Origin of the sequence: Streptomyces sp. CS113 (assembly GCF_002188365.1) — a bacterium.
GTDB classification, from domain to species: domain Bacteria; phylum Actinomycetota; class Actinomycetes; order Streptomycetales; family Streptomycetaceae; genus Streptomyces; species Streptomyces tendae.
This window is the reverse complement of the sequence record NZ_KZ195574.1, coordinates 2,880,439-2,937,126: the sequence shown is the minus strand read 5'-3', so window position 1 is coordinate 2,937,126 and position 56,688 is coordinate 2,880,439. Positions and strand designations below refer to the sequence as shown.

The 56,688-nt window shown below is 73.0% G+C and carries 54 protein-coding genes and 1 tRNA gene (2 of these 55 cut by a window edge); 22 read left to right on the top strand and 33 right to left on the bottom strand.

All coding sequences use genetic code 11. The features are described from left to right. The 4 genes from B9W62_RS12595 to B9W62_RS12580 form a co-directional block, all read right to left on the bottom strand. A protein-coding gene (locus tag B9W62_RS12595) for a multifunctional oxoglutarate decarboxylase/oxoglutarate dehydrogenase thiamine pyrophosphate-binding subunit/dihydrolipoyllysine-residue succinyltransferase subunit (RefSeq protein ID WP_087807268.1) crosses the window boundary here: on the bottom strand, positions 1-352 show its 5' end (the start). Its footprint begins 3,473 nt before the window's first position; the window shows 352 of its 3,825 coding nt (coding positions 1-352); the start codon lies at positions 350-352; its stop codon lies beyond the left edge, outside the window. A 283-nt stretch (positions 353-635) separates the two neighbouring features. Further along, positions 636-1,760, bottom strand: a complete 1,125-nt coding sequence (locus B9W62_RS12590; protein ID WP_087807267.1) for a sensor histidine kinase — start codon at positions 1,758-1,760, stop codon at positions 636-638. Further along, positions 1,757-2,491 carry a response regulator transcription factor gene (locus B9W62_RS12585; protein ID WP_003973686.1) on the bottom strand — a complete coding sequence of 245 codons (735 nt, stop codon included), beginning with the start codon at positions 2,489-2,491 and terminating at the stop codon, positions 1,757-1,759. Before B9W62_RS12585 ends, B9W62_RS12590 begins: the two co-directional genes overlap by 4 nt. Positions 2,492-2,604: 113 nt before the next feature. Then, positions 2,605-3,312 carry a spermidine synthase family protein gene (locus B9W62_RS12580; RefSeq protein WP_087807266.1) on the bottom strand — a complete coding sequence of 236 codons (708 nt, stop codon included), beginning with the start codon at positions 3,310-3,312 and terminating at the stop codon, positions 2,605-2,607. 179 nt (positions 3,313-3,491) lie between these two features. Here B9W62_RS12580 and lon point away from each other — a divergent pair, with 179 nt between their 5' ends. Continuing rightward, on the top strand, positions 3,492-5,915 hold the full coding sequence (gene lon, locus B9W62_RS12575) for an endopeptidase La (protein ID WP_087807265.1): 2,424 nt from the start codon (positions 3,492-3,494) through the stop codon (positions 5,913-5,915). 76 nt (positions 5,916-5,991) lie between these two features. Here the strand turns inward: lon and B9W62_RS12570 are convergent, their stop codons facing one another. Next, positions 5,992-6,819 (bottom strand): lysozyme, encoded by an 828-nt coding sequence (locus B9W62_RS12570; protein ID WP_087807264.1) that lies wholly within the window; start codon positions 6,817-6,819, stop codon positions 5,992-5,994. Positions 6,820-7,068: 249 nt separating this feature from the next. On the opposite strand from B9W62_RS12570, the gene B9W62_RS12565 reads away from it, so the two are divergent. Then, positions 7,069-7,563 (top strand): MarR family winged helix-turn-helix transcriptional regulator, encoded by a 495-nt coding sequence (locus tag B9W62_RS12565; RefSeq protein ID WP_087807263.1) that lies wholly within the window; start codon positions 7,069-7,071, stop codon positions 7,561-7,563. Between the two features lie 48 nt (positions 7,564-7,611). Here B9W62_RS12565 and B9W62_RS12560 read toward each other — a convergent pair whose 3' ends face one another. Continuing rightward, on the bottom strand, positions 7,612-8,403 hold the full coding sequence (locus B9W62_RS12560) for a protein phosphatase 2C domain-containing protein (protein WP_087811876.1): 792 nt from the start codon (positions 8,401-8,403) through the stop codon (positions 7,612-7,614). A gap of 453 nt (positions 8,404-8,856) precedes the next feature. On the opposite strand from B9W62_RS12560, the gene B9W62_RS12555 reads away from it, so the two are divergent. From B9W62_RS12555 to B9W62_RS12535, 5 genes are read left to right on the top strand one after another with little or no spacing between them, the layout of a single operon-like run. Next, positions 8,857-11,880, top strand: a complete 3,024-nt coding sequence (locus tag B9W62_RS12555; protein WP_087807262.1) for a sensor histidine kinase — start codon at positions 8,857-8,859, stop codon at positions 11,878-11,880. After that, entirely contained in the window at positions 11,877-12,389 is a 513-nt protein-coding gene (locus tag B9W62_RS12550) for a roadblock/LC7 domain-containing protein (RefSeq protein ID WP_179235461.1), read from the top strand. The genes B9W62_RS12555 and B9W62_RS12550 overlap by 4 nt, the downstream gene beginning before the upstream one ends. Beyond that, positions 12,386-12,838 (top strand): DUF742 domain-containing protein, encoded by a 453-nt coding sequence (locus tag B9W62_RS12545; RefSeq protein WP_087807261.1) that lies wholly within the window; start codon positions 12,386-12,388, stop codon positions 12,836-12,838. The genes B9W62_RS12550 and B9W62_RS12545 overlap by 4 nt, the downstream gene beginning before the upstream one ends. Beyond that, positions 12,819-13,460: a GTP-binding protein gene (locus B9W62_RS12540; RefSeq protein WP_179235460.1), complete on the top strand. Its 642-nt coding sequence runs from the start codon at positions 12,819-12,821 to the stop codon at positions 13,458-13,460. The genes B9W62_RS12545 and B9W62_RS12540 overlap by 20 nt, the downstream gene beginning before the upstream one ends. Positions 13,461-13,490: 30 nt before the next feature. Further along, positions 13,491-14,753 carry a styrene monooxygenase/indole monooxygenase family protein gene (locus tag B9W62_RS12535; protein ID WP_087807260.1) on the top strand — a complete coding sequence of 421 codons (1,263 nt, stop codon included), beginning with the start codon at positions 13,491-13,493 and terminating at the stop codon, positions 14,751-14,753. On the opposite strand, the gene B9W62_RS12530 is transcribed toward B9W62_RS12535, so the two are convergent. The 11 genes from B9W62_RS12530 to B9W62_RS12480 form a co-directional block, all read right to left on the bottom strand. Then, the gene (locus B9W62_RS12530) at positions 14,717-15,874 is read right to left on the bottom strand and encodes a C40 family peptidase (protein WP_087807259.1); all 1,158 of its coding nucleotides are present in this window, start codon (positions 15,872-15,874) and stop codon (positions 14,717-14,719) included. The two genes, B9W62_RS12535 and B9W62_RS12530, sit on opposite strands and share 37 nt — an antisense overlap. A 103-nt stretch (positions 15,875-15,977) precedes the next feature. Continuing rightward, positions 15,978-16,301 (bottom strand): hypothetical protein, encoded by a 324-nt coding sequence (locus B9W62_RS12525; RefSeq protein ID WP_087807258.1) that lies wholly within the window; start codon positions 16,299-16,301, stop codon positions 15,978-15,980. A 51-nt stretch (positions 16,302-16,352) separates the two neighbouring features. Next, on the bottom strand, positions 16,353-17,006 hold the full coding sequence (locus B9W62_RS12520) for a TetR/AcrR family transcriptional regulator (RefSeq protein ID WP_087807257.1): 654 nt from the start codon (positions 17,004-17,006) through the stop codon (positions 16,353-16,355). Between the two features lie 62 nt (positions 17,007-17,068). Further along, on the bottom strand, positions 17,069-18,007 hold the full coding sequence (locus B9W62_RS12515) for an AurF N-oxygenase family protein (RefSeq protein ID WP_087807256.1): 939 nt from the start codon (positions 18,005-18,007) through the stop codon (positions 17,069-17,071). A gap of 146 nt (positions 18,008-18,153) precedes the next feature. After that, a complete protein-coding gene (locus B9W62_RS12510; protein WP_087807255.1) occupies positions 18,154-18,660 on the bottom strand; it encodes a DUF3291 domain-containing protein in 507 nt (168 codons plus the stop codon). Between the two features lie 45 nt (positions 18,661-18,705). Continuing rightward, positions 18,706-20,163: a penicillin-binding transpeptidase domain-containing protein gene (locus tag B9W62_RS12505; RefSeq protein WP_087807254.1), complete on the bottom strand. Its 1,458-nt coding sequence runs from the start codon at positions 20,161-20,163 to the stop codon at positions 18,706-18,708. Next, a complete protein-coding gene (locus B9W62_RS12500) occupies positions 20,160-21,521 on the bottom strand; it encodes an FtsW/RodA/SpoVE family cell cycle protein (RefSeq protein ID WP_179235459.1) in 1,362 nt (453 codons plus the stop codon). Before B9W62_RS12500 ends, B9W62_RS12505 begins: the two co-directional genes overlap by 4 nt. 43 nt (positions 21,522-21,564) lie before the next feature. Continuing rightward, positions 21,565-22,005: an SH3 domain-containing protein gene (locus B9W62_RS12495; protein WP_087807253.1), complete on the bottom strand. Its 441-nt coding sequence runs from the start codon at positions 22,003-22,005 to the stop codon at positions 21,565-21,567. Between the two features lie 107 nt (positions 22,006-22,112). Then, on the bottom strand, positions 22,113-23,357 hold the full coding sequence (locus tag B9W62_RS12490) for an ATP-binding protein (protein ID WP_087807252.1): 1,245 nt from the start codon (positions 23,355-23,357) through the stop codon (positions 22,113-22,115). After that, positions 23,354-24,178 carry a hypothetical protein gene (locus tag B9W62_RS12485; RefSeq protein ID WP_087807251.1) on the bottom strand — a complete coding sequence of 275 codons (825 nt, stop codon included), beginning with the start codon at positions 24,176-24,178 and terminating at the stop codon, positions 23,354-23,356. The genes B9W62_RS12490 and B9W62_RS12485 overlap by 4 nt, the downstream gene beginning before the upstream one ends. Positions 24,179-24,303: 125 nt before the next feature. Further along, positions 24,304-24,810, bottom strand: coding sequence for a protein-tyrosine phosphatase family protein (locus B9W62_RS12480; protein ID WP_179235458.1), 507 nt, complete (start codon positions 24,808-24,810; stop codon positions 24,304-24,306). A 108-nt stretch (positions 24,811-24,918) separates the two neighbouring features. On the opposite strand from B9W62_RS12480, the gene B9W62_RS12475 reads away from it, so the two are divergent. Beyond that, the gene (locus B9W62_RS12475) at positions 24,919-25,722 is read left to right on the top strand and encodes a nuclease-related domain-containing protein (protein ID WP_179235457.1); all 804 of its coding nucleotides are present in this window, start codon (positions 24,919-24,921) and stop codon (positions 25,720-25,722) included. Positions 25,723-25,879: 157 nt separating this feature from the next. On the opposite strand, the gene ligD is transcribed toward B9W62_RS12475, so the two are convergent. Continuing rightward, the gene (gene ligD, locus B9W62_RS12470; RefSeq protein ID WP_087807249.1) at positions 25,880-26,761 is read right to left on the bottom strand and encodes a non-homologous end-joining DNA ligase; all 882 of its coding nucleotides are present in this window, start codon (positions 26,759-26,761) and stop codon (positions 25,880-25,882) included. A 55-nt stretch (positions 26,762-26,816) separates the two neighbouring features. Here ligD and B9W62_RS12465 point away from each other — a divergent pair, with 55 nt between their 5' ends. Further along, positions 26,817-27,896: a non-homologous end joining protein Ku gene (locus B9W62_RS12465; protein ID WP_179235456.1), complete on the top strand. Its 1,080-nt coding sequence runs from the start codon at positions 26,817-26,819 to the stop codon at positions 27,894-27,896. A gap of 55 nt (positions 27,897-27,951) precedes the next feature. Here the strand turns inward: B9W62_RS12465 and B9W62_RS12460 are convergent, their stop codons facing one another. The 11 genes from B9W62_RS12460 to B9W62_RS12410 all read right to left on the bottom strand — a co-directional run bounded on the left by B9W62_RS12460 (position 27,952) and on the right by B9W62_RS12410 (position 37,150). Beyond that, positions 27,952-28,611 (bottom strand): hypothetical protein, encoded by a 660-nt coding sequence (locus tag B9W62_RS12460; protein WP_087807247.1) that lies wholly within the window; start codon positions 28,609-28,611, stop codon positions 27,952-27,954. Positions 28,612-28,814: 203 nt separating this feature from the next. Then, positions 28,815-29,561, bottom strand: coding sequence for a DUF4142 domain-containing protein (locus tag B9W62_RS12455; protein WP_087807246.1), 747 nt, complete (start codon positions 29,559-29,561; stop codon positions 28,815-28,817). 170 nt (positions 29,562-29,731) lie between these two features. Then, positions 29,732-30,166 (bottom strand): PPOX class F420-dependent oxidoreductase, encoded by a 435-nt coding sequence (locus B9W62_RS12450; RefSeq protein WP_087807245.1) that lies wholly within the window; start codon positions 30,164-30,166, stop codon positions 29,732-29,734. Between the two features lie 114 nt (positions 30,167-30,280). Continuing rightward, entirely contained in the window at positions 30,281-31,204 is a 924-nt protein-coding gene (locus B9W62_RS12445) for a DUF3152 domain-containing protein (RefSeq protein WP_087807244.1), read from the bottom strand. A 320-nt stretch (positions 31,205-31,524) separates the two neighbouring features. Further along, the gene (locus tag B9W62_RS12440) at positions 31,525-31,860 is read right to left on the bottom strand and encodes a TcmI family type II polyketide cyclase (RefSeq protein ID WP_011030169.1); all 336 of its coding nucleotides are present in this window, start codon (positions 31,858-31,860) and stop codon (positions 31,525-31,527) included. Between the two features lie 93 nt (positions 31,861-31,953). Beyond that, on the bottom strand, positions 31,954-32,433 hold the full coding sequence (locus tag B9W62_RS12435; protein WP_087807243.1) for an SRPBCC family protein: 480 nt from the start codon (positions 32,431-32,433) through the stop codon (positions 31,954-31,956). A 2-nt stretch (positions 32,434-32,435) separates the two neighbouring features. Next, complete coding sequence (locus tag B9W62_RS12430; RefSeq protein ID WP_087807242.1) at positions 32,436-32,705, bottom strand: acyl carrier protein; 270 nt, start codon at positions 32,703-32,705, stop codon at positions 32,436-32,438. 115 nt (positions 32,706-32,820) lie between these two features. After that, on the bottom strand, positions 32,821-34,095 hold the full coding sequence (locus tag B9W62_RS12425) for a ketosynthase chain-length factor (protein WP_087807241.1): 1,275 nt from the start codon (positions 34,093-34,095) through the stop codon (positions 32,821-32,823). Beyond that, the gene (locus tag B9W62_RS12420) at positions 34,092-35,363 is read right to left on the bottom strand and encodes a beta-ketoacyl-[acyl-carrier-protein] synthase family protein (protein ID WP_087807240.1); all 1,272 of its coding nucleotides are present in this window, start codon (positions 35,361-35,363) and stop codon (positions 34,092-34,094) included. The genes B9W62_RS12425 and B9W62_RS12420 overlap by 4 nt, the downstream gene beginning before the upstream one ends. After that, positions 35,360-35,830: a cupin domain-containing protein gene (locus tag B9W62_RS12415; RefSeq protein ID WP_087807239.1), complete on the bottom strand. Its 471-nt coding sequence runs from the start codon at positions 35,828-35,830 to the stop codon at positions 35,360-35,362. Before B9W62_RS12415 ends, B9W62_RS12420 begins: the two co-directional genes overlap by 4 nt. A 126-nt stretch (positions 35,831-35,956) precedes the next feature. After that, the gene (locus tag B9W62_RS12410; protein ID WP_087807238.1) at positions 35,957-37,150 is read right to left on the bottom strand and encodes a SchA/CurD-like domain-containing protein; all 1,194 of its coding nucleotides are present in this window, start codon (positions 37,148-37,150) and stop codon (positions 35,957-35,959) included. A 340-nt stretch (positions 37,151-37,490) separates the two neighbouring features. On the opposite strand from B9W62_RS12410, the gene B9W62_RS12405 reads away from it, so the two are divergent. Both B9W62_RS12405 and B9W62_RS12400 read left to right on the top strand, forming a co-directional pair. Then, positions 37,491-39,443 (top strand): FAD-dependent oxidoreductase, encoded by a 1,953-nt coding sequence (locus tag B9W62_RS12405; protein WP_087807237.1) that lies wholly within the window; start codon positions 37,491-37,493, stop codon positions 39,441-39,443. Between the two features lie 100 nt (positions 39,444-39,543). Continuing rightward, positions 39,544-40,383 carry a patatin-like phospholipase family protein gene (locus tag B9W62_RS12400; protein WP_179235455.1) on the top strand — a complete coding sequence of 280 codons (840 nt, stop codon included), beginning with the start codon at positions 39,544-39,546 and terminating at the stop codon, positions 40,381-40,383. An 8-nt stretch (positions 40,384-40,391) separates the two neighbouring features. On the opposite strand, the gene B9W62_RS12395 is transcribed toward B9W62_RS12400, so the two are convergent. Then, positions 40,392-40,883 carry an Lrp/AsnC family transcriptional regulator gene (locus B9W62_RS12395; protein ID WP_087807235.1) on the bottom strand — a complete coding sequence of 164 codons (492 nt, stop codon included), beginning with the start codon at positions 40,881-40,883 and terminating at the stop codon, positions 40,392-40,394. Between the two features lie 134 nt (positions 40,884-41,017). On the opposite strand from B9W62_RS12395, the gene B9W62_RS12390 reads away from it, so the two are divergent. Beyond that, positions 41,018-41,701 (top strand): nitroreductase family protein, encoded by a 684-nt coding sequence (locus B9W62_RS12390; protein ID WP_087807234.1) that lies wholly within the window; start codon positions 41,018-41,020, stop codon positions 41,699-41,701. A gap of 507 nt (positions 41,702-42,208) precedes the next feature. Here the strand turns inward: B9W62_RS12390 and B9W62_RS12385 are convergent. Further along, positions 42,209-42,715 (bottom strand): 2-thiouracil desulfurase family protein, encoded by a 507-nt coding sequence (locus B9W62_RS12385; protein ID WP_087807233.1) that lies wholly within the window; start codon positions 42,713-42,715, stop codon positions 42,209-42,211. Between the two features lie 287 nt (positions 42,716-43,002). After that, on the bottom strand, positions 43,003-43,536 hold the full coding sequence (locus B9W62_RS12380) for a CbrC family protein (RefSeq protein WP_087811871.1): 534 nt from the start codon (positions 43,534-43,536) through the stop codon (positions 43,003-43,005). A gap of 267 nt (positions 43,537-43,803) precedes the next feature. Here B9W62_RS12380 and B9W62_RS40690 point away from each other — a divergent pair, with 267 nt between their 5' ends. Next, complete coding sequence (locus B9W62_RS40690; RefSeq protein WP_256976301.1) at positions 43,804-44,187, top strand: DUF6083 domain-containing protein; 384 nt, start codon at positions 43,804-43,806, stop codon at positions 44,185-44,187. Between the two features lie 153 nt (positions 44,188-44,340). Here B9W62_RS40690 and B9W62_RS12370 read toward each other — a convergent pair. Beyond that, positions 44,341-44,412, bottom strand: a tRNA-Arg gene (locus B9W62_RS12370). 179 nt (positions 44,413-44,591) lie between these two features. Here B9W62_RS12370 and B9W62_RS12365 point away from each other — a divergent pair. From B9W62_RS12365 to B9W62_RS12325, 9 genes are all read left to right on the top strand, one after another. After that, positions 44,592-45,077, top strand: a complete 486-nt coding sequence (locus tag B9W62_RS12365) for a response regulator (protein WP_087807232.1) — start codon at positions 44,592-44,594, stop codon at positions 45,075-45,077. Positions 45,078-45,285: 208 nt separating this feature from the next. Then, positions 45,286-46,419, top strand: a complete 1,134-nt coding sequence (nrtL, locus tag B9W62_RS12360; RefSeq protein WP_087807231.1) for an ArgS-related anticodon-binding protein NrtL — start codon at positions 45,286-45,288, stop codon at positions 46,417-46,419. An 18-nt stretch (positions 46,420-46,437) separates the two neighbouring features. Continuing rightward, a complete protein-coding gene (gene lysA, locus B9W62_RS12355) occupies positions 46,438-47,829 on the top strand; it encodes a diaminopimelate decarboxylase (RefSeq protein ID WP_087807230.1) in 1,392 nt (463 codons plus the stop codon). Between the two features lie 181 nt (positions 47,830-48,010). Further along, on the top strand, positions 48,011-49,303 hold the full coding sequence (locus B9W62_RS12350) for a homoserine dehydrogenase (RefSeq protein ID WP_179235453.1): 1,293 nt from the start codon (positions 48,011-48,013) through the stop codon (positions 49,301-49,303). 6 nt (positions 49,304-49,309) lie between these two features. Next, positions 49,310-50,368, top strand: coding sequence for a threonine synthase (gene thrC, locus B9W62_RS12345; RefSeq protein WP_087807229.1), 1,059 nt, complete (start codon positions 49,310-49,312; stop codon positions 50,366-50,368). Positions 50,369-50,753: 385 nt separating this feature from the next. Beyond that, positions 50,754-51,683 (top strand): homoserine kinase, encoded by a 930-nt coding sequence (thrB, locus tag B9W62_RS12340; protein ID WP_087807228.1) that lies wholly within the window; start codon positions 50,754-50,756, stop codon positions 51,681-51,683. A 429-nt stretch (positions 51,684-52,112) separates the two neighbouring features. Continuing rightward, on the top strand, positions 52,113-54,209 hold the full coding sequence (rho, locus tag B9W62_RS12335; RefSeq protein WP_087807227.1) for a transcription termination factor Rho: 2,097 nt from the start codon (positions 52,113-52,115) through the stop codon (positions 54,207-54,209). 231 nt (positions 54,210-54,440) lie between these two features. Next, positions 54,441-56,231, top strand: coding sequence for a trypsin-like serine protease (locus B9W62_RS12330; protein WP_087807226.1), 1,791 nt, complete (start codon positions 54,441-54,443; stop codon positions 56,229-56,231). A 348-nt stretch (positions 56,232-56,579) separates the two neighbouring features. Then, positions 56,580-56,688 carry the start of an LCP family protein gene (locus B9W62_RS12325; RefSeq protein ID WP_087807225.1) on the top strand. Its footprint extends 1,040 nt past the window's final position, so 109 of the gene's 1,149 nt are visible here — the first part of the coding sequence; it begins with the start codon at positions 56,580-56,582; its stop codon lies beyond the right edge, outside the window.

The following is a 56,688-nucleotide window of genomic DNA, read 5'->3' as shown; positions in this document are numbered from 1 at the left end:
CCGCGGGGGCGGCAGCGGCGGGCTTCGCGGGAGCGGGCGCCGGGGCGGCGGCCTTCGGCTGGGCCGGGGCGGGAGCCTGCGCCTGCGCGGCGGGGGCGGCCGGTGGCGTGCTGCCGGAGTCCGTGGGCACGGTACCGGCGGCGGTCGGGGTCGCCGCCGCTCCGGGCTTGTAGTCGGCGAAGAAGTCCCACCAGGCTCGGTCCACGGAGTTCGGGTCCTGGAGGTACTGCTGATAGATCTCGTCGACGAGCCACTCATTGGCACCGAACGCGGCCGCGGGGTTCTTTCCCGCGGTGCCCGCTTGGTCGGTGTCGGTCGAGATGCTCGAGTTACTGGGGGACTGTGGCGACACGGCGAGAACCGCCCTCTTCCGCTTCTTCACAAGATGGTGGACAGCGGGAATCAAGGCTACGCCTACCGACCCCGGAAGGTCAGACCGGGCCCGTTCATCGTCGCGTAAGTCACATTGCAGACCGCGTTTCGGCGCTGGAAATGGCGGGAAACAAGCGAGGTTCTGCTGCGTGAGGGATCGGGAGACCGGGACCCGGCGCCTCGAAAACGCGGGCCCGTGCCTGATCACACGTGTCTGCCAGCGCGGACGCAGTGGATCTTGACGCTCCGCTTCGAACCCTACGTCAACCGGACGTCGACGGCAGGCCCGGAAGAGTGATGAGAATCCGGCAGCCCCGCTCGGATTCGGCCACCCCGATCCGGCCGCCGTGCAGATCCACCGCCCAGCGCGCGATCGCGAGGCCCAGGCCGGTGCCCCCGTCGCTGCCCGGACCGTGCGGCCGCGACACCGAACCCCGGTTGAACCGCTCGAACACCCGGCGCCACTCCGAGCGCGGGATGCCGGGCCCCTCGTCGAGCACCTCCAGCTCCAGGGACTCGGGCAGCTCACCGCGCCGCGCCCGGACGGTCACCCGGCCGTGCGGCGGGCTGTGCTTGACGGCGTTGTCGATGAGGTTGGCGACGACCTGGTGGATGCGCTCGGGGTCGGCGTGCGCGGTCAGCTCCGGCGGGAAGACGTCCAGGGCCAGGTGCACGTCGGTGCGGGAGTGGCTGCCGGACCCGGAGGCGATGCCCGCGCGCGCGGAGGCGACCATGTTGGCCTCCTTCAGCACGCCCGACAGGTACGGCCACACCTCGAAGCGCCGCTTGCGCAGCGGTATGACGCCGTTGTCCAGGCGGGAGAGGTCGAGGAGCGTCTCCACCAGCCGGCCGAGCCGCTCGGTCTGCCCGAGCGCCGTGCGCATGGTCTCCGGGTCGGCCTCGGTGACGCCGTCGACGATGTTCTCCAGCACCGCGCGCAGGCCCGCGATCGGGGTGCGCAGCTCGTGCGAGACGTTCGCCACCAGCTCCTTGCGCTGGAGGTCCTGGGCCTCCAGGTCGTCGGCCATGCGGTTGATCGTGACGGCCAGGTCACCCAGCTCGTCGCGGCGGTTCTCGCGCACCCGGCGGGTGTAGTCGCCGTGCGAGATGGACCGGGCCACCGCGTTCATCTCGTCCAGCGGCGCGGTCAGCGAGTGCGCCACGAACTGCGTGATCAGCAGCGTGGCGATCATCGAGAAGACCGTGATGAAGCGCAGCTCGGTCTTGGTGTGCACCGCGATCACCGACAGGCCGGTGGTGATCAGTACCGACGTGACGACCAGCGCGCCCAGCTTGGTCTTGATCGAGAACGGGCGTACGCCACCCCAGGGATCCCCGGTGCTCCGGGGGCCGGGGCTCCTCCGTGCGGCTTCCCGTCCCCGGCTCATGGCGTCGGCGTCTCCAACGCGTAGCCCACGCCGTGCACGGTACGGATGCGCTCGGCGCCGATCTTGCGGCGCAGTGCCTTGATGTGGCTGTCCACGGTCCGGGTGCCCGAGGCGTCCGCCCAGTCCCACACCTCGGCGAGCAGCTGTTCGCGGGAGAGCACCGCGCGCGGGGTGTTCGCCAGGCAGACCAGCAGGTCGAACTCGGTGGGCGTGAGGTGGACGTCCTCGCTGCGCACCCGCACCCGGCGCTGCGCGTGGTCGATCTCCAGTTCACCCAGGCGCAGGATGCCGCTGCGCGGGGTGGAGGCGGCCACCACGGCCCGCTCCACCCGCCGCAGCAGCACGTGCACGCGGGCGGCCAGCTCGCGCATCGAGAACGGCTTCGTCATGTAGTCGTCGGCGCCGACGCCGAGGCCGACCAGCATGTCCGTCTCGTCGTCGCGCGCGGTGAGCATCAGCACCGGCACCGGCCGCTGGGCCTGCACGCGGCGGCAGACCTCCAGGCCGTCGAAGCCGGGCAGCATGATGTCGAGGATCAGCAGGTCGGGCTGCCATGCCTCGGCCGTGTCGACGGCGGACGGACCGTCGCCCGCCGTTTGCACCAGGAATCCCTCGGCGCGCAGACGGGTCGCGATGGCGTCCACGATCGTCTGATCGTCCTCGACCACCAGCACCCGACGCTGGGCGCCCTGGGTGGCCGTGCCGTTGTGGGAGGTCTGTGTCTGCTCCATCGCCCGCCCCTGAGGTGTGCTTTCCGGAATCCGTGGGGTGATCCCATGACTGCGCTTGACGCTTGAATGATCCGCGTCAGGGCAGCAGCGTACGGGGAGTCACCGCGCCTTTGCTATCCAGGCCCGACGCCGATGTGCACGACGTCCGGAACGCCCCGGGCAACGGGGATCTCTTCGGTACGCACCTGTTGGAAACCGGCATTACGCAAGGTTTCTTCGAATTCCGGAGAGGGCTGTGCGGACCATACGGCGAGCACCCCGCCGGGCCTCAACAGCCGTGCGCAGCCCGCCAGTCCGGACGGCGCGTACAGCCCGTCGTTGCCCTCGGTGACGGTCCAGCCGGGGCCGTTGTCGATGTCCAGGCACAGGGCGTCGTACGTGTCGGATGTCTCATTGACGTAGTCGACCAGGTCCGCCTCGACGATCTCCGCGCGCGGGTCGGCCAGCGCGTCGGCGGAGAGCGCGGCCAGCGGTCCGGCGCGGTGCCAGTCGATGATGGCGCGCTCGCGTTCGACGACCGCGATCCGGCCCCAGCGGGGGTCGGCGGCCGCGTGTGCGAGGGAGAAGCCGACGCCGAGTCCGCCGATGAGCAGGTGCGGAGCGGCCCGGCCGGCGGAGGCGGCCAGCGCGTCGGCCGCCGCGTCGACCAGGCGCCGCTCCGAACGGCCGTCGGAGGTGTCCATCAGGAAGCAGCCGTTCGCGATGATCTGTAGCAACGTCCCGTGTCGGCGCAGGACCACCTCGCCGTACGGACCCTCGCGACGGTCCAGCACCTCGGGCGCCTCGGAGGCCTCGGGGGAGTCGTGGGTAGTGAGGGGCATCGGCCCATCCTGGCACCCGCCGCGGCCGAGGAATGCGGGCCGGTACGGCGGTGCTGTCCCGAGAGGCGGGAAATGCCCCCCGACGCTTGATCGCTCAGAGCGAACAGGGCTTGGGGAACAATCCCGGGCTCCCTTTCATTGAGTCGATGTAACTCAACTTGACTGCCGAAGGGGAGATCATGGCTGCTGAGTCCGCCGCCTTCACACCGCTCACCCTGCCCGTGCTGCCGCTCGACGACGAAGTGGTCCTGCCCGGCATGGTCGTCCCCCTGGACCTGAGCGACGCCGAGGTACGGGCCGCGGTGGAGGCCGCCCAGGCCGCCGCCAGGTCCGAGCCCGGAAAGCCCCGCGTCCTCCTCGTCCCGCGCATCGACGGCACCCACGCCGCCACCGGCGTGCTCGGCACGGTCGAGCAGGTCGGCCGCCTGGCCGACGGCGACCCCGGCGCCCTGATCCGCGGCCGGGGCCGGGTGCGCATCGGCGCCGGCACCACCGGCCCCGGCGCCGCGCTCTGGGTCGAGGGCACCCGGGTCGACGAGACCGTCCCCGATCCGCTGCCCGGCCAGGTCGCCGAGCTGGTGAAGGAGTACAAGGCGCTCGCCACCGCATGGCTGCGCAAGCGCGGAGCCTGGCAGGTCGTCGACCGGGTCCAGGCCATCGACGACGTGTCCGCGCTCGCCGACAACTCCGGCTACTCGCCCTTCCTCACCACCGAGCAGAAGGTCGAGCTGCTCGAGACCACCGACCCGGTCGCCCGCCTCAAGCTCGCCACCCAGCAGCTGCGCGACCACCTCGCCGAGCAGGACGTCGCCGAGACCATCGCCAAGGACGTCCAGGAGGGCGTCGACAAGCAGCAGCGCGAGTTCCTGCTGCGCCGCCAGCTCGAAGCCGTGCGCAAGGAGCTGCGCGAGATCAACGGCGAGCAGGAGGGTGAGGAGTCCGACGACTACCGCGCCCGGGTCGAGGCCGCCGACCTGCCCGAGAAGGTCCGCGAGGCCGCGCTCAAGGAGGTCGACAAGCTGGAGCGCTCCTCCGACCAGTCGCCCGAGGGCTCCTGGATCCGCACCTGGCTGGACACGGTCCTGGAGATGCCGTGGAGCGAGCGCACCGAGGACGCCTACGACATCCAGGGCGCCCAGCGCGTGCTCGACGCCGAGCACGCGGGCCTGGAGGACGTGAAGGAGCGCATCACCGAGTACCTGGCCGTGCGCAAGCGGCGCGGCGACCGGGGCCTCGGCGTGGTCGGCGGCCGGCGCGGCGGTGCCGTACTGGCCCTGGTCGGCCCGCCCGGCGTCGGCAAGACCAGCCTCGGCGAGTCCGTCGCCCACGCGATGGGCCGCAAGTTCGTCCGCGTCGCCCTCGGCGGCGTCCGCGACGAGGCCGAGATCCGCGGCCACCGACGTACCTACGTCGGCGCGCTGCCCGGCCGGATCGTGCGGGCGATCAAGGAGGCGGGGTCCATGAACCCGGTCGTCCTGCTCGACGAGATCGACAAGGTGGGCTCCGACTTCCGGGGCGACCCGGCCGCCGCCCTGCTGGAGGTCCTGGACCCGGCCCAGAACCACACCTTCCGGGACCATTACCTGGAGGTCGAGCTGGACCTGTCCGACGTGGTCTTCCTCGCCACCGCCAACGTCCTGGAGGCCATCCCGGAGGCCCTGCTGGACCGCATGGAGCTGGTCCGCCTCGACGGCTACACCGAGGACGAGAAGGTCGTCATCGCCCGTGACCACCTGCTCCCGCGCCAGCTGGAGCGGGCCGGACTGGACGCCGACGAGGTGACCGTCGACGAGGGCGCGCTGCGCAAGCTGGCGGGCGAGTACACCCGCGAGGCGGGCGTGCGCACCCTGGAGCGGTCCATCGCGCGGCTGCTGCGCAAGGTGGCGGCCCAGCACGAGCTGGGCGAGCGGGAGCTGCCGTTCACCGTCACCGAGGGCGACCTGCGCGCGCTGATCGGGCGGCCGCACCACGTGCCCGAGTCCGCCCAGGACCCGGCCGAGCGGCGCACCGCGGTGCCCGGCGTGGCCACCGGCCTCGCGGTCACCGGCGCGGGCGGCGACGTCCTCTACGTCGAGGCGTCGCTGGCCGACCCGGAGACGGGCGCGTCCGGGCTGACCCTGACCGGTCAGCTGGGCGACGTGATGAAGGAGTCGGCGCAGATCGCGCTGAGCTTCCTGCGCAGCCACGGCGCCGAGCTGGAACTGCCGGTGGGCGACCTCAAGGACCGGGGAGCGCACATCCACTTCCCGGCGGGCGCGGTCCCCAAGGACGGCCCGAGCGCCGGCGTCACCATGACCACGGCCCTCGCCTCGCTGCTCTCGGGCCGGCTGGTCCGCACCGACGTGGCCATGACCGGCGAGGTCTCCCTGACCGGGCGGGTGCTGCCGATCGGCGGGGTCAAGCAGAAGCTGCTCGCCGCGCACCGGGCCGGGATCACCACGGTGATCATCCCCAAGCGCAACGAGCCCGATCTGGACGACGTCCCGGCGGAGGTGCTGGACAAGCTCGACGTCCACGCCGTCACCGACGTCCGCCAGGTCCTGGAACTGGCGCTCGCACCGGCGACCAACGGTGCGGAGCGTGAGGTTCCGGTCGCGGCGTGACGGGCGCGACCGGATGAGGAAAGGGGACGGCCCGGATTCCGTGCGGAGTCCGGGCCGTCGCCGTACGCGTTGCGCGTCAGCCGTTCGCGAGCGCCTGGACGCGGTCCAGCGCACCGTTGAACTTGTTGTGGTCACCGACCGTCGGACCGGACGACGTGTACTGCCACATCGTGTAGAAGCCCCAGCCGGCCGGCAGTGTGCCCACCGTCGAGGCGTACCGGGCGATCCACAGCGGGTTGTTGGCGGCGAAGCCGCCGTAGTTGCCGGTGCACTGGGTCCACCAGCTGGTGGCCGTGTAGATGACGGCGTCCCGGCCGGTGCGGGCCTTGTAGGTGTTCAGGAAGTCGCGGATCCAGGAGACCATCGCGCTCTGCGACTTGCCGTAGCAGGTGGCGCCGTACGGGTTCCACTCGATGTCGAGCGCGCCCGGCAGCGTCCTGCCGTCCCTGGACCAGCCGCCGCCGTGGTCGACGAAGTAGTTGGCCTGGGTGGCGCCGCTCGTGGTGTCCGGGGTGGCGAAGTGGTACGCGCCCCGGATCATGCCGACGTTGTAGGAGCCGTTGTACTGCTGGGCGAAGTAGGGGTTGGTGTAGTACGTCCCCTCGGTGGCCTTGGCGTAGGCCCACTTGACGCCGCTGTTCCACAGGGTCGACCAGGCGACGTTGCCCTGGTGGCTGGAGACGTCGACGCCCTCCGTCTGGACCGCGCGGCCCGGTACGGGGGTGCCGTGTTCGCCGTCGTGGGCCGCGACGCCCATGCCCATGTGGGCGGAGCCGCGGGACGGGACGTCCGCGGACGAGGAGGCGCCGGCGGGAAGGGTGAACACGAGGGAGAACGCGGCGAGCAGGATCCCGGTGACGGCGAACCGCCGCCCGCGGGCCGATCCGGATCTGTGCACGAGCATGACGTGCCTCCGATGGCTCGGTGGTGCTCGGTGGGGGATGCGCGAGTGGGGAGAACCCCTGGACGGCACGGGAGTGGCGTGCGCATGCCATCAGGAGGTCCGGTGAAGACTCTACGCACGTAGAAACAGCGGGTGGAAGAGGGCCGGGAGCCGCCGTTGGTCTAAGCCTGCGAAATACTTGGCGAGCTGCGGCGATGGCGGCCCGCGGCGGAAACTTTCAGGACCGGAAAAATCGAGGCAGGGGCTGACGTGCACGAAGACGGGAACGGCGGCGGTCGCGCAGGCGAATCCCACCTGTCCGGCAGTGGTGTGAACCAACCCGAGTTCCTCGCCCTGGAGCGGGAGTTGACGGTCCTGCTGCGGCGGGCCCGGGCCAACCAGGGCGAGATGGCCCGGGAGGTCCACCCCGACCTGGAGTCGTCCGCGTACGGCCTGCTCGTCCGGCTCGGCGAGTGCGGCGGCCAGCGCGCCACCGACCTCGCCGCCTTCATCGGTGTCGGCAAGGCGACGATGTCCCGTCAGCTGCGGGCCCTGGAGGAGCTGGGGTTCGTCGCCCGCGAGCCGGATCCCGCCGACGGCCGGGCCTGGCTGGTCACCCTGACCCCGGAGGGCCAGGAACGCGTCGGCCGGGTCCGGGAGGCCCGCCGCGCCCGGTACGCCCGCCGGCTCGCCGACTGGGACCCGCGCGAGGTGACGGAACTGGCCCGGCTGCTGCACGAACTCAACCGGGGGATGGAGAGGTAGGGGCAGTACGGGGCCCGGGCCGGTGGGGCGCGGGCAGCGGGAAGGGCTTCACAACTCGGCGTAGACGACCGTCGCGTCGTCGTGCGTCTTGCTGCGCCCGAGGAACGTCCGGTCGCCCGCCGCGTCCGCGCGCTCCAGCTCCCGCACCCGGTCCACCAGTGCCTGCGCGCCCTGCTTGCGGACCAGCGCCAGGCAGTCGGCCCAGTCGCCCTCGCCGAACTTCTCCACCCACCGCGCGGCCCCGTCCGTCAGCGCCGCCAGCGTCCGCACCCCGGGGCGCGGCAGCGCCCCCGTCACGGCGCGCGCCGCCACCCCGGGGTCGGCCGCGGCCGTGAAGAAGCCGCCCTCCCTGTTGCGCAGGTGGGCGTCCACCTGCGCGTCCGTGGCGAGGGCCGAGCGGGGCAGCCGGGACAGCCGGTCGTCCAGGACGGGGGTGAGGGTGCCGTCGGGGGCCTCCAGCAGCAGGGCCGAGTCGGACAGGACCAGGTACTCGACGGCGGCCGGGGACCAGCGGGCGAGGACCACGGTTGCCTGCGGGGTGCGCGGGTGAGAAAGGTCACAGGTTTCCGCATGCGCCGCCGCGGTACGAGCGATGGCGCGGGACAGGGCCTCGGCGAGGGGAAGATCCGGGAGTGAAACGGTCAGTTCGGTCAGCGCCCCACCCAGGCGCGCCGTGTACCAGGGCACGGAATGCAGACAGCCCGTCGCGGTCCGTGGCGGTGTCACGCCGTCCAGCACGACGAGCGAGCCACCCTGTCCCGAGGCCGGTAGCCCGACGCTCGCGAAGTCCTCGTTGGGCTGGTCGGCGAGGCCTGGTTCCGAGACGAGTTCCGTACGCATCCGGCCAGTCTGCACGAGGCCTTCACAGCGTTCGCAGAAGGCCGCCACCTTCCTCGGATTCTCCTGGAATCGATACGGCGGCGCAGGTCAGGCGCCTGATTTGAGGGGGAATCACATCCACCGGCGGCGCGTGGCGGCACATAGTGCCATCGCCCGTCGCAGACGTCCAACCGGCTCGCCGGACAACCGTGCGGCACGAGCCACGGGAACTTGCTCCTCAACTCCCCTCCGGGGTTCACTCCTTCGGGTGGCGGGTCGGATGATGCGCGCTCACCGCCCACCGGCACTGGGAGGGTCGGGAACCGGTGGGGGGACTGCCCCGCTCACGCGGTCTCCGCGCCCGACGCGCTGCCGGCGGCCGGGGAACAGCCCAGCGCCCGGCGGAGGGTGCACGCGCCCCCGGCCGGCCAGTTGACGGAGCGCCACCCGGAACCACGGGTACACGAGTCAGGAATGCGAGCACCGGTGCAGAAGACGCGGCCTCGTCGCACAGGCAAGCAGACGGCCCCCTCGGGGAGCGCGGAGCGCACCCCCGGCACCTCCACCCCTCCGCAGCCGCCGGAGGCCCCCGTCGGCAAGGGCCGCCCCACCCACGTACGCAACCGCCTCATCGTGGCGGTGGCGGTCGTGGCGGCCGCCGTCGCCGGGGCCGGAGCCCCCTCGGTGGTGGCCGCCTCCGGGCAACTGCACGACTCGCAGGAGCTGGTGACGCTCGCCGAGCAGACCCAGGGCGCGCTGACCCTCGCCCACTCCCTCGCCGACGAGCGGGACGAGGTCACCCCGTACATCGCGGCGGGCCGCCCCAAGTCCAAGGCGCCCTCCGAACAGCGCAGCGCCCGTGTCGACCGGCAGGTGGAGGAGCTGCGCGCCGACCCCGACACGCCCGCCGCCCTGCGCGAGGACCTCGACGCCGTCGCCGCCCTGCGCCGCGCCGCCCTCACCGGCAAGAGCACCGCGCTCCAGGCCCACGACGCGTACTCGGAGGCCATCACCGAACTCCACGCCCTGGCCGAGAAGCTGGCCGAGGAGATGCCGCCCCGCGCGGGCTCCGGCGCGTACGCGCTGGCCGAGCTGGACACCGCCGTCCAGCAGGCCGCCGCCACCCGCGGTCTGCTGCTGGCGGCCCTGAACGTGCCGAGCACCACCCAGACCGTCATCGACCCGGTCACCGGCCTGCCGACCGAGACGACCAGCACCTCGGACGCCGACGCCGAGCAGCGCGATGCCCTCGCCGCCGCCGCGCAGCAGGCCCGGGTGCGCTCCGACGCGGCCCTCGCCGACTTCCGCGAGGGCGCCTCCAAGGAGGCGCGCGGCAGCTTCGACGCCACCGTCGCCGGGCCCGAGGTCAATTCCGCCGAGAAGTACCTCGCCGGTCTCACCGACGAGCCCACGCTCTCCGACGGCGACCTGCGCACCAGCACCAAGCGGCTGGACGCCGCGCTCTCCGCCCGCGTGGACGCGATGCGCGGCGCCGAGTCCGCCCTGTACGAGAAGCGCGTCCAGGCCCTGGAGCAGCTGCGCGACGACGACGTCACCGCGCTGGAGATCCGGATCGCCGTCCTCGGCGCCCTGATCCTGCTCGCCGTCGGCATCGCCACCGCCCTGGCCCGCACCCTCACCCGTCCGCTGTCGGTGCTGCGCCGCGGCTCGGCCAGGCTGGCCGAGGCGGACGACCCGACGGCTCAGGAGGCGATCGCCTTCACCGGCCGCAACGACGAGTTCGCGCAGGTCGTCCGCTCCGTCAACGCCCTGCACACGCACGCCGCCACGCTCGCCGGGCGGGTCGCCACGCTGGAGTCCGACCGCAAGCACCTGGTCGGCCAGCGGCAGAAGATGGCCGACGCCCGCGAGGAACTGCGCGCCGAACTCGCCGAGTCCGCCGCCCAGCTGGAGGTGGTGCGCAAGAGCATCGGCTCCACCTTCGTCAACCTCGCGCTGCGCACCCTCGGCCTGGTCGAGCGGCAACTGGCCGTCATCGAAAGCCTGGAGGAGCGCGAGCAGGACCCGGACCGCCTCGCCACCCTGTTCAAGCTCGACCACTTCGCCACGGTCATGCGCCGGCACAGCGAGAACCTCCTCGTCCTCGCCGGCACCGAGCACGTCCAGCACAGCGCCTCGCCGGTGCCGCTGGTCGACGTGGTCCGGGCCGCGGTCAGCGAGATCGAGCGGTACGAGCGGGTGCGCATCGCCGCGCTGCCGCCGCACGCCCACGTGGCCGGGTTCGCCGCGGACGACCTGTCCCACCTGCTGGCCGAGCTGATGGAGAACGCCACCTCCTTCTCGCCGCCGGACCTGCCCGTCGAGGTCTCCGGCTGGCTCCTGGAGAACGGCGAGGTGATGCTCTCCGTCCAGGACGAGGGCATCGGCATGGCCACCGAACGCCTCCAGCGGCTCAACGCCCGCCTCACCGACTTCGACCCGGACGCGCCGTTCGACCAGGAGGGCGAGGACGGTCTCGGGCTGGGCCTCTACGTCGTCGCCCGGCTCGCTCACCGGCACGGGGCGCGGGTCCGGCTGCGGGAGCAGAAGCAGGGCGGCGTCGCGGCCGTCGTCGTCCTCCCGGGCCCGCTGCTCGCCGCGGCCCCGCCGGCCGCGCTGGCGCCGACCGTGCCGGTGTCCGACGGCACCGGCTCCTTCTCCCTGCCCGGCGCGGACGCGGAGGCCAACTCCAACGTCCTGCACGGGCGGACGGAGCAGGCGGTGCGGGCGGACCGGGACGCCGGGACGGCAGCCGACCCGGAACCGGAGCCCGGCACCGACCCGCTGGTGGCCTCGGCGGAGGACGCCGTACGCCGTGCCGAGGAGGACGCCGTACGCCGTGCCGAGGAGGACGCCTCCCGGGCGGAGGAGGACGCCTCCCGGGCGGACGCGGACGCGACCGGGGCCGAGGAGGCCGAGGAGCCCGCCCGCTCACAGACGCCGGACCCCGGCGCCCAGGACTCCGCTCCGGACGGCCCCGGCACCCCGGACGACGCGCCCGCCCCGGAGCCGCACAGCCAGGACGCGGAGGTCCCCGGGGACGGTGCCGCCCCCGGCGGCGACCTCCCCGACGACGCGACGATGGCCCTCTTCCTCCCGGCCCTGGCGGAGCCGGAGGCCCCGGCGGAGCCCGTCTCCGACCCCTACGCCATCGGACCCGACGCCCACGACCGCACCCCGGACGAGGGCACCGGCCGGGCCCCGGACGCCGACCGCGCCGAGGGCTCCGAGCCCGCCGAACCCGTCACAGACAAGGGTCTGCCCAAGCGGACCCCGAAGCTCACCACCCCCGCCGCGGTGCCGCGGCCGCGCACCTCGGGGTCCGTCGACGCCGACGCGCTCCGCCGCCGGCTGGGCGGATTCCGCCAAGGGGCGGAGGCGGGCCGCCGCGACGTCGAGGCGGAGATCGCGGACCGCACCGGACCGCAGCAGGCGCCGGTCGACGCGGACACAACCGAAGAAGCCACGGGGGGCACTGTCGAGGAGGCAAGCAGTTGACCGCGCCCAGTACCTTCGGACTGAGCAGTGAAGCCCGCAATCTCCACTGGCTGCTGACCAACCTCGTCGAGGAGGTGCCCGGCATCCGGTCGGTCGCCGTGGTCTCCTCCGACGGGCTCCTGCTCCTGTCCTCCGACCCCGGCCGCAACGAGGAGGCCCGGCAGGTCCGCGAGACGCCCCGGGCGGGCCCGCGCGGCTCCGCCGCCGACCTCGCCACCGTCGTCTCCGGTGTGGGCAGCCTGACCATCGGCGCCGCCCGGCTGATGGACTTCGGCCCCGTCAAGCACACGATGGTCGCCATGGACGAGGGCAGCCTGTTCGTGATGTCGATCAGCGACGGCTCGCTGCTCGGCGTGCACGGCTCCGCGGAGTGCGACATGAGCGTCGTGGCGTACCACATGGCGCTCTTCGTCGGCCGCGCCGGCCACGTCCTGACCCCCGAACTCCGCAGCGAACTGCGGAAGTCCCTGGAGTCCGAGTCGTCCCAGCCGACGGGGAGCGCCCGATGAGCAGCAGTCCCGGAAAACCCGGCAAGAACGGCCGGGGGCACCTCCCCGTGCGCGGCGCCGACCGCAAACCGGCCCGCGTACGCCCCTACTCGCTCACCGGCGGCCGCACCCGCTTCGGTCATGTGCTGCTCGTCGAGACGTTCGTCGGCGCCACGGCCGGCACCGCCGCGCTCGAAGCCGCCGAGGAGCGCAAGGAACTGACGAACGGCGGCCTCACCTCCCGCGTGATGCCGGAGATGCGGGCCATCGTCGAACTGTGCCGCCGTATGCGTACGGTGGCCGAGATCGCCGCGTTGCTGAAGATGCCGCTCGGCGTGGTCCGCGTGCTCCTCAGCGACCTGGCGGACCAGGGAAAGATCCGTGTGTACGGCACCGGGACCGGCCACGGCACGGGCCGCCCGGACCGCGCACTGCTCGAAAGGGTGCTCAGTGGACTCCGTCGTCTCTGACGCCGCCGCGTTCGGCGTCCCCCCGCTCGTCGACACCGACGGGCCCGTGCAGCCCTGGCAGACGGATCCCACCCGCGCGCCGGTCGCCACGAAGATCGTCGTCGCCGGAGGGTTCGGCGTCGGCAAGACCACACTGGTCACCGCGGTCTCGGAGATCACGCCGCTACAGACCGAGGCGCTGATGACCGAGGCGAGTGAGGAGACCGACGACCTCACCGCCACCCCGGGCAAGGTCACCACGACCGTGGCCATGGACTTCGGCCGCATCACGCTCGACGACGACCTGGTGCTCTACCTGTTCGGCACCCCGGGCCAGCAGCGGTTCTGGTTCATGTGGGACGACCTGGTGCGCGGCGCGATCGGCGCCGTCGTGCTGGCCGACACCCGGCGCCTGAAGGACTGCTGGCCGGCCCTCGACTACTTCGAGAGCTGCGGGCTGCCGTACGTCGTCGCGGTCAACCACTTCGACGGCAGCGAGCTGTTCGAGGCGGAGGACGTGCGGGAGGCGTTGACGATTCCGGCGCACATACCTGTAATGATCATGGATGCGCGCCGTCGGATCTCGGCCATCGAGACCCTCTTGTCCCTCGTGGGCCACGCGCTCGACGAAACACCCGAGTAGACGACCCCCGAGTAGGAGACGGAAAACCGCATGCGGAAGATACTCGTCGTCGGAGCCGGCCAGTCCGGTCTCCAGCTCGCCCTCGGCCTTCAGTCGCACGGCTACGAGGTCACCCTGATGTCCAACCGGACCGCGGACGAGATCCGCACCGGCCGGGTCATGTCGACGCAGTGCATGTTCCACACGGCACTCCAGCACGAGCGCGATCTCCAGCTGAACTTCTGGGAGTCCCAGGCCCCGAAGATCGAGGGGCTCGGCGTCTCCGTGGCGGCCCCCGGCTCCTTCGACCCGGGCCCCTCGCAGCGCGCGATCGACTGGCTGGGGCACCTCGACGGCTTCGCCCAGTCGGTCGACCAGCGGGTGAAGATGGCCGGCTGGATGGAGACCTTCGCGCAGCGCGGCGGCCAGCTGGTCATCCACGGCGCGGCCGTCGGCGACCTGGACTACTTCTCCCGCGCCTACGACCTCGTCCTGGTCTCGGCGGGCAAGGGCGAGCTGGTCCAGATGTTCGGCCGGGACCCCGAGAGGTCGCCGTACAGCGAGCCGCAGCGCGCCCTCGCCGTCGCCTACGTGCACGGGATGGCCCCGCGCCCGGAGCACCCGGAGACGGAGGCCGTGCGCTGCAACCTGGTGCCGGGCGTGGGCGAGCTGTTCGTCATGCCGACGTTCACCACCTCGGGCCGCGCCGACATCCTGTTCTGGGAGGGCATACCCGGCGGCCCGCTGGACGTCTTCAAGGACGTCAAGGACCCCTCGGAGCACCTCTCCCTGACCCTGGAACTCATGGAGAAGTTCCTCCCCTGGGAGTACGCGCGGGCCACCAAGGTCGAACTGACCGACGCCGGCGGCACCCTGGCGGGACGCTACGCCCCCACCGTCCGCAACCCGATCGGCCGCCTCCCCGGCGGCGGGCTCGTCCTCGGCGTGGCCGACGTGGTCGTCGCCAACGACCCGATCACCGGTCAGGGCTCCAACTCCGCCTCCAAGTGCGCCGCCTCCTACCTCGCCTCGATCATCGAGCACGGCGAGCAGGAGTTCGACGAGACCTGGATGCAGCAGACCTTCGACCGCTACTGGGAGACCGCCCAGCACGTCACCAAGTGGACCAACACCATGCTGGCCCCGCCGCCGGAGCACATCCTGAACCTGTTCGGCGCGGCGACGCAGCTCCAGCCCATCGCCGACCGCTTCGCCAACGGCTTCAACGACCCGTCGGACTTCGAGAACTTCTTCTACGACCCGGCGAAGACCGAGGGCTACCTGGCCGAGCTCTCGGGCGCCGCGGGCGCGTAGGCGGTCGCGTACCCCGCGTCCGGCCCGTCCGTCGCTCCCCGGGGGAGCCGCGGTGGCGTGTAGCGCCGCACCGGCTCCCCGCCGGGGTCGGGCCGTACGGCGCCCAGGACCGGGTTGGCCGCGATCGGCGACACCTTGACGTCGGCGCCGGGGCGCGGTGCCTGGACGACCCTGCCGTCACCGAGGTACAGCGCCACATGGGTGGCCTCGGGGAAGTACACGACCAGGTCGCCGGGGCGCAGTTCGTCCAGCGGCACGTGGTCCAGGCGGGCCCACTGCTCCTGGCTGGTGCGCGGGATCGGCGTCCCGGCCCGCTCCCAGGCCACGGAGGTCAGCCCCGAGCAGTCGTACGACGCCGGGCCCTCGGCGCCCCACTCGTACGGCTTGCCGAGCTGCTCCACCGCGAAGCGCACCGCGCTCTCGCCCCCGGCCGACGGCTTGGCGTCGTCGCCGAGCGCGCCGGACGCCAGGAACCGCTCCTGCTCCTCGGCGATCCCGCTGCTCTCCAGCTCGGCCAGGGCGGCCAGCTGCTCGGGGGTGAGGGAGGCGAGCATCTCCTCCACGGCGCGCAGGCGTTCGCGTACGCCGTCCCGTTCCCTCTCCTGGCGCTCGGCGAGGGCGGCCTGCCGGCCCAGGGCCTCCCGCGAGCGCCGGGAGAGCTCCTGCGCCTTCTTCTCGTCGCCCGTCAGGCGGCCCACGGTCTCCACCCGTTCCCGGGCCAGCCGGCCGATCACGCGGCCCTGGTCGATCGCGTGCTGCGGGTCGCGGGCCAGCAGCAGCCGCAGGTAGGGGGAGAGGTTGCCGCTGCTCTGGTACTGCTGCCGGGCCAGCCGTCCTGCCGCGCCCCGGCTGTCGTGCAGCGACGTACGGGTCCGGGCCAGTGCGGCGTCCAGCCGCCGCACCTCGGCGCGCTGCTCGCGCAGCCGCTCCTCGGTGCCGTTGTAGGTCTCGGTGGCGTTCTCCGCCTCCCGGTACAGCCGCTGAAGGTCCGTCAGCAGTCCGGCCACGGTACGGTCGTCGGCCGTGCCGGGTGCGGGTTCGGCCGCCGCGGGCACGGGCGCGAGGACGATCCCGGCCGCCATCGCGGCCGTGCACACCAGACGCAGGAGCCTTTCTGACACACCATCACCTCCGGTGCGGGGCGGTGGGTCCGCTCCGCACGGTGAGCATGGGGCGGGTGCGCGGGCCGCGCGCGCCGAGTGTGCGCGGATCGGCGCAACGAGGTCACCCGTCCGCGTCGTCCGGCTTGCCGGGCGGCGTGGCGTCTGGATCGGCGGCCGCCGGGCGGTCCGGCTTCGACCACGGCCACCTGCGGCCCGAGCCCTTCCGGCCCGAGGGGTCGTAGGTGTACTTCCACCGGGCGAACCGCAGCCCGCCCCGGGCGTCCCGGGGTTCCCTCCGGTACACCAGCACGGTGGGCGGGCCGCCGTCCGGGTCCGGTACGGGGATGCGGTACGTCTTCGGCGGGTGCCCGGTCATCCCGACCAGGACGGGCAGCACGCGTCCGTCCATGGGGCCGCCCTCGAAGGGGGTGTCTTCGCTCTTCACGGCACCAGTGTCGGTGATCGGCGCCCCGCGGGCGGAAGCCGCCGCCCCGGGTCAGAGATCCGCCGCCAGCGCCTCGACCAGCGTCGCGGTCTGCGGGTCGCGGCGGCCGGTGACCGTCAGCAGGGCCAGGAACTGCTCCACCAGCCAGTCCCGCAGCTCGTCCACGGGCGGCTGCTTGTCCTCGTCCAGCCAGATCAGCGAGGCCGCCTCCACCGCCGTGATCCACATCCGGACGGTCATGCGCAGCCGGGGGCCGGGCTCGGTGACGTCCAGGTGGCGCATGATGTGGTCGGCCGCGGCCCGGCGCACGCCGTCCACGATGCCCGAGGTCCGCGAGGTCTCCACCACGCTGCCGCCGCGCAGCAGGGCGCTGAAACCGGTGTCGTGCTGGTCGACGAAGGTGAGGTAGCGGTCCAGGGCGCGGGACAGCCGGGCCAGCAGCGGGCCCTCGCGGGGTTCGTCGAAGCAGAGCCGCAGCTCGTCGGCGGCGGACCTGAGCGCGGCCTCGTACAGCTGCTGCTTGCCGCCGGGGAAGTACCGGTACACCAGCGGCCGCGAGACCCCGGCCTGCTCGGCGACGTCGTCCAGGGAGACCTCCTCCGGGGGCCGGTGCGCGAAGAGGGTGAGCGCCGCCTCCAGCAACTGGACGCGGCGCTCCTCGACGCTGAGCCGGCGGTAGGCGGGGGTGGAGGCCTGCGGGGTCATGAACCGCAGCGTAACCCGCACAACCGGGCGCCCACCCATGCCGGCGGAGCGGACCGGCCGGACTAGGCCAGCAGCCCCGACGACCGCCACAGCCTGCGGCCGGCACCGCGCAGGACGCCGATGTCGTCCAGGAAGTCGGTCAGGCGCTTCGCGCCGGTCTGCATGATCTCCTTGCGGTGGCCGCTGGCCTGGACCTGGGCCAGGGCCTCCCGCTTGTCGAGGCCGACGTTCGTGTAGACCTCGGGGTTGATGAAGGCCTTGGAGAAGACGCGGGCGAACTCGCCGGAGGTGACCCGGGTGAACTCCTGCGACCACTTCGGTGCCGTCACCATCTGCCGCCGCAGCTCCTCGCGGGCGTACCGCACGTGCCGGGCCTCCTCGACGACGTGGATGCGCGTGACGCCGCGGATCAGCGGCTGGACCCGCTCGTCCGGGAAGGTCAGCCGCTGCATCCAGTCCAGGACCTCCTCGCCGAGCAGCGTGGCGGTGAAGGAGCCGGGCGTGGTGGAGATCGTCTTGAACAGGCGCCCGAGGTGCTGGTGCACGGGGCTCACCGGGTACCACGGCGTCTCGCCGCGGGATATCAGCCTGGCGAACATCTTCGAGTGCCGGCACTCGTCCTCGATCTCGGTCAGCGCGTAGCGCACGTGGGCGCTCGTCGCGGCCTTGTCGTAGATGTGCCGGACCAGGAGCTGCATGAGGATCAGCTCGAACCAGATGCCGAGCGAGGCGAGCGCGGCGGCCTCGTGCTGGGAGAGCGCGATGCGCTGCTCCTCGCTCATCCGCTGCCACATCGGGGTGTCGTACAGCGACACCAGCTCCGGCGGCCAGAACCACTTGCCGTCCTCGAACGGCGCGTCCCAGTCCAGCTCCTTGTCCGGGTCGAAGGAGTGTTTGGCGGACGAGTCGAGCAGCCGTTCGGCCACCTGCTCCCGGTCCTTGAGCAGGCCGAGCGCGTCGCGCAGGCCCTCGAGCGCGTCGGCTTCCGTCAGCGTCGTCATGGCTGTGTCCCACCTCGTCGAACGGATCGTGTTACCCGCGGTCACTCCACTGTGCGACTCTTATGAGACTGCGTGTCAGCAAGCTCGTCAATCCCCTGCGCGGAACTTGTTGACCGCGAGTAAAGAAGTGAGAGGTGTTCAGCTCCTCAGACCGAGCAGCCCAGTCCCTCCGGCACCTCGCCAGGGACCGGCTCCGACGCCCCGGCCGGGTAGGACGTCCGCAGGGTGAAGGCGTACGGCGTGGGACCGTGGGTGCGCAGGTGCAGCAGTCGGGACTCCGCCTCCGCGACCGTCGGACGGTGGCCGGCCGGCACCCACCACAGAGTGGTGACGGCCTCCGCGAGCCGCTCGAACCACTCGCGCCGCCGGGCCAGCATCTCCCGGTGCCGCCCCTGGTACATGAACGCCGTCAGGGCGTCCGCGTCCCGCCACGTGGTCAGGTTGACGATCAGCCAGGAGTCCCCGAAGACCGGGATGTCGGTGGCGTCCCCGCCCTCGCTCTGGAGCCGCCACACGAAGCCGTCCGCCGCGTCGGCCGCGGCGTTCACCGGATCGAGGGCGTCCACGAAGTCCTTCAACTGCGGTGAGTCCAGCGGGGCCTTGAGGCGGGCGATGTTGACCTGGGCGAGTTCGTACACGGCGTCTTCAGTCATGTACCGAACGTTAGGTCGGGAGCTTCGGCGGGCGGTACCCCCGTCTCATCCCCCGAGCACCGCCTCCATCACCGCCCGCGCGATCGGCGCCGCGAGCCCGCCCCCGCTGATGCCCTCCCGGTCCGCCGCCGAGCCCTCGACCACCACCGCCACCGCGACCTTCGGCTCCACGTCGCCGGCGCCCCGCGCCCAGGAGACGAACCACGCGTACGGCGTGCCCGAGTTGCCGACGCCGTGCTGGGCCGTGCCGGTCTTGCCGCCGACCACGGCGCCCGGGATCGCCGCCTTCGCGCCGGTGCCCTTGTCCACCACGCCGGTCATCAGCTCCTTGAGCAGCGCCGCCGTCGAGGGACGCATCACCTCCCGGGAGGGCCGCGACCCGGCCGCCGCGACCAGGCTGCCGCCCGCCCGCAGCGTCCGCTCCACCAGGTACGGCGAGCGCAGCTGGCCGCCGCCCGCCACCGCCGCCGCCACCGTCGCCATCTGTAGCGGCGTCGCCCGCGTGTTGTACTGGCCGATCGACGACAGGCCGAGCTGCGCCCGGTCCACCGCCGTGTCGAAGGTGCTCCGTGCGACGGGGAAGGGGACCCGCAGCCCGTCGTCGTTGAAGCCGAAGGCCTCCGCCATGGCCGCCATGTCCGTCACGCCCACGTCCACGCCGAGCTTGGCGAACACCGTGTTGCAGGACCACTCGAACGCCTCCCGCAGCGAGGCGTTCCGGCAGCCGTCGGCCTCGTTCGTGAGCGTCGTCCGCGTCCCGGGCAGCGTGTACGGGTCGGGGGAGCGGGTCGGCGCGTCCAGGTCGCGGATCACGCCCGCGTCCAGCGCCGCCGCCGCGGTGACCACCTTGAACGTCGAACCCGGCGGATAGGTCCGGCTCACCGCCCGGTTGAGCATCGGCTTGTCCGGGTCGGCGTTCAGCCGGTTCCAGGTGCGGGTGGCGGCCGCGCTGTTGCCGGACAGCAGCTGGGGATCGTAGGAGGGGGTGGAGACCAGGGCCAGGATGCGGCCCGTGGCCGGCTCGATCGCGGCCACCGCGCCCTTGCGCCCGCCGAGCCCCTCGAACGCCGCCCGCTGCGCGGCCCCGTCGATGGTCGTCACGACGTCGCCGCCGGGACTGTGGGCGCCCGTGACGTCGTTCCACAGCGGCAGCGGCGCGAGCATCGGATCGGCGCCGGACAGCAGCCCGTCCTCGGCCTGCTCCAGGAGCGTCGTCCCGTACGCCTGGGAGGCGAAGCCGGTGATCGGCGCGTACATCGGCCCGTTCGCGTAGGTCCGCTCGAAGCGCAGGTGCTCGCCGGTGTCCCGGGAGCCGGTGACCGCCCTGCCGCCGACCAGGATGTCGCCGCGCGGTTGCTGGTAGCGGGCGATGTCGGGGCGGCGGTTGGCCGGGTTGTCGTCGTACTCCGGCTTCTGGACGATCTGCACCCGGGCCGCGTTGACCACCAGGGCGACCAGCAGCAGGGCGCAGAAGACGGCCGCGTGCCGGATGTTCCGGGTCACGAGGGCGTCCCGCGCCGGGCCGCGTGGCTGACCCGGATCAGCAGCGCCACGATCGCCCAGTTGGTGACGACCGAGGACCCGCCCTGCGCCAGGAACGGCATCGCCATCCCGGTCAGCGGGATCAGCCCCGTCACCCCGCCCGCGATGACGAACACCTGGAGCGCCACGATCGAGGACAGGCCGACCGCGAGCAGCCGGCCGAAGGGGTCGCGGGCGGCCAGGCCCGCCCGGTAGCCGCGCTCCACCAGCAGCCCGTACAGCAGGAAGACGGCACTCAGACCGAGGAAGCCCAGCTCCTCGCCGGCCGTCGCCAGGATGAAGTCCGACTTGACGGCGAAGCCGATCAGGACGGAGTGGCCGAGGCCGAGACCGGTGCCGGTCACTCCGCCCGCCGCGAAGGCGAAGAGGGACTGGGCCAGCTGGTTCGGGCCGTCGCCCGCCTCGATGGACGCGAACGGGTGCAGCCAGTCCTCCACCCTGCTGTGCACGTGCGGCTCCAGCCAGCCCACGGCGACCGCGCCCAGCGAGGCCAGCAGCAGCCCGACGGCGATCCAGCCGGTGCGGCCGGTGGCGACGTAGAGCAGGACCACGAACAGGCCGAAGAAGAGGAGCGAGGTGCCGAGGTCCCGCTCCAGGACCAGGACGCCGACACTGACCAGCCACACCGCGAGGATCGGGCCGAGCACCCGGCCGGTGGGCAGTTGCAGCCGCCACACCCGGCGGCCCGCGTACGCCAGCGCGCTGCGGTTGGCGGCCAGGTAGGCGGCGAAGAACACCGCGAGCAGCACCTTCGCGAACTCGCCGGGCTGGATGGAGAAGCCCTCGATCCGGATCCAGATGCGGGCGCCGTTCACCGCCGGGAAGAAGATCGGCACGGTGAGCAGGGCGAGCGCCGCGGCGACGCACACGTAGGCGTAGCGCTGTAGGACCCGGTGGTCGCGCAGGAGCAGTACGACCACGATGAACAGCGCGACACCCAGCGTCGACCACACCAGCTGGGTCGGGGCCGCCCGGTCGCCCGGCGTCTCCAGGTCGAGCCGGTAGATCAGCACCAGGCCGAGGCCGTTGAGCAGCACCCCGATGGGCAGCAGCAGCGGGTCGGCGTACGGGGCGCGCAGCCGTACCGCCAGATGGGCGACGAGCGCGAGTACGCCGAGTCCGGCGCCGTAACCGGCCGCGCCGGGCGGCAGGGCGCCCTGCTGGGCGAGGCCGACGTTGCAGTAGCCGAAGACCGACAGCAGGACGGCCATGACGATCAGCGCGAGTTCGATGCCCCGGCGCCGGGGGAGCCGGGCGACGGGAGGAGGGGTGTCCGCCTGTGCCACGGTGATCCCGGTTCCGGTTCCGGCCTTGGTCATGTCCGGAACTTACCCAAATGGTGTGGTGTGCGCGGTGTCCGGCTCAGCACCAGCGCGGCGCGGGGCCGATGTTGTCGATGTACCGGGCCGCGCCCCAGGCCCAGGTGCCGTCCGTGAGGAGGTACCAGAGGGGGTTGCCCTTCACCCGGTCGCCGGGCGTCTTGCAGTAGATGGAGACGACCTCGCCCCGGCGGGCGTACCGGATGACGTCCGAACCGCGGCTCGGCGAGGTGCGCAGGGCCAGGCGCTGGGCCGTCACGACGCCCCGGTAGCGGCCCTGCTCCTGGCGGCCGTCGCCGCCCCACTCGCTGCCGCCGTCGCCGCCGCCGGTGACGGCGGACGTGGAGCCGGTGTCCCCGCCCCGCTCGTCGTTCGCGACGGCGGGCGTGACGGCGACGGCGGTGGCCAGCGCGCCCGCCGCGAGGGCGGTGGCGAGGCCGCGGACCAGGGGTGAACGCGAAGCCGGTGCGGACAGTGGCGACATGGGAGTACCTCCCGGGAGCGAACGGGTCTTCAGGTGACTAACCGCCACATTAGGAGCGCCCCGCAGGCACCGCCCACCGCACTGAGCCATCGGGGAAGGAGCCGTGGTCAGGGTTGCTGAGGCAGTGTCAGCCGCGCCAGCGCCCCGCCGTCCGGCGGGTTGGTGAACTCGAGGCGCGCCCCGAGCACCTCGGCCTGCCCCAGCGCGATCGTCAGCCCCAGGCCGTGCCCCTTCGTCCCGCCCTCGGTGCGGAACCGCTGCGGCCCGTGCGCCAGGAGGTACGCCGGATAGCCGTCCCCGTGGTCCCGTACGGTGATCACCGCGCCGTCCACGGTCAGCACCACCGGCGCCCGCCCGTGCCGGTGCGCGTTCGCGACCAGGTTGCCCAGCACCCGCTCCAGGCGCCGCCGGTCGGTCTCCGCCCAGGCGTCCCGCACGACGTCCACCCGGGTGTCCGTGCCCGAGCCCCGCACCACCCGCCGGGCCAGCGCGCCCAGCTCCTCCGGCTCCGTCGCCGGACGCTCCCGCCCGCTCTCCAGCCGGGAGATCTCCAGCAGGTCCTCGGTCAGGGTGCGCAGCGCCGCCACCCGGTCCCGCACCAGCTCGGTGGGGCGGCCGGGCGGCAGCAGCTCGGCCGCCGCGTGCAGGCCGGTGAGCGGGGTGCGCAGCTCGTGCGCCACGTCCGCGGTGAACCGCTGCTCGGCGAGCAGCTTGCCCTGTAGCGACGACGCCATGGAGTCCAGCGCCGCGGCGACCGACGCCACCTCGTCCTGCGGGCGCGTCGGATCCTGGGCGCGCGGATCGCCGACCCGTGCGTCGAGGTCGCCGGCGCTGATCCGCCGGGCCACCCGCGCCGTGGTGTGCAGCCGCCGTGTCACCCGCGTCACCGCGAACGCGCCGACCAGCAGCGTCGCCCCGATCGCCAGCGCGGACGCCCACACGAGCGTGCCGTCCAGACCGTCGATGGTGGCCTGGGCCCGGGAGTGGTCGACCCGCACCGCCAGCGCCCGGCCGCCGTCGGCGGGCCCCGCCGCCCACATCGTGGGGCGCCCCGCGTACTCGGCGAGCATCGTGCCGCGCCGGCCCGAGACGGCCAGCTCGCGCAGCTGCCGCGGCAGCCCCGCCGGGTCGACGCCGGCCCCGCGCCGCAGCGGGTCCCCCGCCTCGTAGGACTCCGTCGCCTCGCCCAGCCGGGACAGGGCCGCGTCACGCGCCTGGCCGACGGTCCGGTTGGTCACCGAGACGTGCACCAGGACGCCGAGCAGCGCGGCGAGCCCGCAGCACATCACGGTGATGAAGACGGCCGCCCGCACCGCGAGCGGCCCCGCCCACCGGGGGAGCGCGAGCCTCACCGGGCGCTCGCCGAGGGCGACCCGGAAGCCGACGCGGACGGCGACGGCGAGGGCGACGCGGACGGTGACGGCGACGCGGACGGTGACGGCGAGGCGGACGGACGCTTCGTGTGCAGTCCGCCGTCGTCGGTGCGCAGCATCTCGTCGCTGGTCAGCAGCATGGCCCGCTGGTCCGCGTCCCAGGTCCACTGGAGCCGGTACTCGTACCCCGCGACCTCCGAGGGCGAACGGACGATCACCGTCCGCCCGGCCAGCTCGACCGCGCTCACGGCGTCCTCGTAGGACATGATCCGTACCAGCCGGTCCTGCTCCACGGTGTACACCCGCACGGCGGTCAGCCGGTCCGGCAGCAGCCGGAAACCCAGCGTCATCTCGGGCCGCCCGTCACCGGTCAGGTCGCGGTAGTACGGCCGCAGCACCGGGCAGCCGCCGCGCTCGGCACCGGCGCCGTCCGTGCCGCAGTCCGCCATCCGCACGGACGTCTCGTGGTACTGCGCCTCGGCGTCCGCGTAGTCGTCCGGATGCGCGGCGATCTCGGCCCGCACCGCCGCCACCGGGTCCGCCCTGCGGATGTCGCCACCGGGCACGGCGACGCCCTCCACCGGCGCGTGCTCCACCTCGCCGATGTCGTACGCCGGACTCGACGCCGGGGTCAGGCCGGGCCAGAGCCGGGCCGGATGGCGCGCGGCGGGCGTCGCCCCGGCACTCTCCAGGCCGCCGGTGTCCCCGCAGGCCGCCAGCGCGCCGGTCGCCGCGGTCGCCAGGAGCAGCGCGAGGGCGGCGGGGACGCGGGCGGGGCGCCCGCGGCGGCTCGGGAGCACTGCACTCCAGGGGTTCGGTGATCGGCGTCGGCGGTCCCGCACGGCAGCGGGCGGCACCGCGGCCGTCGCGGCACCCACGCATTGTCGTACGGAAGGCCATTTTGCGTGCGTACGGGCCCGCCGGGCTACTCGGCCAGTTCCTCCAGCTGCCGCACGGTGGCCAGGCCGGCCCGGAGGTAGGCCACGAACAGGTCGTTGTGCAGCGCCCACGGCGAGCGCCGGGCCCGGATCAGCCGGATCGCCTCCTCGGCGCCGCTGCCCCGGCGCACCAGCGTGTGCGCGACGACGAGACCCGAGCGGTTGTACCCGTGATAGCAGCGGACGAGGACCTTCCGGCCCCCGTCGAGCGCCTCACCCGCGGCCTCGGCCAGCCGCATCACCCCGGCGAGCTGCGTGCCGTCCAGGGGTCCGTCCGGGATCGGCCAGACATGGTGCTCGACACCGCGGTCCGGTCCGTGTCCGGGCAGCCGCAGCAGGGTCTGCACCAGGTCGAACTCGTCCCGCACCACGGCGAACTCCAGCCGCCCGGCCGGCCGCCGGAACTCGTGCCCGCCCATCCACAGCCCCGGCACGATCTCGTCCCACGGCCGGTCCGGGGCCGGCACGTCGGGGCCCATCCCACGGGTACGCACAGGCGCCTCCCCAGTCCTGCCCAGGGCTTGCCCAACTCCTGCCCAAGGTAACCGGGTTCTTGCCCCGGCAGCACCCCACCTGGTCCCATGGACGGGGGTGGTGATGGCATGGACGGACTGCGCGTCGTGCCGGCCCGGCGCCACGGCCGGGAACGGCTCTACGTCTGCCTTCCGGACGGCGGGAACGTCGCCTGGTACGACCGTGAGGCGGCCCGCGTCAACCTGCTGAGCGACGACCGCAGGGACGAGGTCCTCCAGGCCCTCGGCCCCTTCGTCACCGGCCCGGTCACCGTCGGCCCGCCGCCGGTGCCGACCCCCGCCGAGCTGGCCCGGCTCAGCCTCCACCCGGACGACGACCTCGCCCCCAACCGGCCCGGTGAGGCCCTCCTCGTCGCCCTGGAGCGCGAGCCCGCACCGGCGCACCGGCTGCGCACCGACCCGCGCCGCCGGGCGCTGGCCGCCGAGCAGGCGACCGGAGCCGCCCTCGACCGGCTCGACGGCGCCGGCTGGCACACCCTGCACTCCCTCCCGCTGCCCGGCGGCGACCGCGTCCACCACCTGCTGATCGGGCCCGGCGGTCTGTTCGCCCTCCACGTGCTGCCCGCCCGCAGACAGCGGGTACGGGTCGGCGACCCGCTGGTGACGCTGGGCCGCCGCACACCCCTGCCCCTGCTGCGCCGGGCCCGCGCGGACGCCGACCGGGCCGCCTACGCCCTGACGGCCGAGGTCCGCCCGGTGCTCGTCCTGGTCGAGCCGGCCCACGTGTCCGTCACCGCCCCGCCCCGCTCGGTGCGCGTCCTCACGGACCGGGAGCTGCCCGAGCTGGCCCGCACGGGCGGGGTGCTGAAACCGGCGGACGTGGAGGCCCTGCACGCCATGGCCCGGGACCGGGGCACCTGGCAGCGCGTCTGAGGACCGGGGCGGGCCGCCGGGGTGCTCGGGTCACGGCGGCTCACCGGGGTCCCCGGGGCATGGCGGGTCACCCGGGGCACGGCGGGTCACCGGGCCCTCGGGCCACTGCGGGGCACCCCGGCCGCAGGCCGTCGTCGGGAGAGAGGGGCGCGGCCGCTCAGGGCAGGGCCGCCGCCCGGCCCCGCTCGAACAGGGGCGCCAGCAGGTCGCCGTGGTCCCGCACCCGGGGCCCGACGTCCGGCGCCAGGAAGACGAACTGCTCCGCCCGTCCGCACCCGGCGACCTCGTCCCACGTCACCGGCGTGGAGACCGCGGGCACGTCGCGGGCCCGCACGGTGTACGGGGCGGCCGTGGTCTTGCGCGCGGCGTTCTGGCTCCAGTCCACGAACACCTTCCCCGGCCGCAGGCTGCGCGTCATCCGGTGCACCACCAGCTTCGGCAGCGCCCGCTCCGCCTCCACCGCCAGCGCCTTCGCGTACTCGGACACCCGCTCCGAGGGCGACCCCCGCACCCCCGCCAGCAGGTGCAGCCCCTTCGCCCCGGAGGTCTTGGCGTACGCCTCGATCCCGTCCGCCGCCAGCCGCTCCCGCAGCCACAGCGCGACCTCGCAGCACTGCACCACGGTCGCGGGCGGCCCGGGGTCCAGGTCGAACACCAGCCGGTCGGCCTCGCCGGGGTCGTCCGCGGTCCACTGGTGGGTGTGGAACTCGGTGACCAGGTTCGCCGCCCACATCAGGCTCGCCAGATCCTGCACCAGCACCATCCGCGCCGGACCCTCCGAACGGGGGACCTCGGCCGTGGTGACCCAGTCGGGGGTACCCGGCGGCACGTTCTTGGTGAAGAACACCTGGCCGTCCGGACCGTCCGGATAGCGCAGGAAGGAGACCGCCCGGTCCCGCAGGTGCGGCAGCAGCACGTCCGCGGCCGTCGCGTAGTAGTGCAGCAGCTCCCCCTTGGTGAAGCCGGTCGCGGGATACAGCACCTTGTCCAGGTTGCTGAGGGCCACCCGCCGCCCCTCCACTTCCGTCATCGGCGCCATACCATGAGAATCTCATGAAACAGTGACAAAACGCCCGAAAGGAACGGTGCTGCACGTGCGATCCATCTGGAACGGCGCCATCTCCTTCGGCCTGGTCAGCATCCCGATCAAGCTGGTCAACGCGACCGAGAGCCACTCGGTCTCCTTCCGCCAGATCCACACGGAGGACGGCGGCCGGATCCGCTACCGCAAGGTGTGCGAACTGGAGGACCGCGAGGTCACCCAGGCCGAGATCGGCAAGGCCTACGAGGACGCCGACGGCTCGATGATCCCGATCACCGACGAGGACCTGTCCCAGCTGCCGATCCCGACGGCCCGCACGATCGAGATCGTGGCCTTCGTGCCCGAGGACCGCATCGACCCGCTCCAGATGGGCTCGGCCTACTACCTCGCGGCGAGCGGCGCCCCGGCCGCCAAGCCGTACACGCTGCTGCGCGAGGCGCTCAAGCGGAGCAACCGGGTCGCGATCGCCAAGTTCGCGCTGCGCGGCCGGGAGCGCCTCGGCATGCTCCGGGTCGTCGGCGACGCCATCGCGATGCACGGCCTGCTGTGGCCGGACGAGGTCCGGGCCCCCGAGGGCGTCGCCCCGGAGGCCGGCGTCACCGTGCGCGACCAGGAGCTGGACCTCGCCGACGCCCTCATGGACACCCTGGGCGAGATCGACCTGGACGACCTGCACGACGAGTACCGGGAGGCCGTCGAGGAGGTCATCGCCGCCAAGGCCGCCGGCGAGCGGCCCCCGGAGGTCCGTGAGGAGGCGGCGCCCGGGAAGGTCCTCGACCTGATGGCCGCGCTGGAGAGCAGCGTGCGGGCGGCCCGGGAGTCCCGCGACGGCGAGGAGGCCGGGGCGGCCGAGGAGGCGGAGGTCAGATCCCTGCCGCAGCGCAAGGCCTCCTCCCGGCGAGCCCCCAAGGAGACCGGCGGCAAGAAGTCGACGTCGACCGCCGCGAAGAAGACGGCGGCGAAGAAGGCGGAGCCGAAGAAGTCGACGGCGAAGTCCGCCGGGTCCGCGAAGAAGACGGCGGCCAGGAGCACCGCCAAGAAGGCCACGGCCAAGAGCACCACCAGGGGCGGCGACAAGCCCGCGGCCAAGAGCACGGCCAAGAAGACGGCGTCCCGCAGGCGCAGCGCCTGACGGGCGCGAGCCGCTCACGCCGGTCGGCGGGTGCCCTCCGGCGGCGTGCGGCCGTTCAGTCGAACGTCCAGGAAGACGTGGACGCCCGGGGTATCGCGGACGGCGCGGGCTCGAACACGGCGGGGCTCGCCGCGCCGGTGCCCGTCGGCGCGAGGGAGTCCGTAGGGGGCTTCGCACCGGAGTCCGCCGTGGGCAGGGTGGGGCTCTCCTCCAGGCGCTGCCCGATGGTCTCGGCCGGTTCGCCGCCCGGGGTGGCCGGACCGGTGGACAGCTGCGACCAGGCGGTCAGGGCGAGCGCGACCGCGGCCGCCGTGCCGGCCACCCGGCCGACGCGCCGCAGCCGGGCCCGGCCGTCCAGCTCGCGCCAGCGCGGCCCGGCCCACGTCTCCTCCCGGCGCCACGCCTCACCGACCGTGCCGCGGGTGCGGTCGGCGTGACCGCCGGAGCGAGCGGGCTGACCGGAGTGAGCGGGGTGACCAGCGTGGTCGGGGCGATCGGGGCGGTCGGAGCGACCGCTGTGGTCCGGGCGATCGACGGAGGGTTCCTCCGGTCGCCATCCGGGGACGCGGTCGCGTGCGGAGGGTTCCCTGGGGGCGGAGGCGCGGATGGCGCGCTCGTCGTCCTCCAGGAACAGCCGCCAGACGTACTCGGGCACGGCCGGCGTCCCGTCCGGCTCGCCCGGTGTGTCGCCGCTGCCCGGCCCGGAAGCGGTCATGGTCCCGCTCTTCCTGTCGTCGGCCCCGGAACGGACGCGGGCGGGAGCAAGGGGTGGGCCCGCCCACCACCGGGTCCGGCGCCGGATGGTCTTGGCCTGGCGGACTCCGTCGGCCGCCATCTCCTAAGAACGTGTGCGACCGCCGGCCCGTTCCCCCCGCCACCGGTCGTGACGCGGTCGTGATCGTGCCCCCGTCCGGGTGCTCAGGGGGCCGCCGGGGACGGAGTGGGCGTCGGGGAGGCGGTGTTCACGTTCAGGTCGGGGCGCGGCTTGAGCACCAGGACCCGCTCGCCCGGCTGCGGCGGGGGCGGGGTGACCTTCTCCCTGGGCAGCTTCGCCGGGCCGGTCTGCTGGAAGGTGACCTGGTCGTACTCGACGAGACCGGTCTTCTCCAGCACCGTGATGTGGTCCAGGACGGTGTCGTTGGCCAGGTCCGCCAGCTGCCGCACGAGGGTGTTCTTGGTGGAGGCCCGGATCTTGGCGATGGCCGGGAAGATCTGACCGTGGGTCACCCGCATGATGTTGACCGCCGACGAGTCGAACTCCTTGCCGCTCTTGGCGTCCACGGTGGCCACGAAGCCCTCCTGCTGCGGGGAGGCCCGGTTGGGCAGCGTGATGCCCAGCTCGGGGGAGATCTCGCGGCACATCGCGTCGAGACCGGCGTGCCCGACGACCAGGTGCTCGCCGGCCGTCTTCATCGCCTTCGTCGTGCCGCGCTCCATCACGATCTCGCCCAGCGGGTACTCCCACAGCCCGGCGGCGCGGACCTTGACCACGAAGTCCCGGTCGGCCTCGGTGAGCGGACCGAACTTCGTACTCGCCACCACCCGGTTCTGGTTGCCGTCGGCCTTGTCCAGACCGAGCACGGCCGGGAAGGCCAGCGCGGTGAGGGTCAGGGTCATCGCACCGAACAGGACGACGACTCCGATCCTGCTGCGGGACAGGCGCATGGTGCCTCCAGGGGCGACGCGGGGTACGCGCACGCGTGCTCGCGCGTACTCGTACGGGTACGCCTGGAGATACGGGAACGGCGGGCGGATCCTTCACCGCTCCGGCACAAAACTTGGCGAGCGCGCGGGGCTCGCTCCCGATCCCCGCTCTCCGCCCCGCGCGCTCCGCCTCAGCCGAGGTCGGCGCCGTACACCCGCTCGACCGTGAGGGTGAGCAGCACCCGGCGGTCGGACACCATCGTGGCGCGGTACTCGTCCCAGTCCGGGTGCTCCCCGGCCGCCGCGCGGTAGTACTCGACGAGCGCCTCCACCTCGGGGCCGTGCGGGTCGGTGCCCGGCCCGGTGAGGGTGGCGACGCCCTCGGCGGTGGCCCAGGACCTGCCGTCCGGGGCGGTCACCTCCAGCGCGGCCCGCGGGTCCCGGCGCAGGTTCGCCGTCTTGGCGAGACCCTCGCGGGTGGAGACGCGGACGACGCCCGCGTCGGGGTCGTAGGCGGGCATGACGGGCGAGAGCTGCGGGCGGCCGTCCGACTTGATCGTCGCCAGGACGCCGAGCCGGCTCTCGGCCAGCAGGGTGCGCGGGTCGAAGCGCGGTGTGGTGGTCATGGTCCGATCCTCACCCCCCGCCCCGCGGCCTGTCCCGCGAACCGTCCGCCGAACGCGCCGCGCCGAAAGCGCCGCACCGGGCGCGCTCAGGGCCCCACCGCGCCCGGCGCGCGCTCAGGGAACCGAGGGGCCGCCCAGGTACGTGCCGTCCTCGGCGTAGGGCCAGGCGTTGGCCACGCACCCCTTGAGGCCCTTGATCTGCTGCATCATCGCCGGAGCGGGCCGGCCGGCGCCGGGGCACGTCTCGTGGCCGTGACCGATGCGGTGCCCCACCTCGTGGTTGACGATCAGCGCCCGGTACTCGTGGATCGGGCCGTCGAACTGGGGGGAGCCCAGCACCCAGCGCTTGAGGTTCACCACGACGTCCGTGCCGACGCTGCAGTTGACCTCGCCCCGGGTGCGCAGGCCCGCCGCACCGCAGATCTCGTCGACGGTTCCCGGCGTGGCGATCTTCACCACGAAGTCGTACGAGCCGCTGCCGACCAGCCGGAAGGAGTTGGTCCGGTCCCGGGTCCAGCCGCGGTCGTCGGCGAGCACGTCGGCTATCTCGGCGGCGGCGGCGCTCGGCCGGACGTCGATGCCCTCCTCGACCAGGACCTTGTAGCGCCGTACGCGGCTGCCGGTGCCCACGGTCGTGCCGTCGGCCTTGGCGGTGACGAAGGTACCGGGCCCGGTCGCCGGAATGGCGATGGTGCTGGGGGAGGGCGAGGCCGAGGGCGACGCCGACGGAGACGGGGACGACTTGGAGGACGGCGACGCCGAGGGGGAGGGCGAAGGAGCAGGCGTACGGGTCGAGGCGTCCAGGGCGTCCGCGACGTCGGCCGCCTGGTCGTCCGTCACCGGCGGCCGGGTGTCGCGCCAGTACGCGACGGCGGCACCCGCGGTGAGCACGACGGCCCCGAGGGCGACGAGGGCGAGGACCGCGCGGGCGGGGCCGCGGCGGGCGCCCCCGCGTCTGCGTCCGCGGGAACGGGATCTGCCCCCGCCATCCGTCGGCCCGGTTCTCCGGCTGCTCCGGCGGGCGGTGGATCGGCCCACGGTGTGCGTCCTCTCTGCTGGTCGGCGGGCGCGCACAGCGGACTCCGGTGTGCTGAAGTGCCCCCAAGATCCAAGCGGACGCACGTGCGAAAACGTCACGGTTTCCGAAGTGTCCCTTCTCACGCGGACATACGGCGCACGGGTGCAACCGTTCGCGGTCCCATGACATCTTCCGTTCGCGGTCCTGTGACGTCTTCTTCGCGGTCCAGGAACGCCTTCGTCGCGGTCCAGGAACGCCTTCGTCGGGGTCCCGGAACGTCTTCGTCGGGGTCACCCGGCGGAGACCGGATGACCCCGACGCACGCGGGGACGGGGTGCCGTCAGCCGGCGGGAGTCCGCTCCCAGCGGTAGAAGCAGCGCGCCATCGCGTCCTTCGGACCACGCCAGGTCGCCGGGTCGTACGCCGAGACGTACGGTTCGAGCCGCTCGCTGACCTGGCGGAACTCCGGGTGCCCGGTCAGCCTGCCGATGGTGGGCGCCGGGTCCTCGTCGCTCTCGATGAGGTGCAGGTACACGCCGTCACCGAACTCGAAGAGGCTGCGCCGGTTGACGCCGACCAGGTGCGGCAGTTCGCCGCTGTCGGACTCCGCGAACACCTTCGCGATGTCCGGTGCCGCGCCGGGTGCCATCCGGGCGACGATCAGTGTGTGGTGCATGGGTGCTGCCCTTCGCGGGTTTCGTCGGTGTCGGTCGATGCCGGTCGGGCCGGTCGGTGCCGGACGGTGCCGGTCGGGGCCGGCGCGCCGGTGTCAGTCGGCGAGCACCGAAGCGGTCCGCCGCTCGCCCGCCGCCTGCTCGATCCGGTCCCGGATCAGCGCCATCTGCGTACGGGAGTTGCGGTTGATGTTGTCGGTCATCCACGCGTCGTCCACGGGCGCGTCCGGCTTCATCGCGAAGTCCTGCGTCCAGCGCATGACGGTGCCCTCGGCGGTCTCCGCGTACTCCCAGACGATGTTCATGTACTGGAAGGGGCCGGTCTCCACCCGCTGGGCGCGGACCGTGCGCGTGACGGGGTCCGCGACCCGCTCGGAGACCCAGCTCCACACCTTGCCGTCGGCGTCCGGGTGCATGGTGAGCCGGAACGTGACGCGGTCCTCGTCGCGGTCGAGCACCTCGACCGAGGCGTACTCGCTGAACAGCCGGGGCCAGTTCTCGATGTCGTTGGTCATGTTCCAGACCAGCTCCATCGGAGCGGCGATGGTGATCTCGTTGTCGGTGTGCCCTGCCATGTTCACACTCCCGTCTTGAGGGCGCCGTTCACCAGCGCGAGGAAATCCGCCGGCGTCTTGCAGCGCTCGGCCTGCTCGGGCAGACCGAGTCCGTACCGCTTCTCCAGCTCGGCCACGATGCCCAGCAGGCCGAGGGAGTCCAGGCCGAAGGTGTCGAAGCCGTCGTCGGCCTGCTGCTGGAGGGTGACGGGGTCGACGTGCACGCCGGCGGTGCGCTTCATCAGCGCCGACAGCTCCTCGACGGTCACCTGGTAGTCCAACTGGTCGGTCATGGGTGTCCTCCTTGACTCGGATCGGGTGGGCCGGCCACGGATGTCCTCCGTGGCCGTCGGTCGTAGGTCGTAGGTCGTCGGTCAGTGGTCGTCGTTGTCGGTCCGGGGTCCCCGGTCAGCGGCTCGCGGGCGGCACGGCGCCCCGGCGCAGGACGAGCGCCGAGTTCGACCCCATGAGCCCGCGGGCGAGGACCAGGGCCGTACGCGGTTCGGCGGGGCGGGCCCGCCCGGTCACCAGGTCCAGGTCGTGGCACACGTCGAAGACGTGCGGGGTCGGCGGGAGCAGCCCGTGCTCCATCGCGAGCACGGCCGTCGCCACGTCGAGCACCGGCGCCGCGCAGTACGCCCGGCCGGTCCCGGTCTTGGGCGCGGTGACCGGCACCCGCGCGGCGTGCGGGCCCAGCGCGTCGGCCAGGGCCAGGGCCTCGGCCCGGTCGGCCTCCGGGAGCCCGAGGGCGTCCGCGAAGACCACGTCGACCTCCTCGGGCCGGCAGCCCGCCTCGGCCAGGGCGCCCTGGATCGCGCGGGCCAGGCCCTCCCGGGACTCGGCCCAGCGGCCGGGCCCGGTGAAGGTCGCCGCGTGCCCGGCCACCGTCGCCCGCACGTCCGCCCCGCGCTCCCGGGCCGCCGCCTCCTCCTCCACGACGAGTACGGCACCGCCCTCGGCCGGCGCGAACCCGCAGGCCGCGTCGGTGAACGGGCGGTAGGCGCGGTCGGGTTCGGCCGCCCGGCTCAGCTCGGGGTAGCCCAGCTGGCAGACGATCGAGTACGGGGCCAGCGGTGCCTCCGTCGCGCCGCAGACCACCGTGTCGGTGCCGTTGCGCACCGCGAGGGCCGCGTGCGCCAGGGCGTCCAGGCCGCCGGCCTCGTCGGCGGCCACGACCCCGCAGGGGCCCTTGAAGTCGTTGCGTATGGAGACCTGGCCGGTGCTGGCCGCGTAGAACCAGGCGATCGACTGGTAGGGGCCGACGTGGCGCGAGCCCTGGCCCCACAGGTTCTGGAGCTCCCGCTGCCCGAACTCGCCGCCGCCCGAACCCGCCGCGGTCACCACACCGACCGAGAACGGCGAGGCGACGTCGGCCCGGCCGAACCGGGCGTCGGCCAGCGCGTGCTGGGTGGCGGCCAGCGCGAAGTGCGTGAACCGGTCGGTCTGGACGAGGAAGCGGTCCTCGACCGTCTCGGCGGCGTCGAAGCCGTGCACCTCGCCCGCGACCCGCAGCGGCAGGTCCGCGCAGCCCTCGCGGGTGACGGGCCCGAGGCTGCTGGTGCCGTCGGCGACCGCCTTCCAGTGCGCCTCGACACCGGTGCCGTGCGGCGACACCACGCCGAGTCCGGTGACGACCGCGCGCCGGGTCCCGGCGCCGCTGCCGGTCCGCTGTGGTCCGCTCATCGCAGCCCTCCTTCACTGCCGCTCAGTACGACCGCGGACTGGAAGCCGCCGAAGCCGCTGCCCACCGACAGCACGTGCCGCAGCGTCCGCTCCCGTGCCTCGCGCGGCACGTAGTCCAGGTCGCACTCGGGGTCGGGGGTGGTGTAGTTGGCCGTGGGCGGCACCACCTGGCGGGCCATCGCCAGTACGCACGCGGCCAGTTCGATCGAGCCGATGGCGCCGAGCGAGTGGCCCACCATGGACTTGATCGAGCTCATCGGCGTCGCGTAGGCGTGCTCGCCCAGCGAGCGCTTGACGGCCGCGGTCTCGTGCCGGTCGTTCTGCTGGGTGCCGGAACCGTGCGCGTTGACGTAGTCGATCGCCGAGCCGTCGAGGCGGGCCATGTCCAGCGCCGTGTCGATGGCCCGCGCCATCTCCAGGCCCTCCTTGGTGAGCCCGGTCATGTGGTACGCGTTGCCGAAGGTGGCGTAGCCGGAGATCTCGCAGTACACGTCCGCGCCCCGGGCCCGGGCGTGTTCCAGGTCCTCCAGGACCAGCACCGCGGCGCCCTCGCCCATCACGAAGCCGTTGCGGTCGGCGTCGAAGGGCCGGGAGGCGTGCTCGGGGTCGTCGTTGTTCGGCGAGGTCGCCTTGATGGCGTCGAAGCAGGCCATGGTGATCGGCGATATCGGCGAGTCCGCCGCACCCGCCAGGCACACGTCGACGCGGCCCTCGGCGACCGCGTGGTAGGCGTACCCGACCGCGTCGAGGCCGGACGTGCACCCGGTGGAGACCGTCTGCACCGGCCCGCGCGCCCCGAACTCCTCGGCCACCGCCGAGGAGAGGGTGGCGGGGGTGAACGCCCGCTCCAGGTGCGGCTCGGCCCGCCGGGCGTCGACGTCCCAGCGCGAGCCGCGCTCGCTGACCAGGACGTAGTCGTGTTCGAGCCGGGTGGTGCCGCCGACCGCGGTGCCCAGGGTGGCACCGGCCCGCCAGGGGTCCTCGCGGTCCATGTCGAGGTTCGCGTCCCGCACCGCCTCCGAGGCGGCGACGAGGGCGAACTGCACGTACCGGTCGCAGCGCTGGGCGGTGGCGAGGCCGAGCCCGTGGTCGGTCGGCTCGAAGTCGCACTCGGCGGCGATCTGCGAGCGCAGTCCGGACGGGTCGAACAGGGAGATGCGGCGCGTCGCCGTACGGCCTTCGGACAGCAGCCCCCAGAACTGGGGCACGCCGATCCCGCCCGGGGCGACGACGCCTATGCCCGTGACGGCGACCCGGCGCCGGGTCATGACACCACCTCGGCCGCGGGAGCGGGCCGCTCGTGCCCGGCGTGGCCCGCGTGCGTCCCGTCGCAGGGGAGGGCGTTGCCCTCCGCGTCCTCGGTGTCGACGTGGCCCAGCTCCGGACGCGGGGCGAGCGGGCCCAGGTGGAACACGAGCCGCGCCTCGACGTCCCCCGCGTTGCGGAAGCGGTGGCGCATGTCCTGCGGGATCAGCAGCCCCTGGCCGGTGGCGAGCGAGTGCGGCACCCCGTCCAGGTCCACCTCCAGGGCGCCCTCCGTGACGTACACGAACTCCTCGGAGTACGGGTGGTAGTGCTCGGCGATGCGGTCGCCGGGCTGCACGATGGCCACACCCATGAAGCCGCTGGTCGACCCGGCGGTGGTGGGCGTGAGAAGGGCGCGGAGGTCTCCGCCGCGACGGCGGTTCGGCGCGATGTCGCCGAGGGAGACGATGCGTACCTGCTGGTCTGTCATGTCGTTCACTCCGGGGTGACGGGAGGAAGTGGGGGAGGGGAAGCAGGGAGAAGCCGGGGAGGGAGCCGCGCGCCACCGGCGGGCACGCCGTCGGGCCCGGTCGGCCGCGCGGTCGGGGAGAGTGGTTCAGGAACCGGCCGAACGCCGGTCGGTCAGAGGCGTCATACGGATGCGGGTCAGCAGCCGGGCCGACGTGGCCGCCTCGGCCGGCGGCCCGTCGACGCCGACCGCGGCGGTGTCCAGCAGCCGCTCGGCGGCCGCGGCACCCTCGGACCCGTGCAGGCCCAGGACGGCGGCGGGCGCGGCCTCGGGGTCGCCGTCCACGTCGACGAGCCGTACGACGAGGTCGTCGCGGTGGAAGACGGTGGCCGCGAGCACCGGGCTGTCCGGGTCCTGCGCGGCGCGGGCGTCCTGCTGGGCCAGCAGCCGGGCCAGTTCCCCGCCCGCGCCGGCGCGCACCGGGTAGAGCAGCGCGAGCCGCTCGGTGCGCGCACCGGCCGGGCCGGGGGAGGTCGCGTGGTGGACGGCCGGCATGGCGGCCCGGGTGAAGAAGCGCCGGGCGGACTGCGGATCGGCGAGGTCGCGGTCCTGCTCCAGATACGGGTTCAGCGCCTCCTCCACGGCCCGCACCCCGGGCTGCCGGGCCACGTGGCGCAGCGCGGTCTGCAAGTCGCCGCGCACCTCCACGGCCCGCACGATCCGGTTGCCGGACATGAAGAGCGAGGTGCGCAGCAGCCGCGTGGAGCCGTCCACATGGGCGTCGGGCGACACGTACTCGGACAGCAGCCGGGCCGTCTCGGCCTCGGTGCCGGGCCGTACGGTGAAGGTCAGGGCGTGGCGTACGACGTTGCCCCCGATCCGGGGCGCGGAGCGCGGCTCACCGGGTGCGGGCCGGGCGCCGTCGGTCTCCCGCAGGACGCTGTAGCGCAGCGAGTGGGTGTCGCGGACGCACGTCGCCAGCGGTTCGACGGTGTCCAGGTGCTCGTCGCTGTTGACCCAGGCCAGGAAGGGCGCGGCGCTCTCCCACTCACTGGTCAGCAGCCACTGGGTCGGGTTCTCCAGGGACTGGCACAGCTGGTCGCTGACATGTCCCGGAACGGCGGCTACCCGGTCGCGGATGCGCTCGTAGGCGTCCAGGAACTCCTGCTGCATGCCGTCGTGGACGTCCAGCATCAGGACGACCCGCACACGGGATCCGTCGAACGCGGATATCGACACGCCGCCCGCGTCCGTCGCCGCGGCCTTGGCGCGTGCGGCGTCCGTCGCGTCCCTGGCATCCGTGCTCGGGGCATCCGTCGCTATGACGGGAGAGACCGTCATCCGGCCCACCTCTTCTCCGGGAACTTCCTCGTGGACTGGGGCGATCGTCGTCGGCGCACGCCAGGCGGGCGGGGTGCGACGGTCGCGTAAGCACGATCGTGGGCCGTGCCCGCGGGGTCCGCGAACCAGGAGGGTTAAGCGGGTGAAGCCTGCGCCGCCGCGGGCCCCGACGGGCCGCACGGGGCATGCATGAAGGCCCCGGCGCACACCTGTCGCGGGGCGCGCCCGTCACCCACGTCCCTCATCCACGTGTGTCACCCCGTCCCTCATCCACGTATGTCACCCACGTCCCTCATCCACGTATGTCACTCATGTCTGTCGCAACGGAGGACGAGCAACCATGAACGAAAGAGCCGACCGGTCCGGCACAGCCGCCCCTGGGGCCGGCCGGACCCACCGCGTACCGGTCCTCGTCGTCGGCGGGTCCCTGGTGGGCCTGTCGATGTCGGTGTTCCTGGGACGGCTGGGCGTCCGGCACACCGTGGTGGAACGCCACGCCGGCACCTCCATCCACCCCCGGGGACGCGGCAACAACGTCCGCACGATGGAGATCTTCCGGGTGGCCGGCACCGAGCCCGACATCCGCCGGGCCGCCGCCACCCTGGCCGACAACCACGGCATCCTCCAGACACCGACCCTGGTCGGCGACGCGGGGGAGTGGCTGTTCAAGCAGATCGACCCGGGCAACGGACTGGCCCGCTTCAGCCCCAGCTCGTGGTGCCTGTGCAGCCAGAACGACCTGGAACCCGAACTCCTCACCCACGCCGTCACCCTCGGCGGCGACCTCCGCTTCGGCACCGAACTGCTCTCCTTCGAGGCCGACACCGAGGGCGTCACGGCCATCGTGAAGAGCCGGGAGACCGGGGAGCACACCACCATCCGCGCGGACTACCTGGTCGCCGCCGACGGCCCCCGCAGCCCCGTCCGCGAGCAGCTCGGCATCGGCCAGAGCGGCCCCGGCGACCTCTTCCACAACGTCAGCATCACCTTCCGCTCCCGTCGCCTCGCCGACGTCGTGGGCGACCGCCGCTTCATCGTCTGCTACCTGACGGAGGAGAACGCCGACGGCGCCCTGCTGCCCGTCGACAACCGGGAGAACTGGGTCTTCCACGCCCCCTGGCACCCCGAACAGGGCGAAACCGTCGAGGACTTCACCGACGAGCGCTGCGCCGCCCACATCCGCCGCGCGATCGGCGACCCCGACCTGGACGTCGAGATCACCGGCAGGGCCCCCTGGCACGCCGCCCAGCGCGTCGCCCGCAGCTACCGCTCCGGCCGCGTCCTGCTGGCCGGCGACTCGGCCCACGAGATGTCCCCCACCGGCGCCTTCGGCTCCAACACCGGCATCCAGGACGCCCACAACCTCGCCTGGAAGCTGGCCGCGGTCCTCGAGGGCTGGGCGGGCGAGGGGCTCCTGGACACGTACGACATGGAACGGCGCCCGGTCGCGGAGGCCACCAGCGCCCGCGCCGCCCACCGCTCGGTCGAACACAGCCACCCGGGCTTCGCCCCGCCGCCGGTCATGGGGGGCGGGGGGCCGGGCGGGGCACCTGGCGGGCCGGGGGCACCTGGTGGCCCCGGCGGGCCGGGGAGCGCGCCCGGGGCTGCCGGGGGTGCGGGTGGTCCCGGTGGTCCCGGTGGCCCGGGTGGGGCGACGGGCGGTCCCGGTGGCCCGGGAGGCGCGGCCGGCGGTCCCGGCGGAGCACCCGGTGGCGGTGGTCCTGGCGGAGCATCCGGTGCCAGCGGTCCCGGCGGAGCCCCCGGTGGCGGCGGTCCCGGCGGAGCGCCCGGCCGCGGGCCCGGCGGCGGTCCGCAGCGCGGGATCCTCAACGTCGCCCTCGGCTACCGCTACCCCCGGGGCGCGGTGGTCGGCGCCGACCCGGCGACGCCGGTCGTCCCGGAGGGCCTCGACCTCACCGGCGCACCCGGCAGCCGGGCTCCCCACCTCTGGCTCCGCAGGGGCGAGCAGCGCCTGTCCACCCTGGACCTCTACGAGGACTCCCTGGTCCTGCTCAGCGACGCGGCCCAGCCCACCGGCTGGCACGAGGCGGCCGCCGAGGTGGCCGCCGGCATGAGCGTCCCGCTGACGTCGTACCGCGTGGGCGGGACGCCCGGGGCCGACCTGGTCCCGGACGACGAGGAGACCGACTGGGCGCGCGCCCACGGAGTGACCCGGGGCGGCGCGGTCCTGGTCCGCCCCGACGGCTTCGTGGCCTGGCGCTCCCCGGGGCCCGCCCCCGACCCGGCGTCGATGCTGAGGCAGGTGGTGGGTTCGGTGCTGGCCCGCACCTGATACGGGCGCCCACCCTAAACGTGGACCACTCCCCGGTTACCTGCTAGCGTCGGCCGCGGCAGTAAACGGGGAGTGGTCCCCAGTATGGGAAGGGGTGGACGTGGCGGATACGGCACTGGTGCTGGGCGGGGGCGGCCTGACCGCGTACGGATGGCAGATCGGCGTCCTGGCGGGCCTGGCCGACGCCGGGGTGGACCTCGCGGACGCCGACGTCCTGGCGGGCACGTCGGCGGGTTCGCTGCTGGCGCTGGACCTGGCCGGGGGATCGGCCCCGGCCGACCTCTACAAGGAGCAGCTCAACCGCGAACGCGCCATGCTGGACGTGGACTTCACGTTCGGCATGACGGTGAGATACCTGTGGGCCGCGCTCGGCTCCCGGGACCCGGAGACGGTGGTGAAGCGCCTTGGACGGCTCGCGCTCTCCGTACGCGACGTGCCGCAGACCGCGGTCCTCGACGCCATCGGCCCCCATCTCCCCGTACGGGAATGGCCCGACAGAGCCGTCCGGATGTTCGCCGTCGACGCGCTCACCGGCGAACCGACCGCCTTCGACGCCGACAGCGGGACCGACCTGCTGCACGCCATGTCGGCCACCTGCGCACTGCCGCCCCTCTTCCCGCCGATCACCATCGGCTCGGGCCGCTGGATGGACGGCGGCGTCCGCTCCACGACCAACGCCGACCTGGTCGACGACTGCGCGCGCGTCGTCGTGCTGGCCCCGATCCCCAAGGGGGCGGGAGCGAGCCCGAGCGCACGGAGCCAGGCCGAGACCCTCTCCGCGCGCGGTACCCGGGTCGCCCTGCTGACCCCCGACCGGGAGGCCCGCCGCGCCTTCGGCCGCAACGCCCTGGACGCCTCCCGCATCCCCGGGGCGGCGCGCGCGGGCCGGCGCCAGGGCACGGCCCACGCGGAACGCATCCGGGAGATCTGGCGGGGCTGAGCGCCGAGTCAGCCCCGGGGCTCCGACAGACCGGACACCTCGTCGACCAGAGGCTGGACGCGATACGGCACGACCGCGCTCAGTGCGATGACCGTCGTACTGCGCCGCACTCCCGGCACCTCCAGCACATGGTCGATCACCTGCTGCACGTGCTGGTTGCTCGTCCCCGCGATACGGCACCAGATGTCACCGGGCCCGGTCACGACGTGCGCCTCCAGGATCTGCGGCACCGCACGCATCCGGACCGCGATGGCCTCCCGGGCCGACTGGTCCACCTCGAACGTGGTGAACGCCTGGACCACGTGCCCGAGGGCGGCGACGTCCACGTCCGGCCCGTACCCGGTCACCACGCCGGAGCCGGTCAACCGGTCGAGCCGCGCCTGCAACGTACCGCGGGCGACCCCGAGTTGCCGGGCGACCTCCAACAACCCCTCCCGCGGACGTTCCCGGAGCAGCCGCAGCATCCGCCCGTCGAGCCGGTCGAGCCCTTGTCGTGCCACCGTACCTGCCGATCTGCCACCTGAGAGGCACCAAGGGGCCGCCACAACTACCAAATAAGCAACTGAAAGATACATCTGTTGCCCATTGGACACTCCGCGCCCCACCCTAAGGGCTCCCGTCCAGGAGGAGACCCGTGAGGCAGCACACGCACCCGTTCGTCCCCTACCGGCCCGACCGCTACGACGAGGCCGACATGGTCCGGCGGGGAAGGGACTTCGTGTCGTTCGTCGACCGCAGGCGCAGCGTGCGGTTCTTCAGCGACGAGCCGGTCCCGCGCGAGTGCGTCGAACTCGCGGTCGCCGCCGCGAACACCGCGCCCTCCGGCGCCCACTTCCAGCCGTGGAAGTTCGCCGTGATCGGCGACGCCGAGACGAAGCACCGCATCCGGGTCGCCGCGGAGGAGGAGGAACGGGTCAACTATGAGGGCGGACGCATCCCACCCGAGTGGCGCGCCGCGCTCGCCCCCCTCGAAACGGACTCCGACAAGGGCTTCCTCGACGTCGTCCCGTGGATCGTGGTCTGCTTCGCCGAGAAGAGCACCGCGATGCCGGACGGTTCGCTGCGCAAGAACTACTACGTGAACGAGAGCGTGGGCATCGCCTGCGGCCTCTTCATCACCGCCCTGCACGCGATGGGCCTGAGCACCCTCACCCACACCCCCAACCCGATGGCCTTCCTCACCCGCATCTGCGAACGCCCCGGCAACGAACGCCCCTACATCCTCTTCCCTGTCGGCTACGCATCCCCCGACTGCGAGGTCCCGGCCCTGACCCGCAAGCCCTTGTCGGAGGCGCTCACCGAGCCCGGCGCTGCCTGACGGGCCCCCGACGGCCCCCGACCGCCGTACGCGCATCGGGGGCCCGCGGCCAGGGTCCGGTTCACCCCCCGGCGAGCCGCCGCCGTCGACGCGGCAGCAGCACACCACCGGCCACCCTGGCCACCCCGGCCGCACTGGCCAACACGAGGGCACCAGCCCCGGCATCTTGTCGGCGCGGCCCCCGGTCACTCGGGACCGTACGTTTCAGCCGGGACTCCCGGAAGCCCGCCGCGTCGGCCTCGGCGCGGGCGGGGGCAGCCGATCTCGTCACCACCGGCGGCGAAGTTGACCGCCTGCCACTCACCGGAAATCCGGCCCGTCCACACCGAGGCGGTGCCGCCGTCGGAGTCCCCCGCAGACCCCTCAACGGCTACCGCGGCGCGCACCTGAGGGAACAGGAAGCCGGCCCGGGCATCGTGTGCCTGGAGTGGGAGTGGGAGTGGGAGTGGGAGTGGGAGTGGGAGTGGGAGTGGGAGTGGGAGTGGGACTGACGCTTGGGGGCCGAGGTCAGCGCGAGGCATGGCCGCTTTCGAGCTCACGCAGGCAGGCCGCCGCCTCGGCAATCCGATCCTCCCCGAACACCCGCACCCCCGCCCGCCGCAACAGCGCCGTGGTCACGCCGTGCCCCGGCACCCGCGTCCCCGCGAACCGCCCGTCATAGACGCGCAGCGAACCGCACGAAGGACTGGACTCCTTCAACAACGCCACGCGAACGCTGGCCGCACGAGCCGCCCCCAACGCAAGCAGGGCACCGCGAACGAACTGCCGACTCACATCCTCCCCGGACGCGGTGAGCACCCGGGCGACCCCGTCCAGCACATCGGCACCGTCCCCGCCCACGATCTCCGCCGGCGGCCGCGGCACGGGCAGCCCGCCGGACACCTCCGGACAGAAGACGACCACCCGCCCCTCGTCCCGCCACCGCCCGACGACTTCGTCACCGACCGTCTTGGCACCCCCGTCGTACCTCACCGGCCTGCCCATCAGACAGGCACTCACCAGAATCCGCTCCACCGCCCCAGGCTACGAGCGCTGAGCGGGACCCGGGAACTCTCAGCCCGGGACCCCGTCGAACAACTCCGGCAAGCCCCGCACCGACAGGAGCACATCTTCACCGGTAACAGGACCTGGGTGCTGGACTTCCCCCGTGTGACCGATCCCGCGGACACCCCCGACGGTCCGCTCAGATCACCACGCGTCACACCTCTGGTGAGTGCTGCACCCCTTGCGCCCACCACATGACAGGAACGCAGAAAAGCCCCTGGGCGGCTCGGTACGGCTCTTACCTCAGTACGGACGATTCAGGACGCGTCAGCGTAGGCGAGGTGGGTCCCGCAGCCGGTGCAGCGGAAGAGCATCGCGCTTGCCCCCTTGCCCAGGCCGACCAGGAAGCGCTCAAGCCGGCTCTGGTCGTGCCAGCCGTCGAGGCGCATGTCGGTCCGCAGCCGGTCGAGCGCTTCGGGGTGTGCCGCGAGCTCGGCGTACCCGACTTCGCCCACGAAGGCGGCTGCGTCCCGGCAATGGACAAGCCAGTGCGGATCCTGCCAGGCATGGAAACCAGGGGTGCGGCGGGTGACCTCGTGCAAGACCTCCTCGCTGACACCGTCGAGCCCGTAGGAGTCCGTGAACTCTCCCGCGAAGCGCTCAGCCGCGCTCCCGTCTGCGATGCACCACGGACAGAACCGTCCGCTGACGTCCTGGGCGGAATAGAAAGCGACCGTGTAGATCCATCCTCTGTCGCGCCGGCAGCGAGCGCACCTCTCGGCGGCCGCACAGATCGATCCGCTGGCAATGGGATCTGGGTGATAGCGGAAGAAGGGCAGGCCGGTACTCATCAGCACCGTCCGGCCCGCAGCAAGATGGCCCTGCCCTCTGTTCCCATGAGGCACAGTCTGCCCTGTGGGCAGCTCGTCGATCGCAAGCCGGAGGGGAGCCCGCGTTAACTGCAGGGGTTCCGCCATGTCCCGGCCGTGTGTCGTCGGTCGGTCGTTGTTGACTGCACCTGCCGCGTCTCGTCGTGCATCGCCGATGGACTGCCGCCCCAGGCGTCCCGTCTGGTTCGCGCTCTACGCTCGGACTGAAGGACTGGTGACCCTCACGGTATGGGGCTTTTGGAGAGGGAACCGCGGTGGCTGAACGGTGGGCAGTCCCGGTGTCCCGACTGCGGGCTGTTGCAAGACCGGGCGCCGACGCTCGAGCGGGAGTGGGTCCTGCTGGAGCCGGACATGAAACCCCTGGCTCACACGGTGCCGGCGGAGCGCCGATGGATCGAACTGTCCGATGGACGGGTGACGGTCTACGGGGTGTGCCCGCCGGACCAGTTCCAGCGGTGCCGCGTCGAGCACCGCCTCGCCTGCCCCGCACAACCTCTGCCGGATCTATGGCCCTGGTTGACGACCCTACGAGGGGAGAACGCGCACCAAGTGGAGCGACAGAACGACCCGACCCAGCCTCCACCTCCTCAGGACTGGCCGAACGCCGGGTGATGGACGCTCCAGAACTCCGAGGCCGACCAGGGGAGACAGCCCAAGTCCGCCCCGACATACGCCCGCTCCGAACGGCATACGCCTGCACATACGCGAAGACCCCGACTTCAGCTGACTCGCTGAGGGCGGGGTCTCGGGCACACTTACACAGTGTGCCCCCGGCAGGATTCGAACCTGCGCACACGGCTCCGGAGGCCGTTGCTCTATCCCCTGAGCTACGGGGGCGTGTCCGTCGCGGTTGGTGTTGCTCGCGGCGACGGGTAGAACACTACCAGCTCGTCCGGGGTGGTCATGAACGGGTTTTGGCGGGTCGTGGGAGTGCTCCTGCGGGGCGTTGTCCCCCGCAGGGGGTGGAAGTGGGGAAAACCCGGACGCGGTGGCCGGTCCGGACCTACTCTCGAGTTGTGCCTAAGGCGTCCGGCCGGATTCTTGTTGTGGACGACAACAAGGTCATCCGGCAGCTGATCAGGGTCAATCTCGAGCTGGAGGGCTTCGAGGTCGTGACCGCGGGCGATGGTGTCGAGTGTCTGGAAGTCGTTCATCAGGTGCGGCCCGACGCGGTGACGCTGGACGTGGTCATGCCTCGGCTGGACGGGCTCAGGACCGCTGCCCGGCTGCGTGCCGATCCGCGTACGCGGGAGCTGCCGATCGCGATCGTCAGTGCCTGTACGCAGTACGAGGTCGACGCCGGGTTCGCCGCGGGGGCCGACGCCTTCCTGTCCAAGCCCTTCGAGCCCGCCGAGCTGATCCGTCTCGTACGGCAGTTGGTCGAGCGGAAGATCGGTGGGGCCGGCGGCGTCAAGGGTCTCAAGGGGGCGTCAGGGGCCGGCGCGCCGCTGCCGCGGGTGCGCGGGCTCGCCGGGGAGAGTGAGGCGTCCGCCCAGGCGTGATCGGAGGTCCTGGAGGCGGAGGCGTCCGGGGTGGTGCCTTCGGGTGTCTCCGGGGAGCGGTCGGGGCGTGGTCGCGTGCGGCCGGGGAGCGGTCGGGGTGCGTATCGGGGCCCCTCGGCTTTCGCTTGCCCCCCGGCTTTCGTCCATATCTCGGGACTGCCGCAAATCGGTTCGCTTACCCACCCCCTTCCTCCCATACGCTTGTCCCGTGACACCCGTAGAGCTCTCCCGCACCGTGCTGCACGCGGTGCGTCGCGCCGTCGACGCGGGGGAGCTGAGCGTGGCCGTTCCGACGCGTGCCGTGGTCGCGCCGCCGGGGTCCGGCGGGTGCGGGGACTACGCCACCAGCATCGCCCTCCAGCTGGCCCGCCCGGCCGGGCAGCCGCCCCTGAAGGTCGCCGAGGTGCTGCGGCCCCACCTCCTCGGGGTCGACGGGATCACCGACGTCGTCCTCACCGGGCCGGGGTTCCTCAACATCAGTCTCGACCGGGCCGCCTCCGGTGTCGGGCTCGTCGGCGAGATCCTGCGCCGGGGGGACCGGTACGGGTACGTCGACGGGTACGTCAACGCGCCCGACCAGCCCGGCGGGCGCGTCGTGCGGCTGCACTGCCCGCACGACCTGCGTGCCGTCGTCGTCGGTGAGGTCGCCGCGCGGATGCTGCGTTCCCAGGGGGCCCTCGTGCGGGTGACCGCCGAGGGGGTCGAGCCCGTCTGGACCTCCGTCCTCGGGGTCACCGTGGACGCCGTCGGGCGCGCTCCCGCCGAGCTGACCGTCAACGTCCGGCCTGTTCCCGTTCCCGTACCCGTGCCGGCCTCCGCCGAGCTGGCCGTCAACGTCCGGCCCGTTCCCGTACCCGCGCCCGCCTCCGCCGAGCTGCTCGCCCTCGGGCGCGATGCCGGACGCTGGGCCCTGCTGCACCCCGCGGCCCACGACCGGCCCCGGGTCGGTGACCAGCACCTCGTGCAGCGGGAGAGCAACCCCCTCTTCCGTGTGCGGTACACGCACGCCCGCGCCCGTGCCGCCTCGCGCAACGCCGCCGACCTCGGGTTCACCGCCGAACCCGGCCCCCTCGCAGACGTAGAGCCGGACCTCCTCGCCGCCCTCGCCGACCACCCCCGCGTCCTCGCCGCCGCCGCGGACCACCGCGCCCCCGACCGGCTCGCCCGGCACCTCGTCGGCGTCGCCGACCTCGCGCTGCCGTTCCTGCCCACCGTGCTGCCGCGCGGTGGGGAGAAACCCTCGGCCGCCCACCGTGCCCGGCTGGCGCTCGCCGAAGCCGTCGGGGCGGTGCTGGCCGGCGGCCTGGCCCTCCTCGGCATCGACGCACCCGACCACCTCTGAGAGAGCACAGAAGACGCCATGAGCCGTTCCGCACACCCCGCCGGGCCCCGGCACGCCGATGTCCTTCCCGAAGGGCACTACTCCGCGCCCGCGGACGATCTGAACGCCCTCGACCCCAAGGTCTGGTCCCACACCGTCGGGCGGGACGCGGACGGTGTCGTCACCGTCGGTGGGCTCCCCGTCACCCAGCTCGCCGAGGAGTACGGCACCCCCGCCTACGTCCTCGACGAGGCCGACTTCCGGGACCGGGCGCGGGCCTGGCGCACCGCCTTCGGTGCCGATGCCGACGTCTTCTACGCAGGCAAGGCCTTCCTGTCGCGCGCCGTCGTGCGGTGGCTGGACGAGGAGGGGCTCAACCTCGACGTGTGCTCCGGCGGGGAGCTGGCCACCGCGCTCGCCGCCGGGATGAGCGCCGAGCGGATCGCCTTCCACGGCAACAACAAGTCGCCGGAGGAGATCGAGCGCGCCGTCCGGGCCGGGGTGGGGCGGATCGTGCTCGACTCGTTCCAGGAGATCGTGCGGGTCGCGCACATCGCCCAGTCGCTGGGCAAGCGGCAGCGGGTGCAGATCCGGATCACCGTCGGCGTCGAGGCGCACACGCACGAGTTCATCGCCACCGCCCACGAGGACCAGAAGTTCGGGATTCCGCTGGCCGGCGGGCAGGCCGCCGAGGCCGTGCGGCGGGCGCTCCAGCTCGACGGGCTGGAGGTCATCGGGATCCACTCGCACATCGGGTCGCAGATCTTCGACATGTCCGGGTTCGAGGTCGCCGCGCACCGGGTGGTGGGGCTGCTGAAGGACATCCGGGACGAGCACGGGGTGGAGCTGCCCGAGATCGACCTCGGGGGCGGCCTCGGCATCGCGTACACCAGCGACGACGACCCCCGCGAGCCGCACGAGATCGCCAAGGCGCTGACCGAGATCGTGACGCGGGAGTGCGAGGCCGCCCGGCTCGCCACCCCCCGCATCTCCGTCGAGCCCGGGCGGGCCATCGTCGGACCCACCGCTTTCACGCTCTACGAGGTCGGCACCGTCAAGCCGCTCGACGGGCTGCGGACGTACGTCTCCGTGGACGGCGGGATGTCGGACAACATCCGGACCGCGCTGTACGACGCCGAGTACAGCGTCGCCCTCGTCTCCCGCACCTCGGACGCCGAGCCGATGCTCGTGCGCGTCGTCGGCAAGCACTGCGAGAGCGGGGACATCGTGGTGAAGGACGCGTTCCTGCCGGGGGACCTGGCCCCCGGTGACCTGATCGCCGTACCGGCGACGGGGGCGTACTGCCGCTCCATGGCCAGCAATTACAACCACGCGCTGCGACCGCCGGTCGTCGCCGTGCGGGACGGCGCGGCGCGGGTCATCGTGCGGCGGGAGACCGAGGAGGATCTGCTGCGTCTCGACGTCGGGTGACGCCCCGGGGCGGCCCGGGCGGCGGAGCCCCCCGCCCGAGGAGGGGGCCGGCGAAGATCTTCCGGCTCGCGGCCCCTCCGAAAATGAAATAAACGTCTCACGATCCGGACGAAAGGCAGAAAATCCCGTCCGGTGCGTGAGACTGGTCCAACCGTAGACGGTATGAAGGAAACGAGGTCGGATGATGCGTACGCGTCCGCTGAAGGTGGCGCTGCTGGGCTGTGGAGTGGTCGGCTCAGAGGTGGCGCGCATCATGACGACGCACGCCGCCGACCTCGCCGCCCGGATCGGGGCCCCGGTGGAGCTCGCGGGTGTCGCCGTACGGCGGCCCGACAAGGTGCGCGAGGGCATCGACCCGGCCCTCGTCACCACCGACGCCACCGCCCTCGTCAAGCGCGGGGACATCGACGTCGTCGTCGAGGTGATCGGGGGGATCGAGCCCGCGCGGACGCTCATCACCACCGCCTTCGCGCACGGCGCCTCCGTGGTCTCCGCCAACAAGGCGCTCATCGCCCAGGACGGCGCAGCCCTGCACGCCGCGGCCGACGAGCACGGCAAGGACCTCTACTACGAGGCCGCCGTCGCCGGTGCCATCCCGCTGATCCGGCCGCTGCGCGAGTCCCTCGCCGGCGACAAGGTCAACCGGGTGCTCGGCATCGTCAACGGGACGACCAACTTCATTCTCGACGCCATGGACTCGACCGGTGCCGGGTATCAGGAGGCGCTCGACGAGGCCACCGCCCTCGGGTACGCGGAGGCCGATCCGACCGCCGACGTCGAGGGCTTCGACGCCGCCGCCAAGGCCGCCATCCTCGCCGGGATCGCCTTCCACACGCGCGTGCGCCTCGACGACGTCTACCGCGAGGGCATGACCGAGGTCACCGCCGCCGACTTCGCCTCCGCCAAGGAGATGGGCTGCACCATCAAGCTGCTCGCCATCTGCGAGCGGGCGGCGGACGGAGGGTCGGTCACCGCGCGCGTGCATCCCGCGATGATCCCGCTCAGTCATCCGCTGGCCAATGTGCGCGAGGCCTACAACGCGGTCTTCGTCGAGTCCGACGCCGCCGGTCAGCTCATGTTCTACGGGCCCGGCGCGGGCGGTTCGCCGACCGCGTCCGCCGTCCTCGGCGACCTGGTGGCCGTGTGCCGCAACCGGATCGGCGGAGCGACCGGACCCGGTGAGTCCGCCTACGCCGCGCTGCCCGTCTCCCCGATGGGCGACGTCGTCACGCGCTACCACATCAGCCTCGACGTGGCCGACAAACCGGGCGTGCTCGCCCAGGTCGCGACCGTGTTCGCGGAGCACGGTGTCTCCATCGACACCGTGCGGCAGTCCGGCAAGGACGGCGAGGCATCCCTCGTCGTCGTCACCCACCGCGCGTCCGACGCCGCCCTCGGCGGTACGGTCGAGGCGCTGCGCAAGCTCGACACCGTGCGGGGTGTCGCCAGCATCATGCGGGTTGAAGGAGAGTAACCAGCAATGACCCACCAGTGGCGCGGAATCATCGAGGAGTACCGGGACCGGCTGCCCGTCTCCGACAGCACGCCCGTCGTGACGCTCCGTGAGGGCGGCACCCCGCTCGTGCCCGCGCAGGTGCTCTCCGAGCGCACGGGCTGCGAGGTCCACCTCAAGGTCGAGGGGGCGAACCCGACCGGGTCCTTCAAGGACCGCGGCATGACCATGGCCATCAGCAAGGCCAAGGAGGAGGGCGCGCAGGCCGTCATCTGCGCGTCCACCGGCAACACGTCCGCGAGCGCCGCCGCGTACGGCGTGCGCGCGGGCATGGTCTCCGCCGTGCTCGTGCCGCAGGGCAAGATCGCGCTCGGCAAGATGGGCCAGGCCCTCGTGCACGGCGCGAAGATCCTCCAGGTCGACGGCAACTTCGACGACTGCCTCACGCTCGCCCGCGCGCTCAGCGACAACTACCCCGTGGCGCTGGTCAATTCGGTCAACCCGGTGCGTATCGAGGGGCAGAAGACGGCCGCCTTCGAGATCGTGGACATGCTCGGCGACGCGCCCGACATACACGTCCTCCCGGTGGGCAACGCGGGCAACATCACCGCGTACTGGAAGGGGTACAAGGAGTACGCCGCCGACGGGGTCAGTACCCGCAGGCCCCGCATGTGGGGGTTCCAGGCCTCCGGCTCCGCCCCGATCGTGCGCGGCGAGGTCGTCAAGGACCCGTCGACCATCGCCACCGCCATCCGGATCGGCAACCCCGCCTCGTGGGACTTCGCGCTCGCCGCGCGGGACGAGTCGGGCGGTGCCATCGACGAGGTGACGGACCGTGAGATCCTGCGCGCCTACCGGCTGTTGGCCTCCCAGGAGGGCGTCTTCGTGGAGCCCGCGTCCGCCGCGTCGGTGGCCGGTCTGCTGAAGGCCGCCGAGCAGGGCAAGGTCGACCCGGGGCAGCGCATCGTCTGCACCGTCACCGGCAACGGGCTGAAGGACCCGGACTGGGCCGTCGCCGGCGCCCCGCAGCCGGTCACCGTCCCGGTCGACGCGGCGACGGCGGCCGAGCGGCTCGGCCTGGTCTGAGCCGGAGCGGCCTGGTCCGAGCCCGAGCGGCTCGGCCCGGTCCGAGCGCCGCTGCGCGCCGCACCCGTGCAAGGCGCCCGGCGCAGGAGGGCGTAAGCGACGCCCAGCCGGGAATGTCACTCACGGGGGGTGCACAGGGGGCTTACGACACGCATCGTGCGCCTCCTGTGCGCCCTATGTCGCCACAGAACCTTCCTTCGATAGGCTGTACCTAACCCGCCTGCCGCATATGCCGCGGTGCCGCGCTGTCTCCGCGGTCGCGCCCAGGGCCGGGTACGTCATCGTCCTCGTCATCGAATGTCATTCGACAGTCACGGCAGTCACGGCAGTCATCACAGTCACGGCAGTTTCGACAGTCACGCAGCTCAAGGAGAGTCATCGAGCGATGGCCGGTCCAGCGTTCCGCGCCGCCGCCGTCAGGGTGCGCGTCCCCGCCACCAGCGCCAATCTCGGTCCGGGCTTCGACGCCCTCGGCCTCGCGCTGGGTCTCTACGACGACGTGGTCGTCCGGGTGGCCGACTCCGGGCTGCACATCGACATCGCGGGTGAGGGCAGCGAGACCCTCCCGCGCGACGAGAAGCACCTCCTCGTCCGGTCCCTGCGCACCGCCTTCGACCTGCTCGGCGGACAGCCGCGCGGCCTGGAGATCGTCTGCGCCAACCGCATCCCGCACGGCCGCGGCCTCGGCTCCTCCTCCGCCGCGATCTGCGCCGGGATCGTCGCCGCGCGCGCGGTGACCATAGGCGGCGAGGCCCGCCTCGACGACGCCGCGCTGCTCGACCTCGCCACCGAGATCGAGGGCCACCCCGACAACGTGGCGGCCTGTCTGCTGGGCGGTTTCACCCTGTCCTGGATGGAGTCCGGCGCCGCCCGGGCGATCAGGATGGAGCCCTCCGATTCCATCGTTCCGGTGGTTTTCGTGCCCGGGAAGCCGGTACTGACCCAGACCGCGCGCGGACTGCTCCCGCGCAGCGTCCCGCACGTCGACGCCGCCGCCAACGCCGGCCGCGCCGCGCTGCTCGTCGAGGCCCTCACCCGGCGCCCCGAGCTGCTGCTGCCGGCCACCGAGGACCGCCTGCACCAGGAGTACCGCGCGCCGGCCATGCCGGAGAGCGCGGCACTGGTGGAACGGCTGCGCGGCGACGGCATCCCCGCGGTGATCTCGGGTGCCGGACCCACGGTGATGGCACTGGCCGATGCCGACACGGCCGACAAGGTCGAGGCGCTGGCCGGCACGGACTGGGCGGCCAACCGGCTCGGCCTGGACCAGCAGGGCGCGAGCGTCCTGCCCCTGGCGACCGCCAGTGACACCTGACGCGGACGGTTGCCGGATTTCGAGAGGGGGAATGTTTGTTGGATCCGGTAGTGTTAATCTCAAGTCTGCACCCGACCCCACCATGGCGAGGTGCCTCGTGTCCCCGTCCGGGACAGACATTCTTCCGGGAGCCCCCCAAGTCGCCTTGTGCAGTGGATGTCGTACGTGATCAGTACGGCCGACACCTGCATTGAGCGGCCCACCGGTGGGGGTTACCCCCTCTGGGGGAGTTTCGGAACCGGTGCGACCACGCCGCATGACACAGACACCGAGTGCCACGGCTAGGGGAAGCGCCATCACCAGATATCTCTTCCGCCGTTCAGGCGGACCACCGCCCCGGCACGGTTCGCACAGCAAGGACCGAAGCCGGACAGCACAACCGGTCGCCGAGCCAGACAGGCCGACGTCCGCTCCAGGGAAGGACCCTTCGTGAGCGACACCACCGATCTGATGGGCGCACGTGTCGAGGAGACCGCTGCCGCGCCCGCCACGGACGCCTCCGCGCCTGCCACCGGTGCCGGCTCCCGGCGGCGCCGCGGTACCGGCCTCGAGGGCATGGTGCTGGCCGAGCTGCAGCAGGTCGCATCCGGCCTCGGCATCAGGGGCACCGCGCGTATGCGCAAGAGCCAGCTGATCGAGGTCATCAAGGAGGCGCAGGCCGCGGGGGGAGCCCCCGCCAAGGCCGCGCCCGCCGCCGCGGACACCGCCGGCGAGACCAAGCCGAAGCGCCGCAGCACCTCCCGGACCCGTACGGGCGACGAGGCCCCCGCCGAGAAGGCGGAGAAGGCCGGCAAGGCCGGCAAGAAGGCGGACAAGGCGGCCGCCGACCAGGCCGCCCAGCAGCAGATCGACATCCCCGGTCAGCCGTCCCCCAAGGTCAACGCCTCGGCCGAGCAGGCCGCTCCCGCCGACGACGCCCCCTCCGAGCGCCGTCGTCGCCGGGCCACCGCCGACGCGGGCAGCCCCTCCGGCGGCACCGACACGGTGGCCGTCGAGACCCGCGCCGAGCCGAAGGCCGACGCCTCGGCCGCGCAGCAGCAGACGCAGGGCCACCAGGGTCAGGGCGACGCCCGTTCCGACGGTGAGGGCGGCGAGGGCCGCCGTCGCGACCGCCGTGACCGCGGCGAGCGCGGTGACCGTGGCGAGCGCGGTGACCGCGGTGACCGTGGCGGCCGCGACCGGCGCAACAAGGGCGACGACCAGCAGAACCAGGGCGGCGGCCGCCAGGACCGCCAGCAGCAGGGTGGCGGCGGCCGCCAGGACCGTCAGCAGCACGACGACGGTTACGACGACGACGGCGGCCGTCGGGGCCGCCGCGGCCGCTACCGGGACCGCCGGGGCCGTCGCGGACGCGACGAGATCCAGGAGCCGCAGATCAACGAGGACGACGTCCTCATCCCGGTCGCCGGCATCCTCGACATCCTCGACAACTACGCGTTCATCCGGACCTCCGGCTACCTGCCCGGCCCGAACGACGTGTACGTCTCCCTCGCCCAGGTCCGCAAGAACGGCCTGCGCAAGGGCGACCACCTCACCGGTGCCGTGCGCCAGCCCAAGGAGGGCGAGCGCCGCGAGAAGTTCAACGCGCTGGTGCGCCTGGACTCGGTCAACGGCATGGCCCCCGAACACGGCCGCGGTCGCCCGGAGTTCAACAAGCTCACCCCGCTGTACCCGCAGGACCGCCTCCGCCTGGAGACGGACCCGGGCGTCCTCACCACCCGCATCATCGACCTGGTCGCGCCGATCGGTAAGGGGCAGCGCGGTCTGATCGTGGCCCCGCCGAAGACCGGCAAGACCATGATCATGCAGGCGATCGCCAACGCGATCACGCACAACAACCCCGAGTGCCACCTGATGGTCGTCCTGGTCGACGAGCGTCCGGAAGAGGTCACCGACATGCAGCGGTCGGTGAAGGGCGAGGTCATCTCCTCGACCTTCGACCGCCCGGCCGAGGACCACACCACGGTCGCCGAGCTGGCCATCGAGCGCGCCAAGCGCCTGGTGGAGCTGGGTCACGACGTCGTCGTGCTGCTCGACTCGATCACGCGTCTGGGCCGTGCGTACAACCTCGCCGCCCCGGCCTCCGGCCGCATCCTGTCCGGTGGTGTCGACTCGACCGCCCTGTACCCGCCGAAGCGCTTCTTCGGTGCGGCCCGCAACATCGAGGACGGCGGTTCGCTGACCATCCTCGCCACCGCCCTGGTGGACACCGGGTCCCGCATGGACGAGGTCATCTTCGAGGAGTTCAAGGGCACCGGCAACGCCGAGCTCAAGCTCGACCGCAAGCTCGCCGACAAGCGCATCTTCCCGGCGGTGGACGTGGACGCGTCCGGCACCCGTAAGGAAGAGATCCTGCTCGGCAGCGACGAGCTGGCCATCACCTGGAAGCTGCGCCGGGTGCTGCACGCCCTCGACCAGCAGCAGGCGATCGAACTGCTCCTCGACAAGATGAAGCAGACCAAGTCGAACGCCGAGTTCCTGATGCAGATCCAGAAGACGACGCCGACGCCCGGCAACGGCGACTGAGTCACCACCGGCCCGCTCACGGTCCGGAACCCGAAGTCCCGCTTCGTCACGCAGGTGACGGGGCGGGACTTCTGGCGTGCCGGGCTTGTAGGATCAGCGCACCGCAGTGGGGGGGAACGTATTTTCGGATACGCCCACGGGGCGATCGGTGATCCGTGCTGTCCGCACGCACGGACCCGCGCCCGCCCGGCGCTTCTCTCCTGCCTGCGTCTACAGCGACAGGAGACCTGAGTGACCTCTACCCCTCGAAGAGCCCGGCTGGCTCTTCCCGCGGCCACCGCCGCACTCGCCCTGTCGGGCGCGGTCCTCGCGGCCGCCCCCGCCCAGGCGTCCGGCGAGACCCCCGTCCCGCCCCGGCCGGCCGTCACCGAACGGCCCGCCACCGCGTCCCCCGCCGAGCTGGCGCAGCGCGCCCTGGACTCCGGGGCCGCCCTCAAGAACGGCACCGCGACCGCTCCCGGCGCGCAGCCGGAGGCCGGCGTGAGCACCGGGGCCCCGTCCGGCAGGGTCGACCCCAAGATCATCGGCGGCAAGGACGCGTCGATCTCCGAGGCGCCGTGGATGGTGCAGCTGCACTACTACGACGACAAGGGCAACGCCGACCCCGCCGACGACGAGGGCTACTTCTGCGGCGGCACCCTGGTGGCCCCGGCGAAGGTCCTCACCGCCGCGCACTGCGTGTACGGCCTGGACTGGACGGAACACGGCACCATCGTCGCCGGCACCGCCCAGCTGCCCGACGAAACGGGCCTGCACGGCGGCCGGGTCACCGGGGTGTGGCGCCAGTGGGTCAACCCCACGTACCGGCCGAGCAGCACCTCGGGCGGTGACCTGGCGGTGCTCACGCTGACCGAGGCGCTGCCGTACAAGACCCTGCGGCCCACCACGAGCGGCGACACCGCTTCCTACGCCAACGGGACCCCGGCGACGGTCTACGGCTGGGGGCGCACCAGCTCCACCAGCCAGGAGATCTCGCCGACGCTGCGGAAGGCGACCGTGCCGATGCGCTCGGACGCCTCCTGCACCTCGTACTGGGGCTCCGACTTCGTGCCCGGCCAGATGGCCTGCGCCGGTGACCCGGCCTCCGGCCAGGACGCCGGTACGGTCTCCCCGTGCAACGGCGACTCCGGCGGCCCGCTCGTGGTCAACGGCCGGATCGCCGGCGTGGTGTCCTGGGGCGTCGAGGACTGCGTCGCCTCGGGCGCCTACGCCGCCTACGCCAAGGTCAGCTCCTACGTCGGCGAGGTCAACTCCCGCGTCGACGACACCGACCTCGACTTCGACGGCCTGGCGGACCTGTTCGCACGCACCCCCGGCGGCGAGGCGTACGAGTACTACTCCGTCGGCGACCAGGCGCCCTACCTGGCCAATCGCCTCTCGCTCGGCGACTGGGGCGGGGTGAACCTGGTGCGTCAGGGCGACCTGGACCGCGACTTCTACCAGGACTACGTGTACCGCGCCTCGGACGGCGTGCTGTACACCCTCGCCTTCGACGGGGTCGACAGCTACGAGTCGATCCGGGTCGGCGGCGGCTGGAACGCGATGAAGGACCTCCGCGTCCCGGGCGACCTCACCGGCGACGCCCTGCCCGACCTGGTCGCCAAGGACAAGGACGGCGTCCTGTGGCTCTACCCGGGCAAGGGCGACGGCACGTTCGGCAGCCGCGTCCGGATCGGCGGCGGCTGGGCCTCCTTCACGATCACCGGCAAGGGCGACTACAACCGCGACGGCAGGCCCGACCTGCTGGCGCGGGACGGCTCGGGCGTCCTGTGGCTGTACCCGGGCACCGGGAAGGCCGCACCGGCGCTGGGCAGCCGGGTCAAGGTCGGCGGCGGCTGGAACACCTACGGCGCCCTCGCCACCGCCGGTGACATCACCGGTGACGGCAGGCCCGACCTGCTGGCCCGCGACAGCTCCGGTGTGATGTGGCTCTACAAGGGCACCGGCACGTCGGGCACGGCCACGTTCAAGACCCGGGTCCGGGTCGGCGGCGGCTGGAACGCGTTCAACCTCTTCGGCTGAGCGGACGATCCCCCACGGGGCCGCCTCCACCTCGGGGGCGGCCCCGTCGCCGTCCGTCCGGCCCGCGGCTGCGACCTTCGCCACACGCTCCGGCCTGGGGCCCGCTCCGGCGCGTACGGACCGGGCCCCGCGGACGCCCAGGTCAGCGAGGTGCGCCCCGGATCGCCGAACACGCTCCGTCACCGTTTCCGCACCGGGTCGCCACAGACCGTTGTGCAACCCTGTCCCGAGTTCCGCCGTCTGAGCTACGGAGGGACCATGGTGAGGTACCGGCGCCCAACCCGCCGGAGCCGACCGACCCGACCCTGAGCGCAGGGGGTAACCGACCGGACGAACACCGAGGAGCCCATGTCCGCCGAGAGCACGCCGGATCCCGCGATACCCGGCCCCGGCCAGTCCCGCACCCCCGGCCCCGGCCGCCGGGGCAAGGGCCGCCGCCGCAAGCCCACGGCCAAGC

Coding starts and splice junctions, on each gene's coding strand:
- B9W62_RS12580 (WP_087807266.1), bottom strand. CDS start 3,312: ATGCCCCTCACTACCCACGACTCCCCCGAGGCCTCCGAGGCGCCCGAG.
- B9W62_RS12440 (WP_011030169.1), bottom strand. CDS start 31,860: ATGCACCACACACTGATCGTCGCCCGGATGGCACCCGGCGCGGCACCG.
- lysA (WP_087807230.1), top strand. CDS start 46,438: ATGAGCCGTTCCGCACACCCCGCCGGGCCCCGGCACGCCGATGTCCTT.
- B9W62_RS40690 (WP_256976301.1), top strand. CDS start 43,804: ATGGGGCTTTTGGAGAGGGAACCGCGGTGGCTGAACGGTGGGCAGTCC.
- B9W62_RS12415 (WP_087807239.1), bottom strand. CDS start 35,830: ATGACAGACCAGCAGGTACGCATCGTCTCCCTCGGCGACATCGCGCCG.
- B9W62_RS12405 (WP_087807237.1), top strand. CDS start 37,491: ATGAACGAAAGAGCCGACCGGTCCGGCACAGCCGCCCCTGGGGCCGGC.
- B9W62_RS12570 (WP_087807264.1), bottom strand. CDS start 6,819: ATGCTCGTGCACAGATCCGGATCGGCCCGCGGGCGGCGGTTCGCCGTC.
- B9W62_RS12425 (WP_087807241.1), bottom strand. CDS start 34,095: ATGAGCGGACCACAGCGGACCGGCAGCGGCGCCGGGACCCGGCGCGCG.
- B9W62_RS12430 (WP_087807242.1), bottom strand. CDS start 32,705: ATGACCGACCAGTTGGACTACCAGGTGACCGTCGAGGAGCTGTCGGCG.
- B9W62_RS12450 (WP_087807245.1), bottom strand. CDS start 30,166: ATGACCACCACACCGCGCTTCGACCCGCGCACCCTGCTGGCCGAGAGC.
- B9W62_RS12545 (WP_087807261.1), top strand. CDS start 12,386: ATGAGCAGCAGTCCCGGAAAACCCGGCAAGAACGGCCGGGGGCACCTC.
- thrB (WP_087807228.1), top strand. CDS start 50,754: ATGGCCGGTCCAGCGTTCCGCGCCGCCGCCGTCAGGGTGCGCGTCCCC.
- B9W62_RS12515 (WP_087807256.1), bottom strand. CDS start 18,007: ATGACGACGCTGACGGAAGCCGACGCGCTCGAGGGCCTGCGCGACGCG.
- B9W62_RS12510 (WP_087807255.1), bottom strand. CDS start 18,660: ATGACTGAAGACGCCGTGTACGAACTCGCCCAGGTCAACATCGCCCGC.
- B9W62_RS12500 (WP_179235459.1), bottom strand. CDS start 21,521: ATGACCAAGGCCGGAACCGGAACCGGGATCACCGTGGCACAGGCGGAC.
- thrC (WP_087807229.1), top strand. CDS start 49,310: ATGACCCACCAGTGGCGCGGAATCATCGAGGAGTACCGGGACCGGCTG.
- B9W62_RS12410 (WP_087807238.1), bottom strand. CDS start 37,150: ATGACGGTCTCTCCCGTCATAGCGACGGATGCCCCGAGCACGGATGCC.
- B9W62_RS12520 (WP_087807257.1), bottom strand. CDS start 17,006: ATGACCCCGCAGGCCTCCACCCCCGCCTACCGCCGGCTCAGCGTCGAG.
- B9W62_RS12590 (WP_087807267.1), bottom strand. CDS start 1,760: ATGAGCCGGGGACGGGAAGCCGCACGGAGGAGCCCCGGCCCCCGGAGC.
- B9W62_RS12585 (WP_003973686.1), bottom strand. CDS start 2,491: ATGGAGCAGACACAGACCTCCCACAACGGCACGGCCACCCAGGGCGCC.
- B9W62_RS12435 (WP_087807243.1), bottom strand. CDS start 32,433: ATGGCAGGGCACACCGACAACGAGATCACCATCGCCGCTCCGATGGAG.
- B9W62_RS12475 (WP_179235457.1), top strand. CDS start 24,919: ATGGACGGACTGCGCGTCGTGCCGGCCCGGCGCCACGGCCGGGAACGG.
- ligD (WP_087807249.1), bottom strand. CDS start 26,761: ATGGCGCCGATGACGGAAGTGGAGGGGCGGCGGGTGGCCCTCAGCAAC.
- B9W62_RS12560 (WP_087811876.1), bottom strand. CDS start 8,403: ATGCGTACGGAACTCGTCTCGGAACCAGGCCTCGCCGACCAGCCCAAC.
- B9W62_RS12535 (WP_087807260.1), top strand. CDS start 13,491: ATGCGGAAGATACTCGTCGTCGGAGCCGGCCAGTCCGGTCTCCAGCTC.
- lon (WP_087807265.1), top strand. CDS start 3,492: ATGGCTGCTGAGTCCGCCGCCTTCACACCGCTCACCCTGCCCGTGCTG.
- B9W62_RS12420 (WP_087807240.1), bottom strand. CDS start 35,363: ATGACCCGGCGCCGGGTCGCCGTCACGGGCATAGGCGTCGTCGCCCCG.
- B9W62_RS12555 (WP_087807262.1), top strand. CDS start 8,857: ATGCGAGCACCGGTGCAGAAGACGCGGCCTCGTCGCACAGGCAAGCAG.
- B9W62_RS12380 (WP_087811871.1), bottom strand. CDS start 43,536: ATGAGTACCGGCCTGCCCTTCTTCCGCTATCACCCAGATCCCATTGCC.
- B9W62_RS12460 (WP_087807247.1), bottom strand. CDS start 28,611: ATGACCGCTTCCGGGCCGGGCAGCGGCGACACACCGGGCGAGCCGGAC.
- B9W62_RS12455 (WP_087807246.1), bottom strand. CDS start 29,561: ATGCGCCTGTCCCGCAGCAGGATCGGAGTCGTCGTCCTGTTCGGTGCG.
- B9W62_RS12350 (WP_179235453.1), top strand. CDS start 48,011: ATGATGCGTACGCGTCCGCTGAAGGTGGCGCTGCTGGGCTGTGGAGTG.
- B9W62_RS12495 (WP_087807253.1), bottom strand. CDS start 22,005: ATGTCGCCACTGTCCGCACCGGCTTCGCGTTCACCCCTGGTCCGCGGC.